Source organism: Microcoleus vaginatus HSN003, from assembly GCF_022701255.1.
Classification (GTDB): Bacteria; Cyanobacteriota; Cyanobacteriia; order Cyanobacteriales; family Microcoleaceae; genus Microcoleus; species Microcoleus vaginatus_B.
Map to the genome: position 1 here is coordinate 1490626 of NZ_CP031705.1, position 57671 is coordinate 1548296.

A 57671-nucleotide genomic window follows, 5' to 3' on the forward strand; every position below is an offset into this window, starting at 1 on the left:
CCAGACTTTGATAGTTTTGTCCACACTTGCACTCACCAAAGTTTGTCCATTCGGGCTGATGGCGACGGATGTAACCTCGTCTGAATGTCCTTCGAGAGTTCTGATCGATTCCCCTGTGTGCAGATTCCAGACTTTAATATTGTCCCCACTCCCACTCACAAGAGTTTGCCCATCTGTGCCGATCGCTACGGAATAATTTAAATCTCCTGCAAAAGTTCTGATTAATTCCCCAGTGTCCAGGTTCCAGATTTTAATATTGTCCCAACCCCCACTTACAAGAGTTTGCCCATCTGTGCCGATCGCTACGGAATAAACCACGTGTGAATGTCCTTCAAGATTTCTGATCAATTCCCCGGTATGCAGGCTCCAAACTTTGATAGTTTTGTCGTCACTTGCACTAACAATAGTTCGTCCATCAGGGCTGATAGCGACGGAATTAACCGAACTTGAATGCCAACCAAAATTACTTTGATACAAGGGCTCAAAAAGTCGCCAGGGATTGTATTCTTGTAAAATCTGTTTAACTCTCGGCTCTGCCCTTTCCCGCAATAGCCGATATGCAGCCCTTTGTACCTGTTCTGATTCATCCTGCAACGCTTGAATCACCAAATCTAAACCCGCTTCTCCATACTTAAGCGCCTCGGAAACAGCAGCAATTCGTTGCTCGATAACTGCACTCGCCAAGCGCCTCTTTACACCTTCGATACCTCCCAAAATAGCCGCGTTAGCTGGTGTTGAGGATTCACCACCAAGGACGGCATCATATTCTCTAGGCTGATTAGGATTTTGTGTCATAGCACTTTTACCTACTTACTCTACAAAAGTTGTCAGGGTGAAAAATTTTCACTTTTTCCCCACAAGGAACACCTCAAAATTTGCACTCTTTCAGTGGCCGATTGACTACTGGGTATGGTTTTTTTTCGCGTCAATTTTTTTTGGTAATTCACGACACATCATGCGCTTAGCTGACTGCTTCGTTGTAGCTCAAACGCCAATATTCACAATATTCTGACAACGTGCTATCAGGAAATTTTTCTCCCATCTGGGTCAATTCAGTTGTGCGCGAGTTTAACACAGTTTTGGGGCTTCCACCCTGTTTTTTAGGTTTGAGATGACCGAAAGCATCCAGGATACAAGCCCCCGAATTCATTCCTTCGCAGACTCAGGACGGAGAAATAAAACACCTGTATCCGATACACAAGCCCCCGAATTTATCCGTGGGGTCAATGCTTAAATCTAAAATCTAAAATCTAAAATCTAAAATCTAAAATCGATTGACCCGTTGTTTGTTTTGGTTTTAAGATTTTTTGAACAAACCCTTTACTCACATCAAATCTGGCGGCTAATTTCCTAATTGATATATCACCTTGTTCATAAATTTCAACTATTTTCTCACGAAACTCGATCGAATAAGGTTTCATTTTTTTCGCTTATCTACTAAATACAGGGTATTCTATACAGAGAATCTGCTGTATCAAATGCGAAAAGTGTACATCGGGATTTATGGTTGGGGGAGGGCGGGTTTTAGAGATTGTCAATGATTGGCAAATATTCTATGTGAAACCCGCCCCTAGCAAATCACTTTTACAAAACTCGCAACGTGCTAGCAATACTATCGACTGCTTCCAGCGCGCGAATTTCATCGAGTGCTTGTTGAAAATTCCCTTCCCTAACATCGTGAGTCACGACGACAATTTCTGCTAAATCGCCGTGAATTCCCGTCTGCACAACCGATTCTAAACTAACTTTGTGGTTGCCGAAACAAGTGCCGAGTTTGCCAATTACCCCCGGAGTATCGCGCGTCAGAAAACGGGCGTAAAAGCGAGTAACAAGTTCCTGCATCGGAGCAATTTTGCAGTAGTGTTGGTGACTGCAACTCAGCAAAGGATGAGGAGTCGGAACAGCTTGGCTTTTCAGGATGGCTGCCACATTTATAATGTCGGATACTACGGCGCTAGCTGTCGGCCCCGCACCGGCGCCGCGACCGTACAGCATCAATTGCCCGATCGGCTCTCCTTCGACTAAAATTGCATTGTAAACCCCGTTGACATTGGCTAGCGGATGAGTTTTCGGCACAAAACTAGGATGCACTCGAATTGACAGCAGTTCGCTTTCTCCCTCCGCTTGCTTACCATTGTCGCCGGAGGTTTCTTGAGCAATAGCCAACAATTTAATCACAAATCCCAGCTTGTCGGCGTAGTCAATATCAGCCGCACTAACTTTTCTGATACCTTCGCAGTGAACATCGGCTAATTTGATGCGTCCGCCAAAAGCTAGCGAGGCTAAAATAGCAATTTTATCGGCAGCATCTAATCCATCTACATCTGCTGTGGGGTCAGCTTCAGCATAACCTAATTGCTGAGCTTCGGCGAGCACTTCGGCAAAGTCTGCGCCTTCTGTTTGCATCCGCGTCAGGATGTAATTAGTTGTGCCGTTGACAATGCCGGTGACAGTTTGAATGCGGTTTGCACCTAAAGATTGTTTGAGGCTTTGAATGACTGGAATGCCGCCGCCGACAGCAGCTTCTAGCATTACGTAAACGCCTTTTTTGTTGGCGGCCTCGAAGATTTCATTCCCGTAGCGGGCGATAACTGCTTTGTTGGCAGTGACGACGTGCTTGCCGCTGGCAATAGCTTGCAGAATGAGCGATCGCGCCGGTTCCAATCCGCCAATCAATTCTACTACAATATCAATTTCCGGGTCAGTTGCGATCGCTTCTAGGTCAGTTGTCAGCACATTTTCTGGCAATTGTAAAGACCGAGTTCGAGAAATATCGCGCACTCCCACCCGATAGATTTCCAATTCCTGCAACAGCGGATGGCGGCCATCTGGGGAGAGCAAAATCTCTGCTGTTCCCGCGCCAACTGTACCCAAACCTAACAAACCAATTTTGAAAGCCACGACTTTGACCCGTAGAAACTCAATTAAGCCACAACCATTGTAGGCTATTCCCGTACCGGAGCAATCAAAATAGTATTGTAGGGTACGCATTCGGTACCTTATATCAATTCCGGTTGCACTCCTTATGGTTGTTGACTGTTGACTGTTGACTGTTGACTGTTGACGGGCGGGTCGAAAAACTGAATGGTTGAGTGTTAACTGTTGACTCGATTTTATTATTCCGATGCAAGCGGAAACGATATTACAAGTCGGAGACAATTGCCCTAAAAACAATTGTAGGGCGAGCCAAGCCCACCCTACAAATCAGATTAAATCAGGTAACACATTAATAAGTTTCAACGTGCCAACGGTGCTCTTTCTTCAACTGTTTCTGATAGCCAGCCCATTCAACACCGTACTTGCTAGACGCCGCAGACATTCCTTCATCAATTCCGCCTTCCATACCCTTCAAACCACAGATATAAGTGTGAGTATTCGGCTTTTGAACTAATTCCCACAATTGGTCTGCGTTCTCTTGAATCCGGTTTTGAATGTACATCTTGCCGCCGTCAGCATTCTTTTGCTCGCGGCTGATGGCATAAGTCAAGCGGAAATTATCGGGGAACTCGCGCTGCAATTGCTCCAACTCTTCCTTATAGAGAATGTTGGGAGTGTAAGCAACTCCCAAGAAGAGCCAAGCTAAACCTCTGAATTTGTAATCGGGATTGTTTTCTTTAAACATCCGCCACAAGTAAGCGCGGAAGGGAGCAATACCCGTACCGGTAGCCATCATAATAATGGTGGCTTCTTCGTCGTCGGGCAACAGCATTTCCTTGCCTACGGGGCCGGTGATTTTGACATCATCCCCCGGTTGCAAACCGGTGAGAAAAGTCGAACAAACGCCGAACACTTGTTCGCCAGTTTCTGGGCTTTTGTACTCCAGCCGACGGACGCACAGGGAGATTGTTTTGTCGTCGAGGTGGTCGCCGTGACGGGTGGAGGCGATCGAGTACAGCCGAATTTTGTGAGGTTTGCCGTTTTTATCTGTGCCATCGGGAATAATCCCGATACTTTGACCTTCGAGATAGTGCAAATTGCCTCCAGAAAGGTCAAAGGTGACGTGGCGGACTGTGCCTTCGCCGCCTTCTCTGACTAATTCTTCTGTAGAAATGCACTTACCAATATAGGGATTGGCCGGCTTGTAGAGGTTAACAGGAACCTGAACTTTTTCCTTGGCTTGAGTCATGGGCTTAGTTTTTTCTCCAGATTTCTGACTCTGTAGCCCTGCTTCTGGTGCGACTTTGCCATTTGTTTCGGGAGCGCTGTTTGAGGGGCGGATGCTGACAATTCTTCCACCCATGCGAGCAATCCTACGCATTTCCTGATTCATGCGATCGTAGGGCACGGAGATAAATACGCTGCCGCTACGGCGAATCGGGTTACTTGTTTGGTCAGTTGCTTGGCTCTGACGCATACCCTCCACTTCGTAAACAAAGATGCGGCTGCCTGATTCTGAGTTGGCCGCTCCACCAGATAAGCTTGGGCTGTACATTGGTTGATTTTCCTTCACGATACAGAGTTATAAAGAAAGAGAATGTGACGTTAGACTCAATTTACTTTTTTCTTAAGGCCATCGGGACTAATTGGCCTCGCCAATTTTTGGGCCTCGCCACGCCGGCGGGAAGGTTGAAGTTGCGATCGCTCGCGTATCCAATTCCCTACTAGCCGAACGCCGCGCTCACCGAGCCCTATTGCGTTCGGCTGTTGACCTATAGCTATTGTTGTCTGCGTACTGCCAATATTTTACCCGATCGGGGGATCTGCCCCGATAAGTCCTTGTGATTTGGGGAGCGCCCCACCAGAGAAAGGAAGATTCCAGCAGTTTAATGAGGTTGAGCTTGTAGGGGGCCGACGCATTCTGGTAAGATTAACCGCTAAAGTTAGTATTAATTACTTGCCTTGAAGATTGCTTGGGTCTTCCCGGGCAGGCAGTCAACTCACTGCTGTATGCTGGTGAGAACTTGATCCTCTCGGGGTAGCAAAGCAGCACAAAACCTGCTTGTGGCTACCTGCGGGCTGAAATTTTGTGGAATCTAGACTTGAGTTAGTTAGTAAACAGTGATTTTGTTAGAGGGAAACTATGACCAGTAAGCCGGATCGCGTGGTTTTAATTGGCGTTGCCGGAGATTCCGGATGCGGAAAATCTACTTTTTTACGCCGATTGACAGATTTGTTCGGGGAAGATTTCGTGACTGTAATCTGCCTCGACGACTATCACAGTCTCGATCGCAAGCAGCGCAAGGAAACAGGGATTACTGCCCTTGACCCCAGAGCGAACAATTTTGACCTGATGGCAGAGCAAATGAAGGCGCTCAAAGAAGGTAATGCGATCGACAAGCCGATCTACAACCACGAAACCGGTATGATCGACCCGCCCGAAAGGGTAGAGCCGAATCACGTGATTGTGATTGAGGGGCTGCATCCGCTTTACGACGAGCGAGTTCGATCGCTCATCGACTTCAGCGTCTACCTCGACATCAGCGACGAGGTAAAAATTGCTTGGAAAATCCAGCGCGACATGGCGGAACGGGGCCACCGTTACGAAGACGTGCTGTTTGCGATCAATGCTCGCAAACCGGATTTTACCGCCTACATCGACCCGCAAAAGCAATATGCTGATGTGGTAATTCAAGTGTTGCCGACCAACTTGATCAAAGATGACAAAGAGCGGAAGGTTCTGCGCGTGCAGATGATCCAGCGCGAAGGCATCGCCAATTTTGAGCCTGCGTATTTGTTTGACGAAGGTTCAACAATTAACTGGGTTCCTTGCGGCCGCAAGCTGACTTGTTCCTATCCCGGAATTAAGATGTACTACGGGCCCGATGCTTTCTACGGTCACGAAGTCTCGATTTTGGAAGTAGATGGTCAATTCGAGAATCTCGAAGAAGTTATTTACATCGAAAGCCATTTGAGCAAGACTTCTGCGAAGTATGAAGGCGAGTTAACTCACCTGTTGCTTCAGCACCGCGAATATCCTGGTTCTAACAATGGAACTGGTTTGTTCCAAGTGTTAGTCGGATTGAAGATGCGGGCGACTTACGAGAAGTTGACTGCAAAAGAAGCGAAAGTGGCTGTTAGTGTTTAGAACACAGACATGAAAGATTTGGGAGGCGCAATTGCGCCTCTTTTTTTGTGGAGAAATGAACCGCAGAGGGTGATTTTGGCGCAGAGAAGAGTTAGGGCATAATACAATTCATTTCAGAAATATCTAAATTTCAAAAAATGCCTGTATTGCCTATGAAATCGTGAGATGAGATTCGGAAAAAAGCGTTAACCCAAGCATATTGAGTTAGGGTAGAGTGTGTGGCAATAGAGAGTTTAAAAATGTTTTTCATGCTTGATTGAGGGTAGTTCTACTTTCTTGAATTATCTATAGCGGTTCTCGGAAAGATGAGGTATTCACCAATTCATTAACAATTCCCCAATCCTCGAATCCCCCAATCCTCCAATCCTCCACTCCCCTAATCTAAAATTCTGCAATCTAAGTTGTACCTCATCTTTCTAATAACCGCAATAATTCGATGCAACCCTGTCTGAATATCGATTAAGAATGCCAAAAACTTTACTGCTGCACCATTACCTCTTCCAGCAATAGCTTCATTCGGTTGCCGATCGCCCCGACATTGGGTTCCTGTAAAATACCTAGATGGTCTCCAGGTATATCGTAAATGGTCAGATTGTCTTTGAGAAAAGGTTTCCAGCCTAGATCCGGATCGAGACTGACACTTACGCCCTCTTCAGAATCCAGCGCTTTAAACATAACTACTTTGCCAGCATAGGGTTTTGGCACGTAAGCTCGTTCTGCTTGCTGAATTATCTTCTCTGTCATCAAATAGTCTGTGGTGTAAGACATTGACTCTGTAGGTTCTTTCGGCTTAAAGTATCGCCCGATCGTCTTGCGGGCCGGCATTGTCATGGGGTCTGTAAGTGTCATTATTTTATCGACGACACTACGGACGATGTAACCTATACCCTCCTTAGCAATTTTTTGGGTATGGAAGCGCAGCCGCTGCTGAATGGGTAGGGGCTTGTAGGCAGAGGGCAACATGGAATCAAACATCACCAATAACGCTGTTTCTTGTCCTTTAGCTGCCAATTTTTGAGCTACCTCAAAAGCAACAATACCTCCAAATGACAAACCACCCAAATAATAGGGGCCTTCTGGTTGCACCTTCACGAGTTCATTGATGTAATAGTCTGCGATCGCCTCAACCTTATTGAGTGGTCCATTCATGCGATCTTTAACAAGAGTAATTAGGGCATATATCGGCCGATCTAGCCCCAAATATGGAATTAACGGATAATAAATAGACACTCCTTCAAACAGAAATAGTGGTGGCACAGAACCCTTCGGTTGAATCTCAACTAAGGAAAGGCTTTGGCTGGGGATATTCCCTTGACGTAGAATGTCGGCTAATTGTTTGATGGTTGGGGCTTGGAAGATAATCGATAGTGGCAAACTCTGCTGGAACTTTTCGTCAATTTTGTCAGCTAAGCGAGCTGCTAGCAGGGATGTACCGCCTAAATCCATTAAATTATCCGTAGTACCGATCGGCTTAATATTGAGTACCTGCTCCCAAATATGGAGAAGTTGAGTTTCTAGTACATCAGCAGGCAACACAACTTCACCGTACTGAACCAGATCGACAACCTGCGGTTCTGGAAATGCACGACGATCGACTTTACCATTGGGGGTCATGGGGAAGCTCTCCATCACTACAACCGCTGGCGGAATCATGTATGGCGGTAGCTTTGTTTGTAGAAAACTACGCAATGCAGACACCTGAATTGGTTGTCCGTGCTTCGGAATGATATATGCCACTAAGCGCTTTTCACCGGGTACATCTTCCCGTGCCAAAACTATACCTTGTTGCACAGATGGGTACTGTTCCAAATAGGTTTCAATCTCTAGTAACTCAATCCGAAAACCTCGAATTTTTACTTGAAAATCGATGCGACCAATAAACTCCAACGTTCCATTTGGTAAATAGCGGGCAGTATCCCCTGTTCTGTAAAGTTTGTCTTCAGGTCGATCGCTAAATGGATTAGCAACAAAATTACTTGCAGTGCGTTCTGCCAAATTGAGATATCCCCTCCCAAGCCCTGGGCCGCCAATATACAGTTCTCCAATATCGCCATCTGGCACAAGATTTAGGTTTTCATCCAGAATGTAAATTTGGCTGTTGGGAAGAGGACGACCGATCGGAATGTCTGCTTCACTACTGAGATCGTAATCTTCAGCGATCGGGTCAAAAATGGTGGCCGTCACCGTAGTTTCAGTTGGCCCATAGGCATTGAGCCAACGAGGATATTGCCCAACCAATTGTCGCCATTCACCATACAGAGCCCGAGAGGCTTTTTCTCCGCCCACAATCACCAATCTCACATCTGACGACATGGGAACGCGTAGCAATGAGAGTCCGCTGACGAGGCCATGCCAAAAAGCAGTTGGCAAGTGCAGAATAGTAATGCGTTCTTGCTCAATAAATTCGAGGAATTGGCGGGTAGAGCTAATACAGTCTTCCGTTCGCAGCACGATTGTTGCACCACTTACCAAGGATGGAAAAACTTCCCCAATGATGGTGTCAAAGCTCATGCTAGAGAATTGAAGTACCCGATCGCCCAATCCAAGATTAAATGCCTGTGCGATCGCCTTGCTGTGGTGAACCATGCCCCGGTGAGCAATCATTACACCCTTGGGATATCCCGTCGAACCAGAGGTGTAAATAACGTAAGCCAAATGCTCGGGCGTTGTCAGCAGAGACAAATTTTCAGTGCTGTATAGCGCCATCTCGTGCCAGTCTGTATCTGGACAAATCACGCGAGCATTGTGTTCTGGCAAAAATTCAACCAGATGCTGTTGAATCAAAATGAATCGCACAGCGGCGTCTTGTAACTTGTACGCTCGACGTTCGTGGGGATAGGTTGGGTCGATCGGCACATAGGCCGCCCCAGCCTTGATCACCCCCAAAAAGCAAATCACCATTTCCAGGCAGCGATTCATAGAGATAGCAATCAGTTCATCCGGTTGCACTCCTAGTGCTTGAAGGTAATGGGCGAGCTGGTTTGCGCGTTGATTTAAGGCATCATAGGTTAATTCTTGCCCTTGAAATGACAGGGCGATCGCATCAGGAGTCTGCTTAACCTGTGCTTCAAACCATTGATGGATACTCACATAGTCAGATCGAGTTAGATCGACTTGAGAGTCCTCGACAGAGGAAATATCGTGAGTATATAATGGAACATCAACACAGACATCGTGGGTAGTTTTTAGCGCATCAGTTTCCTTGTTGGGTAAGTACCCATCACCACTCGTCAAAAAATCTTGAGAGTTCATCATATTTGTGATTTAAGTAGGGCAAGCGAGCTTAAGAAATGGCAGCCTGTCGGCAACTCCTTCTCCCGCATTCATCCAGCCAGCTCACAGCTTTTTGTGGACTGCTTGTTGTGCAGTGTCGAAACTGCCGCAGTGCAGTAATACTGCGTCGAACCAATCTATCACAGTTGCCAGGTCTATCTGAATATGGCGGCGCGAATCAATGCGCTTTTGGGGAACGGAAGTTGTTTCTGGATAATTACTTTTTCTCTTGTTTTAATTCTACGGCTTATTAATTAAGCTGTTGTACATAAGACTGTTTTGGGAATCATCTCATTAGCGAGCGGGGGCGATCGCAGTAAAAAAGCAAAACAGAGATGATCCCTTACTCCTTCAATGGAGCTAAACTGCTTTGCCTGTAAATGTTTTAGCTATTTACATTTTTTTTGTATGCCTTAAAAATTTGTACGTTTTCTTAAGTTGTCACCAATAGGGGAGGGTGTTTGGAAGTAGAGATTTTAAGAAGGTTTTTCCGGCTTCATTGAGGTCGCTATCTAGGGAAAAAGTTAGACTGCGAACTCGGATATCGTCATTTTTTATATCTAGTGGCTGTTTGAGGTTTTGCGGGTAGATGAGAATTGCATTTTGGCACTTTAAGGCATTTGCGTAAGCAACTATTTGATGAATGTCATTATTGGCTACTTTATCGGGAGCTTTGTATTTTGTATCGAGGACGTATTGGACTTTTTTTGTTTCACTATCGCCTAGGAGTAAGTCAATCCGATCGAAATAGTTTTGGTCATGGGTGACTCGGTGTTGTTGTTTGACAAAAAAGCCTTTTGGTGTATTTGCTTTGAGCCATTCAGCGACAAATTGTTCATATAAATTAGCCATGTCTATGAGAAAAGGGAGCATTTCGCGATCGCCTGTTTCGTGACTAGGCCCTGTGTTATCTAAAAAGAATCGACATAAGGCGTGTAAAAGTTGATAATCTTGATTCAAACGGTGATAATTTCTATCAATACAAGCTTCGGATTTAAAATGTTTTAATGTGACAAATCCTTGGAGTGCGTGAAAGGCTTTTCGCACTGTGGATGAAACAGATTCACCGCATAAACCGCTGCGGCCAATGATGAAGAGTGTCCAAGCGAGTATTTGATTGTCTTCGATGTCGCCTGTTTGTTCGTTGTAGTGGCATTTTAGTTTAACATCCCAAGGTTTTTGCAGGGCTGACCGCAAATCGACGCGGCCGCGAATGTAGGCGAGTCTTTCTGTTTTGGATAAGTAATCGCGATATAATCCTTTGCGACAGCGTTCTAGAATTTTTTGGGCAAGAATGTTAGCTAATCTCTCGTAACTTTGTTCTAAAAATTGGCACTGAATCGATCCTTGGGGAAATTTTATCTTAAGTTTGTAGGCATAGTCAAGCATTCCGAAGAGGTTGTTTATGGGAACCTTGGGGCGGATGGCGATGTGAAATTCTGGAGTGATGGGAATGTTGCCAACTCTGCCTTTAGATTTTAAATGCCATTGATATTTTGTTTTAAAGTTGGGAAATTCTATCTCGATTTCCTTGGCATAATTATGGTATATTTTCTGTCCTACTGATTCGGGGATTGAGTCTTGTTCAAAAGTTGCTAATTGATATTCTGTAAGTTCGATAATTCGGCGGGATTCTGGTTTCATAATTGTGGTGGATGCAGTAACGCCACCGTATCGGCGTTAATGACGGCGTTAGATTGTCAATAGCCCAATTTATTCTTGATATTTTCCCAGAGAAATTCATCCATTTTTTCCAGGCTATCAAAGAAGTATTCTTCGAGGTATGGCTCGATTTCCATTTGCCAAATATCTTGGATATCTTCAGCTAAGGTTTTTGTCAAAAAGAAGGAGATGCCTAGTTCATAGTGTTGGTTGTTAATTGCCTGATTGACATCTTCTAGAATGCTAGTTAATTTATCCACTGGAAAACCTGTTTGCCATTTTTGGTGATAGTGTTGCAGGACTTCATAGTTTGGATAGACGGGAATGAATGCGAAGCGGCGGCGGAGTGCGTTATCGACTAAGGCAATAGAACGGTCTGCTGTATTCATTGTGCCGATAATGCGGACATTTGTAGGGATTCTAAATAGTTTACCGCTGGCTAGTTTAATAAAGCGTGCTGTGTCTTGTCGGTCATCTAGGAGATACATTAACTCGCCAAAGACTTGAGATAGATTTGCGCGATTAATTTCATCAATAATGAGAACGCAAGTGTCTTCACAGGCTTCGGCTTTTTCGCAGAATTCTAGGAATCTACCGGGAACTATTGAGTAGGTTAATTGTCCGTTTTGAGTTATTGGGCGGAGGCCTTCGATAAAGTCTTCGTAGGTGTAGGCGGGGTGAAATTGGATAATGTCTGACAAACCGTCACCGCCGCCGATTAAGTGTTTGGCTAGTTTTTCGGCTATAAAGGTTTTTCCGGTTCCGGGTGGGCCTTGGATGATGGTTTGGCCTTTGCGGTTAATGGCGTGTATCCATTGGGTTAGTTGCGTTATTTTAAAAGCAGTAATTTCAGAAATTTCTTCTAGTTGATACACTGGGTTAAATTCCTTTTCATAGACTGAAAGATATTCACTAAGAGGTGGGTGATAATCGCCCAGCACTAATAAAAACACTGGAAATACTTTTTTAAAGGTTTGTGTGATTTTATGAATTAACTGTTTAGCAGAATATCCTAATATTTCTTCTGATTCAAGTGATACACTGACCTGAATACTATTAATGTTATGTATGAAAGGAACGTCTAGTTGTTGTAAATTAAACAAGTATTGTAATAATTCATTAATACTTTTAACTTTTTTATTGGGGGTATTAAAGAGCCCAAAATCGTGAATCCCAGGCTCCGTTCCGTGAGTTAAATAGTAATAAGTGGGCTGGGAAAATTTATATATTTTGAGCAGTTCTTTAATGCGTGTATTAGGTCTATAGTTAGAATAATAATTTTCAATAATTTCCCCTAGGTTTTTTATATGTGAGTGAAAACCAAAAGTTAATTTGTGTTCTTCAAAACTTATCCTTAACTGAGGATTGTTATCCAGAGAGTAGAAATCTTTTAAACCCAAAGCTACACTGTACGCTATGGATTGCAAATCGTTGATTGCAATAATCTGTCCAAGTTTCTCACACTTGAGATTGATATATTCTTTAATAAAATCAGGCAACAGATATTCCACCTGGCTTAAAATATCCTTGACTGGCTCTTCTACATATTTTAATAAATCTTTTTTGTGTTGCCTGTAAAAATCAGAGCTGCGATTTTTATAAAATTCGGTCAATAGGTTAAATGTGTTCTCTGAAAAAGGGCATTCAGGATGTACAAAAACTTTTTCCATTTTTTCTATGTTTTTAAGGTGACTTAATTGTTGTTCTTAAATTATTGTAGCCGATTGCCCTTCCCGACACCAGATATCTGAGATACGATCGCACTCACCATCCTTACCGTCATCAATAGCCCTCCCAAACCAGTAACACAGGCAAAACCGCTAACAACAGTTCCCGGAAAATTTAAACTTGCGCCGAGTGACTCAGATTTACCAAATTGTGTCTATACTAGATAATTGAATCCGGCGCGACTAATAACGGCTACATTAAGATACAAAGCAGTAGCAGCAATAATGCGATCGGGTAAATCGGGAATTTGCGATCGGTCAACTTGCCTTAAAGTCAAAGCTATATTGCGATCGAAAGGAATTTCAACCAATAAGGCATCATCGCTCTCAACTTCTCTCAATAATAGATCGAGAGTTGTTGAATTAATCTGCCCTCACTCGCTCAGATAGACAATTTCGGCTAATGTAATTGATGAAAAAGCCACCTGATTTCCCTCGGCAGCTATCTGTTCTATTGTCGTTCTAGCAGTCACCGAAAGTCGCGAATCGGCAAAGATATACCAGATCACAGCATGAGTATCCGCCACAGCACGCAGCATTAGAAATCCTCCCTTGGGAAATTCGCCCATTCTTCGCTGCGAGCTTCATCTATATCAGCGGCAGAAGGTGCAATTCCCAAGTCAGCACATAAACCCCACAATGATTTGCGGGGAGCGGGCAGAACAACTAATTCTCGTTCTATTTCAGGAACTATCCACTTAATCAATCGTAACTTTTCGGCTAGAGACAAGTGCTTAACAAGATTTAAAACCGCCTCAAAAGTCATGTTTTTTATGTTTAAATTGGTAATAGATGTAATTGTAGCATTTTGGCTGCCAAGGACAGCATCACCAGGTTTGGGTTGAGAAGATTCCTTTACCACGCTTCCCGGAAAATTTAAACTTGTGTCGAAATTATCTAAACGTGCTATATTCAACTCCGTAAACCCTGAACTACGCTTTCAGGTAATGCAAATTTATAAACGAGTCAACTGAATGCTCCCTACTTTTAAGAAATTAGCTTCAATTGCAATCATCTTTGCCGCCCTAGAACTTTTACTTAATTATCCGCCTTTCAGAGAAATAGAAAATTATATCGCAAATAGAGACCCAGCAAGTGCTACCTTAGACGCTGGAACTCTACAGCAAAAACCCAGCACTCCGCCTCCGGTAGTTCCCAAAAAATCACCGGAGCAAAAGTTTGATGTAGTAGTATATGGTGATGAAGTACCGGGGATATGTGCGGCGATATGGGCTAAGAAAACTTTAGGCGCAAAGGGCAAAGTTGTGATTGTGCGATCGAACCACGGAACTGCTCCTTTGGGTGGCTTACTCACCCGCGGCGGGTTAGCTTACATCGATTTAGATAAAATCCCCAATTGGTATCGCCAACCCTACGCCCAATGTTTTAAGGAATTCTTAGATAAAGCGAATGCGCCCCAAACTTGCTTAGACCCAAAAAAGGCAGATCGAGCTCTCAAACAGATGCTTTCAGCAGCAGGAGTCAAAGTTATTTCCAACTCCACTCTTACTCCCCGCGTCGTAGATAAAAAAATCGAATATGCCCAAGTAAAAGGCAAAAATTTAAGGATTAAAGCCAACTCTTTTATTGACGTAACTCAAGACGCAGAATTGGCAAGAAAAGCAGGATTATCTTATTATACAGGATATGAATCACAAAATATAAAATCCAAAAATGAAACTTTAGCTGTCTCTGTAGTTCCCAGAATTACGGGTATAACGATGTCCGAATTCCGCAGAATAGAAGATCAAATTCTCTACAACCGGCCTATGGTAAAAAAAATTAAAGAAAGCATTAAAAAATCTAAAGATCCGGCTAGTACCAAATTCTGGATGAGGAATTTCTGGAGTACGATTTATCAGCCATATACCGACGGCTACGACATCAGAAGCGTAGCCCTAGGCGCAGCTTATCACATAGACAGAAATCTGCCATTTAGTCAAAACAAAGGATTCTTTTTTGATAAAGGCAATGTCTGCGTTTATAACAAAAATGTGCTCTCCTGGAACGGGTTTCTGTTTAAATACCAAGTTGACCAAATCATGAAAATGGAAGCTAACGGCAGAAAACCGACTCCTGAAATGATTAAAGAAATGTCACAGCTTCAACAATGGCTACAAAAGAAGTCTGGTAAAGATGTGAGAGTATTTCTTCCAGACGAGGTTTATATCAGGCAAACTTTGAACATTCGCGATGTGGTAGATCCACTGACGGGGAAGGAGATTATCAAAGGCGGAACAGTACCCGGAAAGTCGATCGGCAGTTTTTCCTACGATTTCGATATGCGGGGCGGAGTCAAGCATTTATCTGCGAGAATTCCGCCGTTGCCAGTCTATAATTTCGGCATAGAAAGCGCTTTGGCTAGCAAAGTCAAGAATTTAGCCATTGTTGGGCGATCGTCCGGTTATGTCGGTATGGCTGTATCCGTCGGGCGAATTGCGACGGTGAATATTTATCAAGGACAAGGTGTGGGCGTAGCGGCTGGTTTGGCTAGCAAGTTCGGCGTGCCGCTGAATTCGATTACTTCGGCTGAAACGAAAAAAACTCTGGAGACTTTAACGGGGAAAAAGACGTATTTGTCGGGGAGAGATACGAGTTATGGAGTTGATTATAAGGAGGTGAAGTAATTAAAGATATTAAGAGGAATGAACCGCAGAGGGCTCAGAGGGCGCCGAGAGGAGAGGGATGAGAGGGTTTTTTAGGAGAGGATGAGGCGCCGGATTTCTTCTTTTAAAAAGCGGACATTGAAGTTGATGAGAAGACCGAGAGGATAACCAGTCATTTTCAGGTAGGAAATAACTTGAGCTTCATGGATAGGAAGTACAGTTTGGACTGACTTTAATTCAACAACGAGGGTGTTGGCAACCAGCATATCGTATCTGCCTTCCCCAACCACAACACCTTTGTAAATCACATTTACTGTAGGTTGAGGTTCAAAAGGAATTCCCCGGCGCGAGAGTTCTTCACGCAACGAATTCTCATATACCGCTTCCAAAAAGCCCGGCCCCAACTCCTTATGAACCTCCATAGCCGCCCCAATCACAGCATAAGTCAACTCATTCAGATCATCTTCCAACTCTCTTCTCTCCTCTTCTCAAACCTAGATCACAATCATAATCCAAAACCCTCCCCACACTCTTCCCTCTGCGCCCTCTGCGCCCTCTGCGGTTCAAACCTCTTCTCTTCCCCCCGCTGTGGCACAATCTTAAATAAGATCAAACTCTCAAGCCACCATGACCGCAAACCTACCCCCCCAATACGACCCCAAAGCCACCGAAGCCAAATGGCAAAAATACTGGGAAGACAACCAAACCTTCAAAGCTGACCCCGAAAAAGGCGGCGAACCTTACTGCGTAGTTATCCCGCCGCCCAACGTGACCGGCAGTCTCCACATGGGACACGCTTTTGAAGAGACGCTGATTGATGTCCTCGTCCGCTATCACCGCATGACTGGACGCAATACCCTGTGGTTACCGGGAACGGATCATGCTAGCATCGCAGTTCAAACTATTCTCGAAAAGCAACTCAAAGCAGAAGGCAAAACTCGCCACGATTTAGGCCGAGAAAAATTCTTGGAACGGGCCTGGGAGTGGAAAGCGGAATCGGGCAATACTATTACTAATCAATTACGCAGTTTGGGCGTGTCTGTCGATTGGTCGCGTGAACGCTTTACGATGGATGAAGGCTTATCCGCTGCGGTTTTAGAAGCGTTTGTCCGTCTGTATGATGAGGGGCTGATTTATCGCGGCAATTACTTGGTGAATTGGTGTCCCGCGAGTCAGTCCGCTGTGTCGGATTTGGAGGTTGATCAGCAGGAAGTTGAAGGCCATTTGTGGCATTTCCGCTATCCTTTGACGGACGGTTCTGGTTATTTGGAGGTGGCGACGACTCGGCCGGAAACGATGTTGGGCGATACTGGGGTGGCGGTGAATCCACAGGACGATCGCTACAAGCATCTTCTCGGTAAAACTGTGACTTTGCCGATCGTCAATCGCGAAATCCCCATCATTGCTGATGAGTTTGTCGATCCAACTTTTGGAACTGGTTGTGTCAAGGTGACTCCCGCCCACGACCCGAATGACTTCGAGATGGGTAAACGTCACAATTTGCCGTTTATTAACATCATGAATAAGGACGGCAGTTTAAATGAAAATGCCGGAGAGTTCCAAGGACAAGACCGATTTGTTGCCCGGAAAAATGTGGTCCAGCGGTTAGAAACTGACGGGGTTTTGGTTAAAATAGAAGATTACAAGCATACTGTTCCCTACAGCGAACGTGGCAAAGTTGCGGTCGAACCTTTAATATCTACGCAATGGTTTGTGAAGATAGATCCTCTTTCTCAACGCGCTTTAGAAGCATTAGATCAAAGTAACTCACCAGTTTTTGTTCCTGAAAGATGGACAAAGGTTTATCGCGATTGGCTGGTGAAGCTGAAGGATTGGTGTATCTCCAGGCAATTGTGGTGGGGACACCAAATCCCCGCTTGGTATGCTGTTAGCGAAACCCAAGGAGAAATTACTGATACAACACCTTTTATAGTTGCGAAAACTGAAGCTGAAGCTAGGGAAAAAGCTACGGCTAAATTTGGTAATGACGTGCAGCTAGCAAGAGATCCAGACGTATTGGATACTTGGTTTTCGTCTGGGTTGTGGCCTTTCTCAACTCTAGGATGGCCGGACGAAACTAAAGATTTGGAGTTTTACTATCCGACAACTACTTTGGTTACAGGTTTTGATATCATCTTTTTCTGGGTTGCTAGAATGACGATGATGGCCGGACATTTTACTGGAAAGATGCCTTTTGATACTGTTTACATTCACGGTTTGGTGTTGGATGAAAACGGTCAGAAAATGTCTAAGAGTAAAAACAACGGTATCGACCCGCTGCTGTTGATTGGTAAGTACGGTACTGATGCTTTGCGCTACACTTTGGTTAAGGAAGTGGTAGGGGCGGGTCAAAATATTCGCATGGAGTACGATCGCAAAACTGATGAATCGAAATCAGTGGAAGCTTCCCGGAACTTCACGAATAAGTTGTGGAATGCGGCCAGGTTTGTGATGATGAATTTGGAGGGACAGACTCCGCAGCAGTTGGGAATTCCTCACCCCCCTCAACCCTCCCTTACCGAGGCGGGGAAAGAGGAAGGGTTGGAATTGTGCGATCGCTGGATTCTTTCTCGCTATTATCAAGTTGTGCAACAAAGCCGCAATTGTTTGGAAAATTACGGTTTGGGGGAAGCGGCGAAGGGACTTTATGAGTTTATCTGGGGCGATTTCTGTGACTGGTATATTGAGTTAGTCAAGTCTCGCTTGCAACAGGATGCTGAACCCAATTCTAAGAAAGTCGCACAGCAAACTTTTGCTTTTGTGTTGGAAGGGATTTTGAAACTACTACATCCTTTTATGCCACACATTACTGAGGAGATTTGGCACACTCTGACTCAAACAGGTGACGATCAATGTTTGGCTTTGCAGGCTTATCCTGAAGCAAACGCATCACTCATTGATGCTGATTTGGAACAGCAGTTTGAGTTGTTGTTCGGTACAATTCGCACTATTCGCAATTTGCGGGCCGATGCTGATATCAAACCCAGTGTGAAGGTGACGGCAATTTTGCAAAGCGACAACGAGAAAGAACGCCAAATAATCTCAGAGGGAAGGGTTTACATTCAGGATTTGGCAAAAGTCGAAAATCTGACCGTAACTGCTAGTTTGGATACAGATTTGGGACAGACAATTACTGGCGTTGTCGGTACTGTGCAAGTATTGATTCCTCTGGCTGGGGTGGTCGATTTGGCGGCTTTGCGTGCTAAATTAGAAAAGAAGTTGAGCAAAGTAGAAGCTGAAATTAAGCATACTGCGGCGCGTTTGACTAATCAGAAGTTTGTGGATAAGGCTACTCCTGATGTGGTTCAGGGCGCGAGGGATGCTTTGGCGGAAGCCGAAAAACAAGCGGAGATTTTGCGCGATCGGCTAAAGGTGTTTTAAGAGTTGACAGTTGGCTGTTGACTGTTGGCTGTTGACTGTTGACTGTTGACTGTTTTTAGTCAATTTGTAGGCTGCGTGAGGGCGAAGAATCTTGGAATCGCAAGGAAAATATTGACTCTCACGCACCGCTGGCGCGATCGGCTAAAGTTGTTTTAAGAGTTGACTGTTGACTGTGGCCGGGGCGGGTTTACGAGATAGTTAGTTTCAGGCATAGATTGTTTGTAAAACCCGCCCCTACGATCTCGCAAATCCTACAACAAATAACTAATAACCCCTACCTAATAACCAATAACCAATCACTAATTACCCTTATGTTATATTTAGCCCAAGTACAAAATCAGGAAAATTTAGGCGAGATAAGTCTGCAATTGCTGGCTTGCCAAAATTCTGATGATACTTGGGCTATTCTTAGTGAAGAAAGTTTCTTGACATTACCGCCAGATTTTGCTCAAAATTCAATTAACTCTGCAACTAATGTTTTAAATGAAGGGATTTTAGTATTAGCAGATATTGGCGAAAATAACCAGGTTGTAAATATTCAAGCAGCTACAAACTGGGTACTACAATTAGTTGAGAAATATTTAACAACAGGCTTTACTCCCGATTTTTTGCAGCAAGAAGCCCAGAAAGCAGAAGATTGGCGGCAATCTCTCACTTTGCAAAGTCAAGAATTGTCTCGCCGCTTGATTGAAAATGAAGCCCGCCGGGAACAAATTCAAAATTTAGAAGCAAAACTCCAGCAGGAAAAGCAATTGTTGGAAAGTGCGATCGCCCAATTGAAAATTTCACCCGCTACACCGCCAGTGTGACTCCAGTTAACACATAACAGGCAGGGACACGGCACTAGCGCGTCCCCACAAACCTAATATGCAATTTGCTGGACATCATATAATTTGTAACTTGACAAATACCCCTTACCAGTTGCCCAATCGCCAGCAAAATTGCCTGCGGTTAAAGCACTTTTGACTTCATCCAAGCGGCGGGGAGACACAGCAGTTTCTGAGAATTGCTAACATAAGCCCGCTTCTGGAAAACATCGTACTGATTGCGTTCGATCGCATTTAAGATTCTGCTGTACAGCATAGTAGCAGCCCAAACTGTCCAGCGGATATCGGGACTTAGCACTTTAATTCCGGGTTCGGCGCTGGCGTATAATTTGCGAGCTCGCTGAATTTGAAACCGCATCAATTCCCGCCAGCGGTTGTCAATTACACCGTTGAATAAATCTTCTTCGGTGTAGTTAAACAAGGCTAAGTCTTCTAAGGGAATGTAAATGCGACCGCGGCGGGCGTCTTCTCCGACATCGCGCAGAATATTAGTCAACTGCTTGGCAATACCGAGGGCTATCGCTTCTTCTTTGGGAATTCTATTTCCCCAATGCCAATTCCAGTTAGCAGCGGAACTTGATTCGCCTACACCCATGACAGACATCGACATCAGCCCTACAGTACCCGCTACTCGATAACAGTAAAGATTGAGCTCTTCAAAAGTTTCGTAGCGGCTGCGGTACAAGTCCATTTGCTGGCCCGCAATCATCTCTCGAAACGGCCCAATGTCGATCGGGAAACGAGACAGCGTATCCACCAAAGCTACGTCGTAGTCGTCGTGAGGATGGCCGGCAAACACAGATTCTAGGCGTTTTTCCCACAGATTGAGGGTTTCAGGGGTCGTTGCATCAGAACCCGGCCCGTCTACGAGTTCGTCGGTGCGGCGGCACCAGACGTAAATCGCCCAAATCGCCCGACGCTTGGCTTCGGGCATGAGTTGAGTGCCTAAATAAAAATTTTTGGCATAACTCGCGGTGACTTGGCGGCACAGTTCGTAAGAGTCATCCACAGAAGCCAGAGTTCTCATGCACTGGAGTTTTGACAGTTGCAGCATCCGAGAATAAGAAATTTAAAGATTAGAATTGACACTCCCCCGTTTAGAAAACGGGAGATTTTTTACGTCTTTATGAAAAATTCTTAATTTTTCATTGGTTATTGGCCGTTGAAATAGCCTGCGCTGTCAGCTTACCAGAAAGGACGGCACCTTCCATACTCGCAAGATAACGCTGCATCGTATAATCCCCCGTTAGATAGAAATTGCTAATGGGAGTTGTTTGTGTGGGACGGCACTGCTGGCGTCCGGGAGTGGCTTTGTAGACGGAACGAGGGGTTTTGACTACGTGATATTTGAGCAGTTTGGCTGGTTCTGGGATTTGATCGGGAAAGAGTTTTTCTAACTCGACCATTGTGGCTGCGACGATATCTTCGTCAGATTTGCCTATCCAGTCTTTGGCCGGTGCTAAAACCAGTTCCAGCATGGATTTGTCTGGGTTGGCATATTCGCGGCAGGTGTTGCTCATGTCGGCGTAGACGCTCAGCAGGGGCGATCGCGAGAACAGCAAATGGTCGATGTCAGTTAATTTGCGATCGAACCACAAGTGTACATTAATGACGGGTACTCCCTCCAAGCCTTCGAGCTGTTTGAAATAATCCATTTCGCCCCAAGGTTTCGGCATCATCAACTTCAGCGGGTCAACCGGCATCGCGGAAACGTAAATATCGGCCGTCAGAATTTCTGACTCTGCCCCTTTTACTCCCCGAATGTGGAAGCCGCGCACCGTGTTGTCATCGTTGAGCAAAAACTCTTTGATGGGTGCATTCAGCCGTACTTCACCGCCGCGCTCAGTTATGTAGTCTACCATCGGCTGACACAACCTCTCTGTGGGGGAACCGTCTAAAAAGGCCATTTTCGAGCCGTTTTTCTCTTGCAAGAAGCGGTTGAGGGCTGTCAGCAGTATGGTTGCAGATATTTCGTGGGGGTCAATGAAGTTGAGCGCCTTGGACATGGCGATGAATACTTCTTTTTCGACTCTGGGGGGGACGTTTTGCTTTTTGAGCCAGTCGGAAAACGAGTATTTGTCCATTGCTTCGACATAGTTTTGGCCCTGAAGCATCGCCGGAATCAAACCTATACCGAAGCGGATTTTTTCGGGCCAGGTGAGCATATCGTTGTTGCTCAAGATGGCTGCGACGCCGTTGAAGGGGGCGGGAAGGTCGGGAAAGTCAAAGCGGGAATAGGTTCCGGGGGTTTCCGGCTGATTGAAAATCATGCTGTGTTCTTTCCATTGCAGCCGGTCTTCAATGTCAAGTTCTTTGAAGAGTTGGAGCATATTCGGGTATGCACCGAAGAAGATGTGGAGGCCGGTTTCATACCAGTCGCCGTCTGCATCTTTCCAGGCGGCTACTTTGCCGCCGAGTACGTCCCGACTTTCTAGGAGGATGGGGGTGTGGCCCGCGTCGGTAAGATATTTAGCGCAGGAAAGTCCTGCTAAGCCTGCTCCGGCGATCGCAACTCGCATTTGATACTACTTGGCCTCTGTGTTCGCTTCGGTTTAATTATACTTTACAACTCGTTACATTTTTTTGGGAAATCTCTAGGGACACGGCTGTGCTTGGAGGTGTCGGCTTAGCCCGGAAGTCCGCCAGGGACTGAAAGTCCCTGTCTCATAGCGCAAGTCCTCTGAAAGAGGACTGAAGAATACATTAGACCTCTTGCAAAAATCCTTTTCCTCAATTGATGGGACGGGCTCTCCGGCCCATCCCACAAGAGTTATTTTTTCTTGTGGGATGGGCCGGAGAGCCCGTCCTAATTATTTTTGCAAGAGGTCTATTAGTCCTCTTTCAGAGGACTTTTGCTTTGAGGCAGGGGTTTAAACCCCTGCCGGACTAAGCGAACTGCGGGCAATATCGTTATTCAGCATTCAGCGATGTCCTGTTTTAAAAGATGCAATACTTCAGTATTAACGGAAATTGAGGAATTCTTGCTATCATAAATTAAGAGCGAATTTTGATGAATTGCTTAAATTTATGGTACAAACAATTCAAGCTAGAAATGTCGCCTTGAACGATTGGAAAACCAACTTCAAAATTGAGTGGGTTGAGGATGACCAATTCTTTCGCGAGTGGCAAGATGATTTGCCAGAAATCAGTGATTATGAAAAACAACGATTAGACAGAGTGAAAGCAAGTTACAGGAATTTGCTCAAACGTCCCCCACTTCTAGAAAATACAGTCAAAATGGTAGTGCTGTCTCCGTTTTTGGATTTAGCGGATTTTTATCTGGCTCCTTTTCACGTTACTTCAGAAAAATCTGTAGAAATTGTTGACGAAGATGAGGGAGTGATTGTGAGGGGACAGGTGGATGTTTTGGCTTTGTTTCAGGAGTTTTGGGTAGTAGTTATCGAGTCCAAGAAGGCTGCGTTTTCTTTGGAAGTAGGGATTCCGCAGTTACTAGCTTATATGTTAACTAATTTCAGTGCCGATCGACCTACTTACGGATTGTTAATGAATGGGGCAGATTTTCTATTTGTCAAATTAGTTAAGCGGGAAAAAGCACAGTACGCTTTTTCTCGGAAGTTTTACCTTTTCAATCCGGGGAATGATTTGTACAGCGTACTGAGTATTTTGAAGCGCCTCGGTCAGTTGAATGTTGGCAATATAGTTTAGAAAGCGATCGCGCTCTTATGGGGGCGATCGCTCAGAGACGCGGTTGTACTTCGTTTAAATAAAAAATCAACAATTAACTAATTAGAATCCCCAGTCTTATTTAGACAATTGTTCGCAGGGCCGCTAGCCCCCCAAGGTGTAGTGGGTAAAAATAATAGAAAAATCTTTTTTCTAGAGCCGTTGGTTTTTGGTCTTTAGAGCTATCGTAGTATGCCAGAACTAGCGGTGTGAATATAGCGAAAATTTGAATCCAGCTTTTGCAACTAATTGCATATCCGATATTTACTATAGTCCAGCCGAACCACCAAAGGCGAGATCCTCCTCCTTTCCACCTAATCATCAATAGCGGGCAAGCCACTGCATACCAGCCGTAACTCACTCCTAAAATTTGAGCAGTTACTAGACCTGTGCTTAAAACTGCAATTTTGCGATCGAAGCGTCGGATGTAGCTCAAAGTTAGTGCTGCTACGGCAAAGCTAAACATGATGTTTAACTGTAAATTGCCAAAAAGTAACATATGAGGTATTTGAGAAAGTACCCCAAATAATATCAGTCGAGTAATTAGAGGATTTTTGTCCCCCGGTCGTTTCCAGTTTTGAGCAAATACCCAACTAAACAACGGAAAACTGAGGCGGCCGATGATACGCATGGGTTCTGCTTCAAGCATCAATCCGATGTGGTCTATTAGCATTAGAGCGGCGGCCAACCATTTAATTTGATTTTGATTCATACAATTGATCCTCAAATTATATTATTAAAACTTCGTTTATTGTACTAATTAAATATTCTTTAACTTGTTGACACAATATATTGACACTTTTCCGCTTTTTCAGTATATTTTATATGCTATAAAGTGCCGTTATTGAAGGTGCTTTTAAATGTCGATAGTTCGTATTTTATTATGTTTTCTGAAAATAGTATTTTTTATTAAAATCCTCAGTACAATTAAATCTACTGTACTCATAATCTCTCCTTCAAGCAACACCTAAATTAAAGAGAACAAGCTCTATTTAATTTAGGTGTTTAAAAAAAGATACTTAAAAACACTGTTGTGTACTCATTAAGGTAGATTTACCTTAAATTTATTGATTTGGACAAAATAATAATTGAGTTAATTTTACTGACATCGATCGCGACTACTACACCGACGACGATGCCTCCGCCGCCTCCGATGATTGCTCCATCCAGAATTAACTAGAGTGAAGAGGGAAGAGGCGCTGGCGGTAATTTTTTGTTCGGTACAGGTGCGGTAGAGGGAACAGGGGCTGGCGGTAATTTTTTGTTCGGTACAGGTGCGGTAGAGGGAAGAGGTGCTGGCGGTAATTTTTGGCTCGGTACAGGTAAGGAAGTTGGTTGGGGTTGGGGTTGAGGCAAACCGGGAACACGGATATATTTCCAATTACCAGTAAACAATAGGTACATAACACCCGCAAGCACGACACCGCTAACAACAGCAGCAGTAATTTTCCAAACACTGTAGGGACGCTCGCCTTGAACTTCAGCGGTGCGTGCATTAACCATTACTTGATATCGTTGGTTTTGATAACGATAGGCACACAGCCACACAGGTAGCAAAATATGCTTAAAAGTGATAGCATTGTAATCAGTAGAAATGCTGTGAACCCGCTGGTCGTCGCCACCAATATTCCTACAAACATCGAAGTGAATAGTAGAGGCCATGACATTTTTAGCAGATTCAAATCCTTGAGTGAGAGAAACTTGCGATCGCAGCGCTTCAAACCCAGCTAAATAAGAGGAATTGTAAGCGCGCAGCGACTCCTTGAGATGCCAAGGTTCTAACGCATCCAGACGCGGGCGATCGACTGAAGTTGTAGCGGGAATCAGAATATCGTCAAAAAAGCGATCGACTCGGCCAGAAGCAGGCCACCACCTGGTATGTTGCACTTCGCGAGTTTTAGTTTCTGTTTCGCCCTGCGAGTTTGTTTCCGTATAAGTTTCAGTTACGTAGTAGTGTTCTCCGCGAGAACCTTGATAGTAACTAACCGTATAAGTGTCGTAAGTCCAAAACGGCAAATAAACCCCTTGAATTTTCTCCTGTTGCGCTAGGGATTTCAAAGCAGAGGGAGCAAACCAGCGATTGCTGAGCCACTTCTGAATGCTTTCTCTGGCCTGTTTATCCGTAACTTCAAAAGGAACAATTCCCTCTGGATGCACGCTAGGGCTAGCTTTTGCAGGTTGCGTCACAATTGGAGAAGCGCAAAATGGGCATTGGCCCGCTACTTTCGGCGGTTCAAAAGTAACACTTGCTCCGCAATCATTGCATTTTACTTCAAGGGCTGTTGTTGATAAAGTTGCCAGGGCCGTGCGATCGACTTGGAGATATTCTTCGTAAGAGTTCTCCTTTACCTCTTCAGCCGTTTGGGGAATTGCATCTTCCCAGCCGCAGTAAGCACACTTGAGTTTTCCTGCTTGGGGGTTGAACTCTAAATAAGCCCCGCAGCTAGGACAGGGAAAACGTTTAACAGCAGGTTCAGAAGTATTCATAATGGTTAATTGGTGATGTAATTGGTAATCGGTAATCGCGAAAGCAGATCAATTACCAATTACCAATTAAGTAAATATGCAAAATTTTACGCTGCTGCTGGCGGGGGAGGCGGCGGTACTGTCGCCAACAAAGATGCTAATTCCGGCACTTGCGATGCTAACTTCCAGCCGTCAAAACCCGCACGCCACACCATTACCTGATGTGTCAAACCATTTGGCAAAAGTTGATCCAATCCAAAAGGGCCTACTTGTTGACCGTTCTGGGCAATATACCACTGATGTTGTGTTGGCGGAGGAGGTGGCGGCGGAGTTTGCGATGCTGGCGGCTGCATCATATTTGTCATTTGTTGGCCTACTGCCATGCCCATGCCCAATTCTAATCCTTGGTTGCCGCCGCTGGGGTTATTTGCTGATGCTTCTATAGCGTTAGCAGCTTGATATTGGGTATATTGCTGCATATTTCCCAGAAGTCCGATCGAGGCTCGTTTGTCGAGTGCTGCTTCAACTTCAGGCGGCATCGAGATATTTTCAATTAATAGCTGAGTTAACTCTAGCCCAAACTGCCGGATACTTGGCTCTATGGCAACTCGCACCTGTTCGCCCATGTGCGTGTAGTTGGCTGCAAAGTCCAGCAGGGGAACGCGGGAATTGCCAACCCAATTGGCAAAGGCACTGACTATTGTATTGCGTAGCTGTTCGCTGATTTCATCTACTTGAAATAGTCCGTCAGTGCTGATTAGTTGTTTTAAGAGTTTTTCGGGATGGGAAACTTTAATGTTGTATGTGCCAAAAGCCCGCATTCTCACTGGGCCGAGTTCTGGATCGCGGATAATTACAGGGTTAGAGGTTCCCCATCTCAGATTGGTAAATATTTTGGTGTTAAAAAAGTAGACTTCTGCTTTGAAGGGAGAGTTGAAACCGTAGGGCCAACCTTTTAAGGTGCTAAGAACGGGTAGATTGCGGGTGTACAGTTCGTGCATTCCAGGATCGAAGATATCGGCAACTTGGCCTTCGCTGACAAAGACTGCTATTTGTCCTGGCCGTACAGTTAGTTTAGTACCTTGTTTAATTTCGTTTTGGTGACGCTCAAATCGATAGGCAATGGTATCGCTGGTATTGTCCAACCATTCGATGATATCGACAAATTCGCCGCGAATCTTGTCAAAGAGTCCCATAGATTTATTTTGGGTTGTTGTTTGATTTTAGCTTCAATAGGAGCGATCGATGTTCCCGATCGCCATTGTAAAGTTTTTACGTGCGATCGTGGGTATGGAGACGATCGCACTTTCAGACAATTCATAATTCTGGTTCTATTCCGGCCGATCGCAACTGAGCGCGCAATTGCTCTAATTGGTCTTCGGCTTGTTGAGCTCTTTCTTGTTCGCGATCGGCTCTTTGCTGTTCTTGTTGAGCTCTTTCTGCTCCCGATAACAGCAAATTTCCTGCACTATCCCACCAGCGCAGCCAAGGTAACTCAACATTTTGATACCTTCCTTGCCAAATTCCCAATTCCACTCCTAACGGTTCAATGGGATAATGACCGCGCTCATTTGCAGCAACTAATTGATACCTATCTTCGATCAGGTGATAGACCTCAACGCTAGCCTTAGTTACGTCATAAATTCCGTAAAATGCCGGACGGATCACATTTTCATAAATCCAGAATTTACCCGGCTTAGTTTCCTGTTGACCCGATCGCAATAAAGGCGTTCTGTCCCGTTCTTCTGCACCATTTCCCGATACAAATTCTAACACAATTAACGGTGCTACAAATTCTTGCCACATCACATAATAACGGCGCAATTGACCGTCAATAGTTGGGGGAACATTAGGCACATAAAACCAGTCCGGTGCTTCTGCACCCCGTTCTAGTGGCTCAGTTAATCGCCAATAAATGCCGCTGTCTTGACCGATACAATAGTTACCATCTGGATGAATGCTTTGAAAGACTGGAGTAATTGAATCGGTTAACAGAATGCTTTGGGGATGTTCTTGAAAATTCTTCACAAAAGTGCCGTCGGATTCTGGTAATTGAGTGTGATCCGGCCAGCCTGCGGGATTGTTTTCGACATCAAGGGTGAATTTCATAATTTTATTTTGCTTGCAGGCATTGTTGGAGCGAGATTGTGATTGTAGGCGAACTCGATACATCTAACTCATGCCTCTATCTCCCAATCTTCCAGACGCAAACCCTCAACACGGCTGAACTCGCGGGTATTGTAAGTTACCACGATTAGGTTGTTGGCAAGAGCAATAGAGGAAATCAAAAGGTCATTAGGACCAATGGGTGTCCCAGATGCAGCTAATTGAGCGCGAATTTGACCGTAAATTAGGGCAGACTGGTCATCAAAAGGCAAACTTATAAACTCATTGAAAAAACGTTCTAGTCGAGCTAGATTGCTATCTTGACGCGAACTTCTAAAAGCACCCCAGTAAAGTTCTGCTTTAACTACAGAGCATATTGCTACATCACCTGACCGCATCATTGCTAGTCGGCGAGATACCGATGAGTTTCGGTCTGGATTTAACAAACGGATGCAAGTATTGGTGTCTAAAAGATAAATTACAGCAATTCTTCCCGGATTTCATATTCCAACTGCTCAGGACGAACAAGCGGTTCTCCCTCCCAACTTCCTATTACTGTCTCAAAAAAACCTGGCGACCAGCCTAAATCTTCCGGTGTTTTACCCTCAGTTGCTGGTGTTATGGGCTGGAAAACTACAATAACTTCCAACTCTGTATCTTTGATACCACCGGGGATTTGCAAATGCAACATCCCGTCGGAACCAACGCGCGATCGCACTTTAATACTTTGCATAATTAACCCGCTAAATTTGCTTTCTATTCTAGTTTAAACAGCATAGGTTGGGCCAGTGCAACGAAACCCAACACATAATACCGATCCGCCGGGTTAACGCAAATTCCACCTACACGCGCCTGCAACCCGCCGCGATCGCACCCAGCCAACCCCAGCAACCTGAACCGCAGGTGAGGCAATCCCCCTGCAGCCCCCGCTTCTCGACGCGGTACAATAAATGCAATCATACTTAACGCTTATATTGAAAAGGCTACACACAACGCCACAGGAGACAACTGACGCATGGGTAAAGTAGTTGGCATTGACCTCGGAACAACAAACTCAGTAGTAGCCGTCATGGAAGGCGGCAAACCGGTTGTGATTGCCAATGCAGAAGGGATGCGGACAACTCCCTCGGTAGTCGCTTTCACAAAGGAAGGAGAACGCCTGGTGGGACAGATGGCCAGACGCCAGACTGTTCTCAACCCGCAAAACACCTTTTACGCCGTCAAGCGGTACATCGGACGCAAATATACCGAACTGACTCCAGAATCAAAACGCGTCCCTTACACAACTCGCCGCGACGAAAACGGGAACATCAAAATCAAGTGTCCCCGCCTGAAAAAAGATTTTGCCCCAGAGGAAATTTCGGCGATGGTTTTGCGGAAACTGGCCGATGAAGCCAGCCGCTATCTGGGACAAGAGGTAACGGGGGCTGTAATTACTGTTCCCGCTTATTTCAACGACTCGCAGCGACAGGCGACGCGCGATGCGGGACGAATTGCCGGACTTGATGTTAAGCGGATTTTAAATGAGCCGACGGCGGCTTCTTTGGCTTACGGTTTGGAGAGGCGAGAAAGTCAAACTATTTTAGTGTTTGATTTGGGCGGCGGTACTTTTGATGTGTCGATTTTAGACGTGGGAGACGGAGTATTTGAAGTTAAAGCAACTAGCGGCGATACTCAATTAGGTGGCAATGATTTTGACTCCAAAATTGTTGACTGGTTGGCAGAACAATTCTTAGAAAAAGAAGGAATTGATTTGCGGCGCAACCGCCAAGCTCTGCAGCGCTTGATCGAAGCGGCTGAAAAAGCCAAGATTGAACTGTCGGGAGTCGGTGTTACGGAGATTAATTTGCCGTTTATCGATGCGAATGAAGATGGGCCTTTGCATCTGGAAACGCGGCTGACTCGCGGTCAATTTGAGGGCCTGTGCACTGATTTGGTGCAGCGGTTGCGGCGGCCGGTGAAACAAGCTTTGGCTGATGCAAGTTTGAGTCCTTCTCGCATTGATGAAGTTGTGTTAGTCGGCGGTTCAACTCGCATTCCTTTGGTGCAGGAAGTTGTTCGCAGTTTGATCGATCGAGAACCCAATCAAAATGTGAATCCCGATGAAGTTGTGGCGGTGGGTGCGGCAATTCAGGCGGGGATTTTGGGTGGCGATGTCCGCGATGTGCTGCTGTTGGATGTGACGCCGCTGTCGCTGGGTTTGGAAACTATCGGCGGGGTGATGAAAAAACTGATTCCTCGCAATACTACTATTCCCGTCAGGCGATCGGACATTTTTTCGACTGCTGAAAACAACCAAACTGTGGTAGAAATTCACGTAATCCAAGGGGAACGGGAATTAGGCAGAGATAATAAGTCTTTGGGACGGTTTAAACTAACTGGAATTCCGCCGGCACCGCGAGGGATTCCGCAGGTGCAAGTAGCTTTTGATATTGATGCTAACGGGATGCTGTTGGTGACTGCTTTGGACAAAACTACCGGCAGGGAACAAAGCATTACTGTGCAAGGTGCTTCGACGCTGACTCAGCAGGAAGTGAATCAAATGATTCGCGATGCGGAACAGTTTGCTCAAGCTGATAAGTTGCAGCGGGAAAAGGTGGAAAAACGCAATCGCGCTGAAGCTTTAGCTTATCAAGCCGAGCGGCAGTTGCGGGAAGTTGCGCTCGATCGGGGAATGCAGTTTGCTCAAAGAAGTCGCCAGCGAATTGAAACTTTAATTCGGGAATTGCGAGACAGTTTGGAACGCAACGATGAGCGGGGAGTTGACCAAGTTGGTTCGGATTTGCAGGATGCTCTTTACGATTTGAGCCGAGAAGTTTCCGCGTTTGCGATGGATGACGATGATGACGATTTCTTTGAGTCTGTGAAGCGGACTTTTACGGGCGACGGTACGAAGCGGCGCAGCGATGACAGCAGCTATTATACCAATGCTAAGCCGTACAGGCGATCGACTGTTGAGCCAATTCCCGATCGCCCATACGATCGTATGAACGATCGTATGGGTGATCGCATGGGCGATCGCATGGGCGATCGTATGGGCGATCGTATGGGCGATCGCATGGGCGATCGTATGGGCGATCGTATGGGCGATCGTATGGGCGATCGTAGAAGCAGTGCTAATCGCCCGAGTCGCCCTTATCAAAATCAAAGCGACGATTGGGATGATGACGACGATTGGTTGTAATTAGTGGTTAGTCATTAGTCCCTAGTCATTAGTCCCTAGTTTGAAGCAGGGAAGCAGCATGACTAATGACTAATGACTAATAATTAATAACTAATGACTAATAACTAATGACTAATGACTAACTATGCAGAATTTTCGCAATTACTATCTAATTTTGGGAGTGCCCAAAGATGCTACGGCTGATGAGATAAAAAAAGCCTATCGACGGCTAGCCAGACAGTTACACCCTGACGTAAATCCAGGTGATAAATCTGCTGAAGATAGGTTTAAGGATATTAATGAAGCTTATGATATTCTTTCCGATATCGACAAGCGGGCTCAATACGATCAGTTTAGTAAATTCTGGAAACAAAAGGGATTTCAAGGAAAGCAAGGGGTGCGACTTCCCAATTTCAAAACTTGGGGAAACAGTAAAGCTACCCGCAAAAAACCGGCCGAAGATGTCGATTTTAGTGATTACTCGGATTTTAATAAATTTCTTGACCAAGTGCTCGGAAGACGCCGGGAAGTGAGGATGGCGACAGCGAATGATGCAGCGGGAGTAGCCTCCTCTGAACCGTGGAGTACGGCTTCTAAGAAAACGAGTTATGTTGCTAATTCTCGCCCACCTAGAAGGGATTTCGACGATCGCGAAATGCGACGGGATTTGGACGATCGCGAAACGCGACGAGATTTCGACGATCGCGAAATGCGACGGGATTTCGATAATCCGGAAATGCGACGGGAAACAGTCGATCGCGAAATGCGACGGGAGATAGTCGATCGCGAAATCAGAAGGGATATAGCCGATCGCGAAATGCGACGGGAAATTAGGGAAACAGTCGAGCGCGAAACGAGAAGAGATATTGAGGCCAGACTAACTCTGCCTTTGGAAAGAGCTTATTCGGGCGGTACGGAGCGAATTCGTCTGGAAGATGGGCGAGCGATCGAGGTGAATCTGCCTCCTGCTATGGTATCAGGCCAGCGGATTCGCTTGCGAAATCAAGGTATGGGCGGCGGGGATTTATATTTGAAAATCACGGTTTCTCCCCATCCATTTTTTCGATTGGAAATGTCAGATATTTGCTGCGAATTGCCTCTGACTCCCAGCGAAGCGGTGTTAGGCGGAGATATTGAAGTACCGACGCTGGATGGCCTGGTAAAGATGAAATTGCCACCGGCAGTAACCTCTGGAAAGCGGTTGCGGCTGGCTAACAAGGGCTATCCGACGGGAAATGGCGATCGGGGCGATCAATTGGTAGAAATTCAGGTGTTAATTCCCAAAGAAATTAGTGAGGAGGAACGGGAATTATACGAAAAGTTGCGGCAGGTTGAGTCTTTTAAACCGCGTCAGGATTTATCGGTTTAATGTAGAGTACGCAAGGCGCCCGTTTAATTTAGTAGGGGCGCAATAATGCGCGCCTTACTACTAATTGTGTACGAAAAATTAGGAGATGCTTGGCTAAATTTTACTGACATATCACATTTAGCCACTTGGCTGTAAATAGATGATATCAAATCCGTTGGTATCGGAATTATTCATCTCTCGTTTTTCTAACTCAGCGCCCTCTGCATTAAGAGCAGTTTAATCATTCCGAAACAACCATAAACGATATGATTTGTCGCCAGAATAGCCGATCGCACTTTCAGCAATCGTCGCTCACATAAGTAAAATTACTGTTGTGATTATTCCTGAACTAGCAGAGAATTAACAATAAGGTAATTTTCCCCCAATCAGGAGCAGTCTGCCGCCATGACTCAAATGCCCCCTCAATGCACCAGTCTGCAAGAGCAAGTTGATTCTTTAGTGCAACTGCTGCGTCAGGAATCGTCTTTGCGACAACAAGATATCACGGCGGTACAAGCTTCTCTAAAAAAGGCAATTTCTCCTGAGTTTGAAATTGTGTTTGCTGGCGCTTTCAGTGCGGGAAAATCTATGTTAATTAATGCTTTGCTGGAGCGAGAATTGCTCTACAGTGCAGAAGGACACGCGACAGGTACGGAATGTTATATCGCCTTTGCTGAGCCGGAAAAAGAGCGCGTTGTTCTCACTTTTTTGAGTGAATTTGAGATTAGCCAGCAAGCTTCTGTGCTTTGCCATCAGTTAGGTTTAACTACTGAACTTAATATTAATCAAACAGATGTAGTGTCGCTGTTGTCTCAGGGATGTAACATAATTATTCAAACGGAAGGCGGCGAAAATAAATCCGAGCTAGCCAAAAAAGCTAAGGCTTTGATGCTGCTGTTAGAAGGTTTTGAGGCAAATCGTGATCGCATCCAAACTCTCGAAAACGCTACCTACTCGATGGAACAGTTTAACTTTTCCAATCTCAAGGAAGCTGCTAGTTATGCCCGGCGCGGTAGCAACAGTGCTGTACTCAAGCGAGTAGAATATTACTGTTATCATCCGCTGCTGGAAGATGGCAATATTATTATCGATACGCCGGGAATTGATGCGCCGGTGCAGCGGGATGCAGAATTGACTTATGATAAGATTGAAAGCCCCGATACTTCGGCGGTTGTCTGCGTTTTGAAAGCGGCTTCGTCTGGGGAAATGACGACGGAAGAAACCGAGTTGATGGAAAAAACACGGGGAAATCCGGGAATTCGCGATCGACTGTTTTACATTTTCAACCGCATCGACGAAACTTGGTACAACACGCAACTGCGACAGCGCTTAGAAAATTTGATTAATTCGGACTTTCGCGATACCGCGAGAGTTTACAAAACTAGCGGATTGTTGGGATTTTACGGAAGTTTGATTCGAGGGACAACAGGGCGCGATCGCTTTGGTTTAAATACAATCTTTGCCACCAGTCAACGGGGAGTTTCTGGAGATGATAAATTAGATTCAGAATTGCTCGGTAATAGTGAAGAGACTCCGCAATTTGTTAGTGAATTTAATCGCTACTGTGCGAATTCCGGCAAGCTATCTCCGAGCAGATTTCGCATTTCAGTTAACAGCTACGAAACACCCAATGAAAACTACGTGCGGATTCTTGCAGAGCAAGGACAACCATTAATTGGTCAATTAATTCAAGATAGCGGAATAGAAGATTTTCGCACAGCCATCACCCGTTACCTCACAGAAGAAAAACGCCCGCAACTGTTCAAAAATTTAGCTGACGACTTAGAAGACTTGTGCATTCAACTGCGGAAACATTACCAAACAATTCAGCGGAATTTGGACAGCCAGCCCCGCGAAATTGAAGCGATGAAAGCACAGGAACTTTTGCGGCTAAATCAAGAATTGCAGCAAGTTGGGGAGGAATTTCGCGAACATATCGCCGAAGAAGTCAATGAAATGATTATGAATAAATGCGAGATTTTCGATATAGACTTTCGGCAACTGCAATCTCGGATGATTCGGCGCTTGGATGAATTGTTAGATGGATTTTCTGTTGAGGCGGCTTACGGACGCACTTTGCGGAATCATCCCCGCAATGCGACAGCACCTTTAATTGCGGTTTTAGTGGAAGCACTTTATTATTTAGCGAATCAGTTGGAAGATATTTTAGTAGAGGCTACTAAGTCACTGGTTGATAATTATTTCCAGTATTTGAAAGATAGCGTTCGCAAGTCTGAATACTATCGATTACTTTATCGGTTGTTGGGGAACGACGGGGGAATTGAACAGCAGTTAGAGGAGTTATCAAAGCGGGTTTCTGATGCTTTGGTAAATGCGGCGGGCGTTGAGTGCGATCGCTACGTGCGAGAAAGTCCCCGTTTTTACGACGAAGGCACATTTTCGATTTATCAATTCCGGGAAACATTGCAGCAAACTTCTCAAGGTTACGACTGCGAAAACATGGTTGACGCCCAACCTGCAATTCGGCAATTATTGCGGCTGGATTTTGAGCCGAAAGTATCTAGAACTATTCGGCAAACTTTCCGCCAAACTGTCAACCAAACCCTGAAAGAGCATTTGTTGCCACTGGCCCAAAAGCAAGCTGATGATATTTTGCAGAAATACAGTCAAGCCCGCGATTATTTGGAGCAAACTTTGGCACAGGAGGCGGAGGAAAAGATTGCCCGCAACCAGCGGCTGCAAGCTGAGAATGAGCAGAAAATTCAAGAGTACGATCGGGCGGTTTCTGGGATTAATAGTTGTTTGCAGGCGATGAAGTTGCACGAGCATTTGTTGCCAGTAATTGCACAAAATGATGGTGTTTCGGTGGATGGTGAATGATTGCAATTTTGGCGATCGGAAATCGGCGATTTCCAATCGCCCGCTATCTTTATTGTGTTTATTATGCTACAATAGCCAACAAAGAGCGACTTTAATCCTATGAACATTCGCGAAAAACTTTTAACAATAATCGAACAACTTCCAGAGGATAAGTTAGCAACACTTCTGAACATAGCCCTATTCTTTAAAAGTGGGAAAGAATCTGTTCAACCGATGCTTGTATCCCAAGCTTATCAAGATTGGCTGAGTGCGGAAAATGACATTTTTGACGAAATATTTGCCGACTGAGCCATCAAAGATCCGCGTTAATTCGCGTTCATCTGCGGTTAAAACTCATGGCTAAAAAACCTATTAGGTTAGATATCAATATGGAAGAGAAATTTGATTTTCACAACTGCGGTAATGAGGATGCTTTATCTTTCGGTAACGCAATGCTTAAAGTAGAAAAACTAAAGGAAACAGTAAATGGAGTTTTGCCTGAATATGGGTTAGGAGAGAAACTAACTCACTTGTTGAATCAACAAAAGCTCTACATTTATGTAGGTTCAAATACTGACCAACAACCTAATGCTTATGAGAACTGGTTTGGTGAAGGTATAGATTGTGAAATTCTCAGAGTGGGTGCTCAGGGCTGGAAGAAAGGAAAGATGAAGCTCAAACTCAATGTCACTATAGAGTTTTGCCCAGACGAACCTGAAGTAGAAGAAACACCAGAAAACAACGAATCAGAAACTAGCAAACCCGAATCTCCCCTTGACGATTTGCGCCGCCAACTTCTCAATCAAGACAACTCACCCAGCTAATCCATCAAACATCCGCGTTAATTCGCGTTCATCTGCGGTTAAAAATCATCATGTCTAAAACCCCCAGAATTCCCATTCCCCCAGAAGTCCGAAAATATGTATTCGATCGCAATAAATACCAGTGCCAAAGCTGCGGCCAAACCAAACTAGAAACCCAACTGACGATCGATCATATCATCCCCCTAGCCCGCGGCGGCAGCAACGACATCAGCAACTTGCAAACCCTCTGCGGCACCTGCAACCAAAAGAAAACAGACAAACTAGACCCCCGCTTCCGCCGTCACTTTGACCTTTGATATTTAACAGTCTAATAAAATCAGCAATTTAAGATTGAAATTGCTAACCTCTGTTCGATCGCACTTTTAATCCCTAGCTTGGATAACTGTAATGGTGACAAATTGCATCATTGTCAAGAACAGGCAAGATGCCTGTTCCACAAGAAAATTTATCTCTTGTGGAACAGGCATCTTGCCTGTTCCTAAGCAAGTAATTGAGAATGGTGCAACATCTCAGTTACATCCGTTACATCCGTGGAGCGAATCCGTTGCTAAACTTCCTTCTTCCTACCATCGATAATAGCGATAAGGATCATCCCCATTCTCAAAATCCGTTCTGTAATCCCAGTGATAAAACTCCCGACTCGAACCGTTAAACACAGAACCATCCGCTTTAAAACTCGCCCCTAAATTAGCTAAAATCTGAGCATTTGCCCTGGTTTGCCGCCAGCGAGTAAAACGCAAATAAGTCTTAGTATCAGCATCCAAACTGTCCGGTTCAATCTGAGAAAAAATCGCCACACCCTTGCCCACTTGTACCCGACTTAACAACCCGTCAGCGCCGATTTCTCCCCCAGACTTAATCAACCAAGTATCATAAAAAGAGCGCGATCGCAAATCTGAGGCGCTAACCCCCTTCACCTCATCCCAACTCGGAACCGCCAGCGAACCCCCGAAATCCTGCGCTTGCTGCAAACCCACGCCCAAACCCGCAGCAGGCACTTGACGCGGCAAGAAAAACGCCTTCCCGCCAGCATTCAAATAACCGCGCAAATCTGCATCTTTCAGATTCGCTTCTGTCCCCACAATTGCCAAACCAACATCATTAGAAAGCGAACTAGCGCGCTGATAAATTACCCCCAAACTGTCCAACTTTTGGGCATCTCCATCTCCCCCAATTAAAACCACTTTATCCGGCTTTCCAACCACCGGAGAATTCATCCCGTAACTCACAATTTGTTGCACTAACTGCGCCGCCGCAGCATCTACAGAATAATGGTCTTCCAAATCCAACTCGTTTAAAATCAGCCGCCCTTTTCCGTAATCCAATTCCATCAGCGACGAATAAGCTAAATCAAACTCAGATTCCAAAATGGGGCGCCAACCGCTGCGGTGCGGTTTCTCAATTGAAGCGCTACTGACACCGCCGCGATTTCCCCAACGCCAGCCGTACCAAGGTTTATTTGCCGGACTCAAGTTAGGGCCAGTTTGGATAGTATCTGGATAAGCTTCAACCAGCGTGCTTTCCCCCACCCAATCCCGCAAATCTTCACTGTCTAAACCGCTAATTGCCGGATGGTTGCTGTCAACTGGATAAGCGCGGCGGCTGACGTGGGCAGCAACTCGGAAACCCGTATTTTTCAGCCAATCCCTGCGCTGAGGAAACACAATTGCTTTGCCACCGTTTCGGACAAAATTTTCTACATTTCCCGGCAATTTTTCTCCACTCGAAAACGCTTCCCTACCGATAATTAATAGCGATGAAACTTGCGAACCATCCCACGGTACAAGCGGATGACCTAACTGTTTTAACATTGCCGAGGTTTTGCCCGCTGGATCGAAGATTGTCAGCGTCTCCTTGCTTTTGGCTTGATTGGGAAAAACTCGGAAAGCAAATGTATCAGAATGCGATCGCTCGCCCACCCGTGCAGTCAAGCGAATTTCGCCGTCAGCCTTGCTCGAAATGGTATTTTGCAAATTTACGTCTATTGGGAAAAACAGCGTTGCTGCTGACTCAATTCTCCCTTTTTGCTCGCCTTTTTTAACTTCTTTCCCCCCCACCAAAACCCGCCACTTAAACGAAAATTCTTGCGCCGCCCGCATATCGTTAATTAACACTACTTGCTTAGCCAGTTTTCCGCCCACAAACAAATTGTGATCTTTCGCAGTAAAAACCGGGCTAGCACCAGCAATCCAAGCCAAAGTCGAGCTATTATTATTCATAATTGCTTCGCCCCCAGGATGAACAATATAAGCTTCGGGCTGCAAATAATTCAAAATATTATTTGAGACTTGCTTCAAATAAACTCCCCGGTGACCCGGTTGAAATGCCCCAAAATCCACCTTTTTTCGACCCGCTTCGGAAACTTCCCAACCATGTCCGTCATTCCAAGGAATCATCCCCCCAGACATTCCAAAAGTCCGCCAACTCCGCCAAGTGTTTGTACTGAATAACTGCTGCAACTTTTGAAAAGCTGGGGCAAAATCCAACTCTTTTTTTAAATGCCAGTTTTGATACTCCTGACCATTGACAAACTGCTCGCGAATTTTAGATTTATAAGCGGTTGTTTCCAAATCGTAAGCCTGCTTGCCAAAATAAATTGCCGCAAACTCAGTCATCCAAGGTTCGCTGACAATCGCCTGACCAAAACCTTTGCGGGCCCGCATCATCGTTGCGTGCAAAGGAGTCCCAAACTCGACTGCCATGTAGGGTCTTTCCCCGGTTTTGCTCCACTCAGAAATCCACTCTTCCCGTTCTTGCAAGGGAATCATATTTAAATAAGAATTCAGCGCGTAAACATCGCCGAAGTGTGCGCCTTGGTGTACCATCACAGGTCTGGTTGGGTCTGCCGATTTAATAGTAGCTAAAGCGTCATTTCCTAGGGGAGTGTTGACCCGCAAACGCTGGTTTTCTGCGGAACTAAGAGTTCCTTCTACTTTGCTTTTGCCGATGCGACGGGGATTTAGGTCGTCAGCGTTGCCGAAAAAGTTAGGACTTGTTGCCCACATTAATACTGATGGATGATTGCGGTAGCGACGCATTTCAGTCACCATTCTGGCTTTCCAGCGGTTTTTCCAGAGGGGATTCTTCCACTTGCCGTTCCAAGCGATAGGACTAATATCTAAAGCGGGAGCCATAATGGGAAAACCTTTGAGGTCTGCTCTTTCGGAAAATAACTCTCGGAAGTGCCATCTACCCCGTTCGTCGTGATTCCAAGGCCACATTTCTGTTATGTTAAAACCCGCTTTTACATAGCTGTCAATTAGCTTGTCAGAAACTTCTAGTATCCCGCCTTGCCAAGAATCGAAGTGCAAGTTGGGTCGCAGCCGAAATTCAGTTCCATTTAAGAAAAATTTGCGCCCTTCTATCCAAAATTCGCGGAAGCCAAAAGGTTGGTTGTATTGCGTGTTAATACCGCTGCCTTTTACTTCTAATTGCAGGGTGTAAAGGTTTGGTTGCCCGACATCCCAAAGACGGGGATTTGGCCAATTCCACTGAACTTGTACGGTTTGAATGGGTTTAGCTTGAACCTTGGCATTTGCGGTGAATTTTTGTTGTAATTTGCCTTTTTCGTCGAGCATTTGCGCGATTAATTCAACTTGACCGCTTTGGGCCACGTCTTTGAGCTCTACATCTAATTTAACTTGCTTTTTTCTGGTGGAAGTTTGGACGAATACGTCGCTAATTAGCGGGCCGGGGGGAAGGCTCAGAAGTCGCACTTCGCCGATGATTCCCCGCGATTGCAAGTTGGATTTTTCTGTGTAGATTTCTGTGGGGCCCATGATGACGGCTTTTTCCTTTTCATCGGATACTGCCACCACTAAAATAGATAGGGTGTTTTGACCGGGTTTTGCTGCTTTAGTAATTTCAATAGTGCCGTAGGGCCAGGGGATTTGACCGCAGTTAATGCCATTGATAAATATGACTGCATCAGTGCTGACTCTGGCTAAGTCGATAAATATGCGGCGGTTTGTCCAGTCACCGGGAATGTCTATATTTCTCTGATACCAACCTTTTGATAGTTGTTTGCTGTTGAAGTTTTCCCAATCTTTGCCGCTGCCGCGAGTGATGATTCCGGGTACGGATTCGTTGTTTTCTTTTTGCCAGTCTCCGGGTACAGAGATGGAACCCCAACTTGGTGAGAGGGGAGGGGTTTGGGGGTTGCCAACTGCGGGAACAAATTGCCAAGTTCCGTTGAGATAGATTTGGGATCGTTTGTTGTCGATCGCCCCAGCGGCCGCGATCGCAAGATTGGGGAAGCCGATCGATATCGCTGAGTTGCTGGCGAAGTTGGGATTTTGCAGCGCGTAACCGACGAATCCAAAGAGGGTGGCGGCTGCGAAAAATAACCCGATAATTTTTGCCAGCTTGTGATTCACTTTAAATTGCTCCCAGAAATTAGATAATCTAATTTGTCCCTGAATCTATGATAGCAGTTGCTCCAGCACCAATCCCGCCGCCAATCTGCCTCTGGGAAGATGGCATCCGGCATACAAATGTGGTTTTGTAAAATAAAATAGATACTTAGTTTTAAGTTAGTTTTCACAGGGTTATTTCATCGACATAAGCAATAGCGCTATCGCGGCATCGCTCCAGGTCAACAAAAATGAATCGCTTTCAGGTCTTGGCCTTACCCATTAAATCTTACAGCATTGCTACATTTAGCGCCGGCATCGCATTACTGCTGACAACTATGTTTCTGTTGGCACTCAAAGCAACTCCTACACTCTTCTTACTTGTTGGCGCTGCAATAGTTAGCGCTTGGTATGTTGGCTTAAATTTCACAGAAAAAAAACTAGAAATAGAACGTAAGATTAATTCAAAAGCAATTGAGACGACGGCTTGCTTGATTGTAGTTCTCGACAGCCAAGGACGGATTGTCCGATTTAACCAAGCTTGCGAAAAAACTACAGGCTACTCGACAGCAGAAGTAATCAATAAATATGTTTGGGATTTGTTCTTAATTCCCGAAGAAATAGAGCCAGTTAAAACAGTTTTTGCCAAGCTTAACGGGGAACAATTTAACAGCGAATATCAAAACTATTGGCGCACTAAAAACGGCGACAAGCGATTCATTTCGTGGTCGAATACGGTGACGACCGATGGCGAGGGTTTGGTAGAATATGTGATAGCAACGGGCATCGATATTACTGACCGCAAAGCAGCAGAAATAGCCCTGGCTTTATCCTACACGAAGCTAGAAAGCCGCGTTAAAGAGCGCACAGCAGAACTAACAGTAGCTAAAGAAGCGCTGCAAGCTCAAGAAGAACGATTTCGCTGTTTAAGTTCGTGTTCGCCTGTCGGCATTTTTATGGCCGATTCCCAGGGGCGCTACACCTATGCAAACCCTCGCTGTCAGGCTATTTTTGGCTTGAGTTTGACAGAAATTTTAGGAGAAGGTTGGGAAAATTGCATTCACCCGGAAGACAGCGATCGCGTATTGGCCCAATGGTTGGATTATACTCAGCAAGGTGGGGAATATGCGATCGAGTATCGCCTGCAAACACCAGAGGGGATTGTGCGCTGGATTAACGTTTGTTCCTCGCCGATGTTCTCCGACTCCGGCGAACTCATCGGGCACGTGGGCACAGTGAGAGATATCACCGAAAGACAACAAGCGCAAGCAGCTTTAGCAAGCAGCGAACAGCAACTGAGAACGCTGCTAGAAAATACGCCAGACATCATTATCCGCACGGACAAAGAACTGCGTTATATGTATGTCAATAAAGCAGTTGAAAGAAGCCAAGAAAAACCGTTTTCCTTCTTCCTGGGTAAAACCAGTCAAGAAATAGGAATGCCGCCGGAAGTGTGCCAGATGTGGGATGAAACCCTGCACAAAGTGTTAGAAACAGGTCAAGAAGAAATTATCGAATTTCAGGCTTCCTCAATCAACGGCATCCGAAGTTATCAATCCCGCGTAGTTCCAGAATTGGACAAAAATGGCGTAGCAGAATCGGCTTTAATTGTCGCCCGCGATATCACAGAAATAAAACTTGCAGAAACTCAAAGATTGCAGTTAACAATCGAGCAAACAGCGAGGGAAAAAGCGGAAATAGAACAGCAGCGCTCGGCATTTTTAGCAGAAGTCAGCAAAATGCTGGCTGATGCGTTTGACGGGGAAACGGTGCTGCAAAAGGTAGCAGAATTAGCAATAAATTCGATCGCCGATGGGTGCTGCATTCATTTGACCGAAAGCGACTCACAAGTGCGTCTAGTCGCTGTGGCTCACGCAGAACCCTCCACGATTGATACTATTAATAACTTCAGCATCCGCAGTTCGATCGCCGACAATGCTGTTAACGGCTATCCGCTGGTAATCCGCACCGGAACATCCCAACTAATTGCCGAAGTGGATGAGGAAATTTTAGCAGCAGTCGCCGAAAATCCAGCAGAATTGGAAATATTGCGTGAAGCGAAGCTATCCCGTAGGGAATCGCTCAATATCGGATCTCACGCTTGCGTACCGCTGAGGGCTCGCGGGCGGGTAATGGGTTCCATCACTTGCTTTACCTCAAAGTTGGGCCGCCGCTACAATGCAGAAGACATGGCAATGCTAGAAGATTTAGCATATCGCGTGGCGATCGCCGTAGACAACGCCAGACTTTACGCAGAAGTGCAGGAAGCACTATCTCAAACATCCCAATCCTTCGCCTTAATTGACTCGCTATTAGAAGCATCTCCCCTAGCGATTTGCTTTCTCGATCGCGAAATGCGCTTCATCCGTATCAATCAAGTTTTAGCCGAACTCCACGGTTTGCCAGCCGAACAGCATTTAGGCAAAGAGTTCCGGGAATTGTTCCCAGAATGCGCCGCCCAATTCGCACCAATAATTCAGCAAGTTTTAGAAACCGGTCAGCCTGTTTTAAACGTAGAAATTAGCGGCGAACCTCCGGGGAAAGCGAGAGATTTTGGCTACTGGCTCGCCAACTACTACCCAGTAAAAAATGAAAGGGGAGAAATAATCGGAGCCGGCCTAATTATCACAGATATTACCGCAGCCAAACAAACAGAAATAGCTTTGCGGGAAAGCGAAGTGCGCTTTCGCGGCGTGGTAGAATCTAACATGATCGGCATCGGTTTCTGGGATGTCAGCGGCGAAGTTACGGACGCTAACGACGCCTTGCTGGAAATGATCGGATATACGAGGGAAGACTTAGTTTCGGGACAGATACGCTGGAACGAATTTACGGCGCCGGAATACGGAGAACTCGATGGCATCGCCCTCGCCCAAGTCGCAGCATCAGGAAGTTGCGCGCCTTATGAAAAAGAATTGATCCGCAAAGACGGCACGCGCTTGCCAGTTTTAGTCGGCGGCGGAAACTTCCAAGGATGCACAGACAAAGGAGCATTCTTCGTTCTCGATATCACCGATCGCAAACAAGCCCAAAATCAACTTCGAGAAAACGAAATACGCATTCGCCGCCAACTAGCAGAACTCGACTTAGTTTACAAGACTACACCAGTCGGGCTGTGCTTTGTCGATACCAATTTGCGCTACATCCGCCTGAACGAATGCCTCGCTGCGATCAACGGCCGATCGATCGCAGATCACATCGGGCATACCGTTAGAGAAGTAATTCCCGAAATGGCCGATATGGTAGAGCGGATTTACCGCCAAGTGCTGGCGACGCAAACCCCCGTGCTCGACTTGGAAGTTAAGGCCGAAACCAAGCAACAGCCGGGAGTTTTGCGGGATTGGCAAATCAGCTTTTACCCAGTGAGCGATGAATCAGGAACGCTGCTGGGAGTCAGCACCGTGATTGCCGAAATCACCGATCGCAACCAAGCAAAACGGGTAATGCAGCAAAGCGAAGCCATATTCCGGCGGCTGTTCGAGTCAAATATTTTCGGAGTTGCGATCGGCGATTTTAGCGGCCACATCGCCTACGCCAACCAATGCCTGCTCAACATGGTCGGCTACACCCGCTCAGACTTGCTCTCGGGTAAAATGCGGTGGGACAAAATGACCCCCCCCGAATACCTGCACCTCGACGCCTTAGTGGCGCAAGAACTGCGGGATAAGGGAGTGGCAACTCCTTTCAAGAAAGACTACATCCGCAAAGATGGCAGCCGCGTGCCGATTCTGATGGGCGGGACGAGCCTGTGCCCGGACGCTCGCGAACCAGAGACGCTCGTCGCATTCTACATCGACTTGACCGAGATCTCCCGCGTGGAAGCAGAACTCAAACACAATCAAGAACGCCTGCAAATCGCTCAGCAAGCAGGCAAAATCGGAACTTTTGAATTGAACATCGAAACCGGCGAGGTCGCCGGTACGCCGGAGTTAGAAGCTTTGTACGGGCTGCCTGTCGGCGGTTTAGACAGCTATCAAAGTTGGGCCCAAATGGTGCATCCAGACGATCGCGCTGTTACCGAAAAGCAGGTGCAGGCTGCGGTGGCATCCGGGGAGGAATTAAACATAGAGTTTCGCATTTGCCGCCCGGACAAAAGCGTGGGCTGGATTGCTTGCAGGGCTAAGGTGTTTCAGGATGAGATCGGTTTGCCTTGGCGGATGAGCGGCGTGAACGTCGATATCAGCGATCGCAAACAAGCAGAAGCAGCGCGATCCCACATCCATCAAACTTTAGAAGCCTTGATTCAGGCTTGTCCCCTAGCAATTACCGTTTTGGACTGCGACGACGGAACTGTGAAAATGTGGAACCCAGCCGCCGAGAGGATTTTTGGCTGGCGCGAATCAGAGGTGGTAGGCCAATTGGTGCCCAGCGTTCCCGCAGACAAGCGGGAGGAATTCATGGCTAATTTGAAAGGAATTCGTGAAGGAAACGCGATCGCAGGCATGGAAACCCACCGCCAAAGGAAAGACGGCAGCTTGATCGACATCAGTTTGTGGGCAACTCCAGTCCGCGACAGCAACGGCAATATCAACTGTATGTCGATCATCGCCGACATCAGCGATCGCAAGCAAGTCGAGGCCCAACGCGCGCAGTTGCTCGATCGCGAACAAGCCGCGCGGGCGGAAGCAGAAGCTATCAGCCGCCGGAAAGACGAGTTTCTAGACACTCTTTCCCACGAACTCCGCACGCCTATAAATGTAATTATGGGCTGGGCGCAGAGGCTGCGCGCCCTCCCCTACACGGAAGATGATTTAGCTTGCGGTTTGGAGGCGATCGAGCGTCAGTCGAAGGTGCAGGTGCAGGTAGTGGAAGATTTGCTCGATGTTTCCCGGATTATTCAAGGTAAGCTGGCTCTGAAACCCGGCTGGTTCATCATGAAACCGACGATCGAGGTTGCTCTAAATTCAGTTCGTTTTGCAGCCAAGGCCAAGTCTGTCACCGTTTCGTCAGAATTGGACCCCGCAGTCAACTTGATGTGGGGCGACGCCCAGAGGTTGCAGCAGGTAATGTCGAATTTGCTGAGTAACGCCGTCAAGTTTACGCCTTCGGGAGGAACTGTAAAAATGCGCTTATCTGCGGTAGCTGTTAGCAATTCCTCCTCACCTAATTACGTGCAAATTACTGTCAGCGATACCGGAAAGGGCATTTCTGCTGAGTTTCTGCCCTACGTATTCGATCGCTTCCGACAAGCAGACAGTTCGCTTACTAGGCATCAAAACGGTTTGGGACTGGGATTAGCGATCGTCCGGCACTTGGTGGAACTCCACGGCGGCACTGTGACGGCGGAAAGTCCCGGTAAAGACAAGGGTGCGACATTTACGGTGAAACTGCCGCTCAAACAGCGTCGGAGTCAGCAGCGGCAGTTGAGGGAGGAAAGCAAATCCCATCAAATTCGTCCGGGTATTTTGGCAGGTTTAAAGGTGTTGGTAGTTGATGACGAACCCGACAACCGCGAGTTTTTGATTGGGGCCCTCGAACAGTTGGGGGCGACTGCGACTGCGGTTGCAACGGCTGCGGAGGCGATCGACATTTTACAGCACTCGCCGCCGGATATTTTAGTCAGGGATATCGCTATGCCCGTTGAGGACGGCTACTCGCTGATCCGCCAAGTGCGATCGTCCGAATCCGACAAAATCAAGCGCTTGCCGGCCGTGGCGCTGACAGCTTATGCTAGCGAACAAGACCGCGATCGGGCGATCGCCACTGGTTACAACGAACACTTAACAAAGCCGATCGAACCTGCTCTCTTCGCCACCGTTTTAGCCAAGTTAACAAAGTTGCATTAGGGCGATCGGGTTCGATCAACGCACAAATAATATCATTTCCGGTTGCATCGGAATAATAAAATCGAGTCAACACTTAACACTCAACCATTCAGTTTTTCGACCCCGACTCAACAGTCAACAGTCAACAGTCAACAGTCAACAATAATTCGGGTGCAACCGGAATTGATATAATATCATTTCCGTTTGATTCGGATTTGTATGATGTTAAATCTTGTAGGGGCGGGTTCACCAATAATAATTGCCCATAATCTCCAATCTCATAAACCCGCTCCCGCTGGCTTTTCATTAACAACATGATTGCCGATACACACAAAGCAATTAGAAAATTTATCACAGTTTTTGCAAGTAAAAGTGAATCAAATTCCCAACAGCTAGAAACAGAACTGATCTCGTTTCCGGTTGCATCGGAATAATAAAATCGAGTCAACAGTTAACACTCAACCATTCAGTTTTTCGACCCGCCCGTCAACAGTCAACAGTCAACAGTCAACAATAATTCCGGTGCAACCGGAATTGATATGACAGAAGCAAATTTTCGCATCCGCGTCGAATATTCGCTAGTAGTTGGCTATATTGAACCGGGGGGAAAATTTCACAGTTTTTAGGGCGCGCCAATTGCCGGAAAAGGCACGCTACAGCAGTTAAAATAGGATTATCAGCGCAATTGGTTCACACCCATGCCCCTTTATCACTTCAACCGCCTAACCGCCAATTTTTTTAGCAAACTGCCACTGCGAACGGTTCTGATTGTTCCGTTTGTTTTGCAAACGGTAAGTGTAGTTGGGCTAGTGGGCTATCTTTCTTTCAAAAGTGGTCAGAAATCAGTCGAAAATGTAGCGCATCAGTTAATCGAACAAGTAGGAGAGCGAATTAGCGATCGCCTCACCGATAATAATGGGCTATCGGCAATTAATACCTTTCTGGCTAGGCTGCAATTCTCTGCATCGGGACAAACTTTTATTATGGATCGATCGGGCAATCTGATTGCCACATCCACACTAGAAAAACCCTTCGTAACGCCAGCAGCAAAAAAGCAACCGACACCATTGCTAGCCACCAGCAGCAAGGATGCCCGAACGCGAGATATTGCTCGACAACTCGCCAACCGATTTGGCAACTTCCGCACGTTGCAAACAACCGAGAAATTGACCCTGGCGAGCAAGCGCGAGCGGCAGTTTGTCCGCGTCACTCCCTTTCGAGATTTCCGTGGCTTGGATTGGTTGATTGTGGTGGTGGTGCCAGAGTCGGATTTCATGGCTCCGATTCAAGCAAATACGCGCAATACATTGTGGTTATTGACAGGTACACTGCCGCTGGCGATCGCGATCGGATTGTTGACTTCCCGTTGGGTGACAAAGCCAATTATGCGCTTGAATACCGCCACCAAAAATGTGGCAAAAGGAGAATGGGATCAACCTTTAGAAATTAAACGCTTGGATGAAGTCGGAGAACTCGCCAATTCCTTCAATCTTATGGCAGCGCAACTGCAAAAGGCGTTTGCAGACCAAAAATCTTTAAATGAAGCTTTAGCGCACAGCGAGAGCCAACTCCAGCAATTTATCGAAGCCATACCCGCCGGAGTATCTATCCACGATGCCTCGGGTAAAGTCGTGTACTTCAACGAAACTGCCAAGCATTGGCTGGGTGTAGAAACTATCCCCGATGCGACTTTAGAAGAAGCAGTAGAAGTTTATCAAATGTACCGCCAAAACCAGCCGTATCCAATTGAAGAACTGCCTGCATTCCGAGCACTGCGCGGCGAAACGGTATTCCTTGAAGATATAGAACTTTATCGAGATGGGAAATTTATTCCTTTTGAGGTGCGCGCCACACCCATTTTCGACGAAGACGGAAACATTATTTATGCCATCAATGCTTTTTCTAACATCGCACAGCGCAAACACTATGAAAAAATATTAACTGACTACAATCGCACTTTAGAAGCCGAAGTGGCCGAACGTACCTGCGCCTTAGCTCGTGCTAGCGAACTATTACAATATGAAATGGCCGATCGCAAATTGCTCGAACAAAAACTTTACACTTCTGCCGAGCAAGTTGTAAAAATATTTGAGTCGATAACCGATGTGGTCTTGATTTTTAACCAGAGGGAAACAAGCATCCAAATTATACCTACGAAGGGTATTTCTCAATACAACTATCAGACTAATCAGATGGATTCCATCATCCAACAATTATTTCACGAGGAAAGTGAGGAGATTTATTTCGCTCAAGTTCGACAGGCATTGGAAACCCAACAAACTATTAGTTTTGATTACAGTCTGCGGATTAATAACAAAGAAGTTTGGTTTGCTGCTAAAATTTCGCCACTGTCCGATAGCTCCGCTGTTTGGGTAGCCCGCGACATTAGCGATCGCCAGTTTGCCGAAGCCCGACTGCTCGAAGCCCAAAAAATTGCCCGTATTGGCAGTTGGGAACACGATATCGCCACAGCAACAACCACTTGGAGTCAAGAACTATATCGCATTTACGAGCTCGATCCTACTCAAAAACCGCTGCCAACTGAACAATTAATCGAGCGCTTTCATCCAGAAGATCGATCGCGCTATGTCAAAATGGTTAGCGATCAAGCTATGTCGGGACAAAGCTTTGAAATTGATCTGCGGCTAATCCGAAGAGATGGCTCGCTCAGTTACATTGAAGTGAGAGGAAAACCGGTTTATGATAAAAAAGGCGAGTTGATCCGTTTGTTCGGCACTGTCTTGGATATTAGCGAGCGCAAACAAGCCGAGTCAGCTTTGCGAGAAAGGGCCGAGGGAGAACAAGCGATCGCCCGATCGATCGATCGCATCCGTCAATCCTTAGATATTGACACAATCTTCAAAACCACAACCTCTGAACTGCGACAAACCCTAAAATGCGATCGTGTCGGTATCTATCGCTTTAATCCTGATTGGAGCGGGGAATTTGTTGCCGAATCAATGGCTCCCGGCTGGATATCTCTGATGCAACAACCCGACGATGGTAATGTGCCAAACACTCTCGTCGAACACTCTCGCTGTACCGTGAAAACTATGCAAGCCGGCGGTACATCAGTGCTGGATACCTATCTACAAAAAAATCAAGGCGGTATGTACGCTAGAGGCGTTCCTTACCGCATAATTGAAGACATATACAGCGCTGGCTTGAGCCCTTGTTACATAGAACTGTTAAAACAATTTCAAGCGAGAGCCTACGTTATTTTCCCCATATTTTGTGGCAGTCAACTTTGGGGTTTGCTCGCCAGCTATCAAAATTCTGAACCCCGCACTTGGCGCGAAGCAGAAATTAATATTGGGCTGCAAATTAGCACCCAATTGGGAGTCGCCTTACAACAAGCTCAATTGCTCGAAGCCACTCAACAGCAAGCAGTACAGCTTCAACAAGCCGCCTGGGCAGCAGAAGCCGCCAACCTCGCCAAAAGCACTTTCCTGGCAAATATGAGCCACGAACTCCGCACCCCGCTAAACGCAATTCTAGGCTTCTCCCAATTGATGCAGCGCTCTACCAACCTCACTCGCGACCAACAGGAAAATATCCGCATTATTAACCGTAGTGGAGAACACTTGCTCGCTCTAATCAATCAAATATTAGATGTAGCCAAAATAGAGGCGGGACGCATTACAATCAACCCAACAGAATTTCAATTAAGCAGCCTGTTGAACGATGTGGAAGAGATGTTTCAACTCCAGGCAATGGAGCAACAATTGCAGTTAATATTTGACTGCTCTAGCGAAGTTCCCGAATACGTGCAAACCGATCAACTTAAGTTGCGCCAAGTCTTAATCAATCTCCTCTCTAACGCCATTAAGTTTACGAAACAAGGAGAAATTAGGGTAAGAGTAAGTGCGGTTAGGGAGGGGGAATCTCAGCAATTACCAATCAGTAATTACCAATTACATTTTGAAATAGAAGACACTGGCTCCGGCATAGCTGCTGATGAGTTAGATAGACTTTTTCAACCTTTTTTGCAAACCACAACAGGAAAAAAATCTCAGCAAGGAACAGGCTTGGGACTGGCTATCAGCCAACAGTTTGTCAAGCTGATGGGCGGCCTGATTACTGTACGCAGTGAAGTAGGACGCGGCACTACCTTCGCGTTTGATATCCCCGTCAGCGCCGTTGATGCCCCGGCGACTCAACCCGTACAGCCACTGCGTCGGGTGATAGCGCTGGAAGGCAACCAGCCACGCTATCGTATTTTGATTGTGGACGATCAATCCGACAACCGCCAACTGCTGATCAAACTCCTCGCGGCCTTTAACTGTGAACTCCAAGAAGCCACCAACGGCCTAGAAGCTATTGAAATGTGGTCGAGTTTTGAGCCACACTTAATTTTTATGGATATGTGGATGCCCGTGATGGATGGACAGGAAGCGACCAAACGCATTAAAGCCACCGTTAAAGGTCAAGCTACGGCAATTATTGCCGTGAGTGCGGCTAACGCCGATGAAGCGCGAACCGTTACGGTATCCGATGATTGCGATGACTTTATCCACAAACCCTTTCGAGATTCAGAAATTTTTGCCACCCTGCACAAGCATCTGGGAGTGCGTTACATTTACGGTGAACCGGAGAGTGTTCCCGAGTCAACTCAAATTGAGGCTCCGACTCCCGAGACTCTTGCAGTTTTACCCGCAGATTGGCTGGCAGCTTTAGAGAAAGCCACAATTGAGTGCGATTTAGAGTTAATTCTGATCCACATTGAGCAAATTCGCGATCGCAATGACGCTTTAGCTAGCGCTCTAGCCGCCTTGGCTAACGAGTTTCAGTTCAATCAAATACTAGCTCTCATCCATCCCGAACCAAAATAAGAAGGATATGAGATAGGTTTGTAGTGAGTACGATCGTCCTCAGAAAATCCCATCGGGCGATCGTACTCACTACAAACCTATAAAGGTTATTTTACAGCACTACATATGAATTACGAACCCACTCCCGTCATAAAAGGGAATATTTTAATTGTTGATGATATTCCGGCTAATTTGCAACTTTTAGCTCAAATACTCTCACACCAAGGGTACAAAACCCGCACCGCACCCGACGGCAAACTAGCGCTGCGATCGATCGAGTTAACTCCTCCGGACTTGATTTTGCTCGACATCATGATGCCCGATATGGACGGCTACAAAGTCTGCCAAGCATTGAAAGCTTCTCCCACAACCAAGGACATTCCAGTTATTTTTATCAGTGCTTTAAATGAAGTGTTTGATAAAATCAAAGCCTTTGAAGTTGGTGGTATAGACTATATCACAAAACCGTTTCACGAACAAGAAGTTTTGGCCCGCGTTTCCAATCAACTTGTGCAGCGCCATTTGTTCCAACAAACACAATCCTATGCCAAGGAATTAGAACAAACAGTAACTGAACTCAAAAAGACTCAAGCGCAGTTAATACAGAAGGAAAAAATGGCTTCTTTAGGTCAGCTAGCGGCAGGAATTGCTCACGAAATCAACAATCCCGTCAGCTTTATCTACGGCAATATTTCTCTAGCGGCGGAGTATGCGCGAGATTTGCTTCGCCTCGTTGAATTGTACCGACATTACTACCCCCACCCCGTTGCAGAAATTATCGGCGAATTGGACGAGATACAACCCGAATTCATCGCAGAGGATTATCCAAAACTGCTGAATTCGATGACGGAGGGTGCTTCTCGGATTAGCGAAATTGTGATGTCTTTGCGGAACTTCTCCCGCCTTGGCGAACAAAAGTACAAGCGAGTAGATATTCATGAAGGCATTGACAATACTTTAGTTATTTTGCAACACCGACTCAAGGGCTCACACAATGCCGGTGAGATTGAGGTCATTAAAAACTACAGCCTACTGCCAAGAGTCGCTTGTTACGCGAGTGAGTTAAATCAAGTGTTCATGAACCTGCTAACTAATGCTATTGATGCCCTGGAAAATCAATCGTCTCCCCGAAAAATTACCATCACCACTTCAGTAAGTTTTGAGTCAGAAGCTGCGCTGCACCATCCCGATTCAATATTAGCCACTCAAAACAATCAATCCGTTGTGATTTTAATTGCCGATAACGGTTGTGGGATGAGTGAGGAAGTGCGCCACCAGATATTTGACCCATTTTTTACTACGAAGCCTGTAGGCCGGGGTACTGGATTAGGGTTGGCCATAAGTCACGATATTGTAGTGGAAAAACATCGAGGTAAAATCAGTTGTATTTCTGCTCCAGGCCGAGGAACAGAGTTAACTTTGCAGATTCCGATATCTATTAAATGTTAAAGAGATATCTCCAGAAAAGCAAGTTTTGAACAGGCATCTTGCCTGTTCCACAAAGAGTGAGTTTTCTTGTGGGGAGTAGGGGTTGGGCACGCGAGTCCGTTTTGAACAGGCAAGATGCCTGTTCCACAAAGAGTGAGTTTTCTTGTGGGGCGGGCTTCTCGCCCGCCCTAAAAAAAATTATTGAAAATGGTACAACATGATTAACAGACGGAGATGATATCTCAGATAGATTGTACCCGAGCATTTGTAGGGAAACGGCAATGCCGTTTCCGGCGCGGAGATTATGGAAACGGCAAGGGCTATTGGTGTTCACTTAAGGTAAAACCGATATTCCGTCAGTCCGTCAGGGGTTGAAACCCCTGCCTCAAAGCGAAAGTCCTCTAAAAGAGGACTGAATAATTTATTAGTCCTCTTTTAGAGGACTTTCGCTATAAGCCCCGTGGAATTCATTCCCTGGCGGAGTGCCGGGTGAGCGGTATTTACTTTAAATCCAGCAATCCGCTCGTTTTCAGCTTGGGATTAAACCGGATTTCTTCAGTTACGCCGCGAGCTTTCAACAGCGCGAAAATTTCATTTTCCACGCGCCGCGCTACATTTTTCAACAATTTATCTTTAGCAATTTCATCGGCGAAGATACCTTCATAATTTGCTACTTCTTCGGTAGTCATCACTGTTTTGGTATCGATGGGATCATTCCACTTGGCAGCATCGGCACCGTTACCCTGGGGTTGGGAACCGTTTTCGGCAATCCAACTTTCTCTAATGCTTTCTAGAATAGTGCGGCTGGGCTTGTCAATAGTTTGGACTTTCAGCCAGTAGCAATACTGGGTTTGGCGTACCAAATGCTGTTTAAGGCTGAGGTAAATGTCGCGAGAATAGCCGACAAATTGCAGGACTTTCTCGTTGTCAAAAATCGCGTAAACGCCGATTTTTCCCTGGACAAAATCGGGCAGTTTCCCCTCGGAGTCTATGTAAGGAATGAATTCTAAGCTGGCGAGAGAGTGAATGTCTTCTGTCATCCGATTTTAGATTCTAGATTTTAGATTTTAGATTTTAGATTAAACCACAGATTAACCAGCCTTTACCTAACTCTTAAAAACTCGATAAATTGCACAGAGGCGGCTGGGTTTAAATATTTTGGCTTGGAACATGAAATTAGGGGGGACGTTGACGATCGCAAAATCGCTCGATTGATGATACTTTTCAAATTCCGCAGGCATTCCCTTCGGCGTCTCGCTGCTGTAAGGGACTGGCTGAAAAAGTAACTCGGCAAACTCAATGCGCGAGCACTGCAATTGTAGCGCTATTTGTTTGACAAAGCTTTCACCTGTTAATAAACCGAACAGTGCAGTTTTAGCCTCTGGTTCGAGGACAAAACTGCTATCGTAGCTTTCAATAATCTTAAGACCCATTTTCTGTATACTCCTGACAGATGGCGGTTAACGGTTATTGGTTAACTGTTGTGAGCGATCGACTTAATCCTGAATTTTACCTGAGATTGACCCTTTTGAAGGCAGAAGGTATTCCGCACGAGGTCAATGAAAATACCACAATCCGGAAATTTTGACAAATAGCCCTGATTTATTTGCCGATCGCTTTTATCATGTCCGTATCGCCATCTATCCGACTACGACTAAAAGGCTATGCAGAAGATTGAAAAAGCATCATTCCCAGCTTTGAGAAGTGCGCCGAACCAGCCGGACTGGCTAGAATTGGTAGAATACGCCTCTGTTGCTGGTTCAGCTATTGGCACGATTGCTGCAGGATTGTCGGGCCAAATTGTCTACGCTGCAGCCCCCTTAACCGCAGCACTCTCGATAAATCTCGCCAATCGCCAGCGTTTCGAGCAACAAATGCAACAAAAGGCAAATTCTGCGATTACGGACGTACAGGCCGCAGTAGAACGTCGATCGCAGCAAGTTCAAATACTACCTGGAGAGCCTGCGGAACTCTACACCGCTGTCTCCGACTTGCAGCAGAAACTCCAGGGCTTGGAATCCGGCGTCATCGCCGAGGTACAAGCTGCCGTAGCCACTCTCGAACGCCAAGCCCAGGCGCTACCGGCAGATTCTCAGGAGTTCAACACGCAACTGTCGGATTTGCAGCAAAAACTCCGCATTTTGGAAAATAGCGCCCTGAGAGAGCATGATTGGGAAAATGTCAACGTCCGATTTTTATTGATGGGCGAACAGTTAACTGAAGTTAAAACTATTACGGCTCAGTTACAGGAGCGATCGAACGAAGTAGACTTGGATCAAATCCAAGGTTCTCTAAAGCAATTACAGGATTTGCTCGATCGACCCACAATAGACACAGGGATGTTGCAAAGCGAGATTCAGCATTTGCAGCAGCAAGTTTCCGAGTTGCAGAGGCAAAATCAAGAAATTGTCAAGCCTTATTTGCAGCGTCTGACTCGCGCAGTGAAGAAACTTAGTCAGTAGTCATTAGTCAGTAGTCAACTGTCAACTGTCAACTGTCAACTGTCAACCGTCAACTGTCAACTGTCAACTGTCAACTGTCAATTGTTAACTGTCATTGTAGCCATAACCTTGTTCCCAGGCTCTGCCTGGGAATACATACCCGGAGGCTCTGCCTCAATTACCAATTACCAATTCTAAATTACCCCTTACCAATTACCCATTACTATTCTCAATTACCCCTTACCAATTAACAATTACCCGTTACTAAATTTTTGCCAAGCTTGCCAGAAAACATAAATCGATAAGATTGCCAAGAGCGATCGAAAAGCTAAACTAACAATACGATCGGGCAATCTCGGCAAAAACCGCGTGCTCACCTGCGCGCCCAACAAACCGCCGCCCCCCAGAATTAACCCCACAACCCACAAAACATTGCCGCGCGCCGCGTGTCCCGCCGTCGCCGAAATTGCCGTGATGACGATGACGCCCAAGCTGGTTTGAATTGCGGTTTTAATGCTTTCTCCTAACAGCAAAATTTGCAGGGGAACCATAATCACGCCGCCGCCTACGCCGAACAAACCGGCTAATAAACCCGCAGCACTGCCTGTCGCAATTTTAGCAAAAGTTGGATTGAATAAAATATTAGAATTATTTGGCAATTGGTGATTGGTAATTGGTAATTGAGCCTTGTCTCCTTGTCCGGCTTCTCCTCCTAGTTCCTCTTGTTCTGCTGCCGCTTTCTTCTTAGCTGTCAGGTGCTTGCGAACTTCAATCAAATAAATATTGAGCCACAGCAACAACCCAAAAGTAAGTAACAGCAAGTAAGGCGGAAATATCCCCGCCAAATAAGCACCGATTTGTGCTGTGATGACGGCGGGAAATCCGATGCCTGCGACTTGACTCAAGCTGAGGTAGCCCATGCGCCAATTCTGGATGCTGCCAGAAATAGCTGTAATGACGATCGACAAACCGCTAGTAGCAACCGCCTGTACCGGAACGTAATTGAGAGCCACCAACAAAGGCACGAGAACCGTACCGCCGCCGATACCCAAAAATCCAGCTAGAATTCCGGCAAAAATTCCCGCCGCACCCAACATCAATAATTCACTGATACTCATTAGTCATTAGTCCACAGTTAACAGTCAACAGTCAACAGTCAACAGTCAACAGTTAACAGTCAACAATCAACAATCAAATTTTAAGAATCATTAGTCGTGCCGTCGGGCATAATTGCCCGCCTCAAATCTGCATCGCGGAAGTTAGTTCGATTGAGATTAGCGTCAATCAAAACAGCTTCCAACAAAACAGCCCCGCTCAAATTAGACCAGCACAGCTTGGCCCGGTACAAATTAGCACCGCTCAAATTAGCTCTTGCCAGGGTTGACCAACTCACATTAGCAACTCTTAAATTAGCATTGCTCAGATTAGCATCGCTGAGATTAGCTCCAATCATCGTTACTTGGCGCAAGTCTGCACCAGTCAGGTTAGCCCCGCTCAGCATCGCCCCGCTAAGAATTGCCTGATTCAGGTTAGCTCTTTCTAAAAGCGACTCGCTAAGGATGGCATTTGTCAGGTTTACCGCTTTGAGAGTTGACCAACTCAAATTTGCCTTCATCAAATTAATACGAATCATGCTAGCGTCGGTTAAGTTGGCCGCAAACAAATTCGCTTCGGTAAAGTTGGCTTCGGTCAAATTAGCTTCGGTCAAATTAGCCTTGGTCATATTGACTTCTCTCGCCATTGAGCCGCGCAGGTTGGCTCCCATCAGGTTAGCCCCGCTGAGATTGGCGCGGCTCAAATCGGTACCGATGAGATTTGCTTCGCTGAGGTTGGCTTCTGTCATATCAACCCCTGCCAATTTCACCTCGCGCAAGTTCGCTCCCGTCAGGTTCGCGCCTTTGAGGTTTGCGTCTTGGAAATTCGCTCTGGTAAAGTTAGCCTCGCTGAGGTTTACCCCTTTTAAGTCGGCCCCGACGAGGTTAATCTCTCGAAAATTTCTTTCTCCGGCCGCATATTGCCTCAGAATTCGATCGGCCTCCATGTCATTCGCCTCGCAATTTTTTTAAACGTTAGAGTGATGGGTGTTACCACATCATCCCAGATAACCACGGTATTCAGTCTGCACGCTGTAGTATCTGTAGAATCTTTGCACGGCTTTCCGGGCACTGCTGTGCCACTGCCTCCTAAAAGGTCTGACAAATATCAAAGCTTCTGAGAAAATCAACAATAGGGTAAAACTCTCGGCGCTCGGCACTGAGTCAGTCGATTTTAGATTTTAGATTTTAGATTTGCTCCACAGATTCATCTGGGAGCCGGAACTTTGGTCTAAAATTATGGGCTCACCACGACGATTATCGGAAACTTGTATTCGTTTTTGGGCGAGCTGGCAGTTGACAACTGACAACTGTCAACTGTCAACTGTCAACTGTCAACTGTCAACAGACAAAGGAAATTTTAAAATGCCTGAAAATTTGAGAAGCCAAGCTGTGACTGGGGGCGTGCAGCGCGCGCCCAACCGAGCAATGCTGCGGGCAGTCGGTTTTGGTGACGGCGATTTCACTAAGCCGATTGTGGGAATTGCCAACGGGTACAGCACGATTACGCCCTGCAATATGGGATTGAACGAGCTCGCTTTGCGGGCTATTGCGGGTGCAAGGGAAGCCGGCGCGATGCCACAGATGTTCGGTACGATTACTATCAGCGACGGGATCTCGATGGGAACTGAAGGGATGAAATATTCCCTGGTGTCGAGAGATGTGATTGCTGATTCCATCGAAACTGTTTGCAACGGTCAAAGTCTGGACGGGTTGCTGGCTGTCGGCGGTTGCGATAAAAATATGCCGGGGGCGATGATTGCGATCGCCCGCATGAACATTCCTGCTATTTTTGTTTACGGCGGCACAATCAAACCAGGACACCACAACGGAAAGGATTTAACCGTTGTCAGCGCTTTTGAAGCAGT

Annotated in this window: 42 protein-coding genes (2 of these 42 only partly in view); 16 read left to right on the forward strand and 26 right to left on the reverse strand. The window is 45.9% G+C overall.

Translation table 11 applies throughout. The features are described 5' to 3' along the window. The 5 genes from D0A37_RS06275 to cpcD/petH all read right to left on the reverse strand — a co-directional run. A protein-coding gene (locus tag D0A37_RS06275; RefSeq protein WP_242722373.1) for a WD40 repeat domain-containing protein crosses the window boundary here: on the reverse strand, positions 1 to 795 show its 5' end (the start). Its footprint begins 1266 nt before the window's first position; the window shows 795 of its 2061 coding nt (coding positions 1–795); it begins with the start codon at positions 793 to 795; its stop codon lies off the left edge, out of view. 166 nt (positions 796 to 961) lie between these two features. Further along, positions 962 to 1150 (reverse strand): hypothetical protein, encoded by a 189-nt coding sequence (locus D0A37_RS06280; RefSeq protein ID WP_242722375.1) that lies wholly within the window; start codon positions 1148 to 1150, stop codon positions 962 to 964. Between the two features lie 100 nt (positions 1151 to 1250). Further along, positions 1251 to 1421: a helix-turn-helix domain-containing protein gene (locus tag D0A37_RS06285; protein WP_242722377.1), complete on the reverse strand. Its 171-nt coding sequence runs from the start codon at positions 1419 to 1421 to the stop codon at positions 1251 to 1253. A gap of 163 nt (positions 1422 to 1584) precedes the next feature. Then, positions 1585 to 2901, reverse strand: coding sequence for a homoserine dehydrogenase (locus tag D0A37_RS06290; protein ID WP_242725389.1), 1317 nt, complete (start codon positions 2899 to 2901; stop codon positions 1585 to 1587). A 325-nt stretch (positions 2902 to 3226) separates the two neighbouring features. Further along, the gene (gene cpcD/petH / locus D0A37_RS06295; RefSeq protein WP_242722379.1) at positions 3227 to 4432 is read right to left on the reverse strand and encodes a bifunctional rod-capping linker CpcD/ferredoxin--NADP reductase PetH; all 1206 of its coding nucleotides are present in this window, start codon (positions 4430 to 4432) and stop codon (positions 3227 to 3229) included. A 588-nt stretch (positions 4433 to 5020) separates the two neighbouring features. Here cpcD/petH and D0A37_RS06300 point away from each other — a divergent pair. Continuing rightward, the gene (locus tag D0A37_RS06300; protein ID WP_006632794.1) at positions 5021 to 6025 is read left to right on the forward strand and encodes a phosphoribulokinase; all 1005 of its coding nucleotides are present in this window, start codon (positions 5021 to 5023) and stop codon (positions 6023 to 6025) included. Positions 6026 to 6502: 477 nt separating this feature from the next. Here D0A37_RS06300 and D0A37_RS06305 read toward each other — a convergent pair whose 3' ends face one another. The 6 genes from D0A37_RS06305 to D0A37_RS06330 form a co-directional block, all read right to left on the reverse strand. After that, positions 6503 to 9280, reverse strand: a complete 2778-nt coding sequence (locus D0A37_RS06305) for a non-ribosomal peptide synthetase (protein ID WP_242722381.1) — start codon at positions 9278 to 9280, stop codon at positions 6503 to 6505. 459 nt (positions 9281 to 9739) lie between these two features. After that, positions 9740 to 10942, reverse strand: a complete 1203-nt coding sequence (locus tag D0A37_RS06310) for an McrC family protein (RefSeq protein WP_242722383.1) — start codon at positions 10940 to 10942, stop codon at positions 9740 to 9742. Between the two features lie 56 nt (positions 10943 to 10998). Next, positions 10999 to 12630: an McrB family protein gene (locus D0A37_RS06315; RefSeq protein WP_242722385.1), complete on the reverse strand. Its 1632-nt coding sequence runs from the start codon at positions 12628 to 12630 to the stop codon at positions 10999 to 11001. Between the two features lie 212 nt (positions 12631 to 12842). Beyond that, the gene (locus D0A37_RS06320; RefSeq protein ID WP_242722388.1) at positions 12843 to 13028 is read right to left on the reverse strand and encodes a PIN domain-containing protein; all 186 of its coding nucleotides are present in this window, start codon (positions 13026 to 13028) and stop codon (positions 12843 to 12845) included. A 33-nt stretch (positions 13029 to 13061) separates the two neighbouring features. Then, a complete protein-coding gene (locus D0A37_RS06325; RefSeq protein ID WP_242722390.1) occupies positions 13062 to 13226 on the reverse strand; it encodes a hypothetical protein in 165 nt (54 codons plus the stop codon). Continuing rightward, positions 13226 to 13603 carry a hypothetical protein gene (locus D0A37_RS06330; protein ID WP_242722392.1) on the reverse strand — a complete coding sequence of 126 codons (378 nt, stop codon included), beginning with the start codon at positions 13601 to 13603 and terminating at the stop codon, positions 13226 to 13228. The genes D0A37_RS06325 and D0A37_RS06330 overlap by 1 nt, the downstream gene beginning before the upstream one ends. A gap of 58 nt (positions 13604 to 13661) precedes the next feature. Here D0A37_RS06330 and D0A37_RS06335 point away from each other — a divergent pair, with 58 nt between their 5' ends. Beyond that, positions 13662 to 15314: an FAD-dependent oxidoreductase gene (locus D0A37_RS06335; RefSeq protein ID WP_242722395.1), complete on the forward strand. Its 1653-nt coding sequence runs from the start codon at positions 13662 to 13664 to the stop codon at positions 15312 to 15314. Positions 15315 to 15385: 71 nt separating this feature from the next. Here the strand turns inward: D0A37_RS06335 and D0A37_RS06340 are convergent, their stop codons facing one another. Beyond that, positions 15386 to 15763, reverse strand: a complete 378-nt coding sequence (locus tag D0A37_RS06340) for a GxxExxY protein (RefSeq protein ID WP_242722397.1) — start codon at positions 15761 to 15763, stop codon at positions 15386 to 15388. A gap of 157 nt (positions 15764 to 15920) precedes the next feature. On the opposite strand from D0A37_RS06340, the gene D0A37_RS06345 reads away from it, so the two are divergent. Next, positions 15921 to 18674, forward strand: coding sequence for a valine--tRNA ligase (locus tag D0A37_RS06345; RefSeq protein WP_242722399.1), 2754 nt, complete (start codon positions 15921 to 15923; stop codon positions 18672 to 18674). Positions 18675 to 18985: 311 nt separating this feature from the next. Continuing rightward, positions 18986 to 19483, forward strand: a complete 498-nt coding sequence (locus tag D0A37_RS06350; RefSeq protein WP_242722401.1) for an HmpF-related protein — start codon at positions 18986 to 18988, stop codon at positions 19481 to 19483. A gap of 142 nt (positions 19484 to 19625) precedes the next feature. Here the strand turns inward: D0A37_RS06350 and crtB are convergent, their stop codons facing one another. Both crtB and pds read right to left on the reverse strand, forming a co-directional pair. Beyond that, the gene (crtB, locus tag D0A37_RS06355) at positions 19626 to 20555 is read right to left on the reverse strand and encodes a 15-cis-phytoene synthase CrtB (RefSeq protein WP_242722403.1); all 930 of its coding nucleotides are present in this window, start codon (positions 20553 to 20555) and stop codon (positions 19626 to 19628) included. A gap of 91 nt (positions 20556 to 20646) precedes the next feature. Continuing rightward, positions 20647 to 22020 carry a 15-cis-phytoene desaturase gene (gene pds / locus D0A37_RS06360; protein WP_242722406.1) on the reverse strand — a complete coding sequence of 458 codons (1374 nt, stop codon included), beginning with the start codon at positions 22018 to 22020 and terminating at the stop codon, positions 20647 to 20649. Positions 22021 to 22528: 508 nt separating this feature from the next. Between pds and D0A37_RS06365 the strand changes: the two genes are divergently transcribed. After that, positions 22529 to 23167 carry a DUF2959 domain-containing protein gene (locus D0A37_RS06365; protein WP_242722409.1) on the forward strand — a complete coding sequence of 213 codons (639 nt, stop codon included), beginning with the start codon at positions 22529 to 22531 and terminating at the stop codon, positions 23165 to 23167. 100 nt (positions 23168 to 23267) lie between these two features. On the opposite strand, the gene D0A37_RS06370 is transcribed toward D0A37_RS06365, so the two are convergent. The 7 genes from D0A37_RS06370 to D0A37_RS06400 form a co-directional block, all read right to left on the reverse strand. Next, complete coding sequence (locus D0A37_RS06370; RefSeq protein WP_242722412.1) at positions 23268 to 23897, reverse strand: TraX family protein; 630 nt, start codon at positions 23895 to 23897, stop codon at positions 23268 to 23270. A 464-nt stretch (positions 23898 to 24361) separates the two neighbouring features. Beyond that, complete coding sequence (locus D0A37_RS06375) at positions 24362 to 25672, reverse strand: TFIIB-type zinc ribbon-containing protein (protein ID WP_242722415.1); 1311 nt, start codon at positions 25670 to 25672, stop codon at positions 24362 to 24364. Between the two features lie 86 nt (positions 25673 to 25758). Continuing rightward, positions 25759 to 26847, reverse strand: coding sequence for an SPFH domain-containing protein (locus D0A37_RS06380; RefSeq protein ID WP_242722418.1), 1089 nt, complete (start codon positions 26845 to 26847; stop codon positions 25759 to 25761). A gap of 121 nt (positions 26848 to 26968) precedes the next feature. Continuing rightward, positions 26969 to 27760 (reverse strand): Uma2 family endonuclease, encoded by a 792-nt coding sequence (locus tag D0A37_RS06385; protein WP_242722421.1) that lies wholly within the window; start codon positions 27758 to 27760, stop codon positions 26969 to 26971. 68 nt (positions 27761 to 27828) lie between these two features. Continuing rightward, positions 27829 to 28203 (reverse strand): type II toxin-antitoxin system VapC family toxin, encoded by a 375-nt coding sequence (locus tag D0A37_RS06390; protein WP_445242489.1) that lies wholly within the window; start codon positions 28201 to 28203, stop codon positions 27829 to 27831. 32 nt (positions 28204 to 28235) lie between these two features. Then, on the reverse strand, positions 28236 to 28490 hold the full coding sequence (locus D0A37_RS06395) for a hypothetical protein (RefSeq protein ID WP_242722424.1): 255 nt from the start codon (positions 28488 to 28490) through the stop codon (positions 28236 to 28238). 23 nt (positions 28491 to 28513) lie between these two features. Continuing rightward, the gene (locus D0A37_RS06400; protein WP_242722427.1) at positions 28514 to 28717 is read right to left on the reverse strand and encodes a hypothetical protein; all 204 of its coding nucleotides are present in this window, start codon (positions 28715 to 28717) and stop codon (positions 28514 to 28516) included. Between the two features lie 55 nt (positions 28718 to 28772). Between D0A37_RS06400 and dnaK the strand changes: the two genes are divergently transcribed. The 6 genes from dnaK to D0A37_RS06430 all read left to right on the forward strand — a co-directional run bounded on the left by dnaK (position 28773) and on the right by D0A37_RS06430 (position 36208). Beyond that, complete coding sequence (gene dnaK, locus D0A37_RS06405; RefSeq protein ID WP_242722430.1) at positions 28773 to 30941, forward strand: molecular chaperone DnaK; 2169 nt, start codon at positions 28773 to 28775, stop codon at positions 30939 to 30941. Positions 30942 to 31065: 124 nt separating this feature from the next. Next, positions 31066 to 32289, forward strand: a complete 1224-nt coding sequence (locus D0A37_RS06410; protein ID WP_242722433.1) for a DnaJ C-terminal domain-containing protein — start codon at positions 31066 to 31068, stop codon at positions 32287 to 32289. Between the two features lie 384 nt (positions 32290 to 32673). Then, positions 32674 to 35109 carry a dynamin family protein gene (locus D0A37_RS06415; RefSeq protein WP_242722437.1) on the forward strand — a complete coding sequence of 812 codons (2436 nt, stop codon included), beginning with the start codon at positions 32674 to 32676 and terminating at the stop codon, positions 35107 to 35109. A gap of 99 nt (positions 35110 to 35208) precedes the next feature. Next, positions 35209 to 35397 (forward strand): hypothetical protein, encoded by a 189-nt coding sequence (locus tag D0A37_RS06420; protein ID WP_242722440.1) that lies wholly within the window; start codon positions 35209 to 35211, stop codon positions 35395 to 35397. A gap of 47 nt (positions 35398 to 35444) precedes the next feature. Then, positions 35445 to 35912 (forward strand): KGK domain-containing protein, encoded by a 468-nt coding sequence (locus tag D0A37_RS06425; protein WP_242722443.1) that lies wholly within the window; start codon positions 35445 to 35447, stop codon positions 35910 to 35912. A gap of 50 nt (positions 35913 to 35962) precedes the next feature. Then, a complete protein-coding gene (locus D0A37_RS06430; protein ID WP_190745880.1) occupies positions 35963 to 36208 on the forward strand; it encodes an HNH endonuclease in 246 nt (81 codons plus the stop codon). A gap of 267 nt (positions 36209 to 36475) precedes the next feature. Here the strand turns inward: D0A37_RS06430 and D0A37_RS06435 are convergent, their stop codons facing one another. Then, complete coding sequence (locus tag D0A37_RS06435; RefSeq protein WP_242722446.1) at positions 36476 to 40288, reverse strand: glycoside hydrolase family 2 protein; 3813 nt, start codon at positions 40286 to 40288, stop codon at positions 36476 to 36478. 227 nt (positions 40289 to 40515) lie between these two features. Here D0A37_RS06435 and D0A37_RS06440 point away from each other — a divergent pair, with 227 nt between their 5' ends. From D0A37_RS06440 to D0A37_RS06450, 3 genes are all read left to right on the forward strand, one after another. Beyond that, complete coding sequence (locus D0A37_RS06440; RefSeq protein ID WP_242722449.1) at positions 40516 to 46050, forward strand: PAS domain S-box protein; 5535 nt, start codon at positions 40516 to 40518, stop codon at positions 46048 to 46050. A 677-nt stretch (positions 46051 to 46727) separates the two neighbouring features. Then, entirely contained in the window at positions 46728 to 50861 is a 4134-nt protein-coding gene (locus tag D0A37_RS06445; RefSeq protein WP_242722452.1) for an ATP-binding protein, read from the forward strand. 105 nt (positions 50862 to 50966) lie between these two features. After that, complete coding sequence (locus D0A37_RS06450; RefSeq protein WP_242722455.1) at positions 50967 to 52289, forward strand: hybrid sensor histidine kinase/response regulator; 1323 nt, start codon at positions 50967 to 50969, stop codon at positions 52287 to 52289. Positions 52290 to 52768: 479 nt separating this feature from the next. Here the strand turns inward: D0A37_RS06450 and D0A37_RS06455 are convergent, their stop codons facing one another. Then, entirely contained in the window at positions 52769 to 53308 is a 540-nt protein-coding gene (locus tag D0A37_RS06455; RefSeq protein ID WP_242722458.1) for a GIY-YIG nuclease family protein, read from the reverse strand. A gap of 66 nt (positions 53309 to 53374) precedes the next feature. Further along, positions 53375 to 53701, reverse strand: coding sequence for a hypothetical protein (locus D0A37_RS06460; protein ID WP_242722461.1), 327 nt, complete (start codon positions 53699 to 53701; stop codon positions 53375 to 53377). A gap of 231 nt (positions 53702 to 53932) precedes the next feature. Here D0A37_RS06460 and D0A37_RS06465 point away from each other — a divergent pair, with 231 nt between their 5' ends. Beyond that, positions 53933 to 54730, forward strand: a complete 798-nt coding sequence (locus D0A37_RS06465) for a hypothetical protein (RefSeq protein WP_242722464.1) — start codon at positions 53933 to 53935, stop codon at positions 54728 to 54730. A gap of 233 nt (positions 54731 to 54963) precedes the next feature. Here the strand turns inward: D0A37_RS06465 and D0A37_RS06470 are convergent, their stop codons facing one another. Beyond that, complete coding sequence (locus D0A37_RS06470) at positions 54964 to 55827, reverse strand: sulfite exporter TauE/SafE family protein (RefSeq protein WP_242722467.1); 864 nt, start codon at positions 55825 to 55827, stop codon at positions 54964 to 54966. 80 nt (positions 55828 to 55907) lie between these two features. Beyond that, a complete protein-coding gene (locus D0A37_RS06475; protein WP_242722470.1) occupies positions 55908 to 56750 on the reverse strand; it encodes a pentapeptide repeat-containing protein in 843 nt (280 codons plus the stop codon). Between the two features lie 418 nt (positions 56751 to 57168). Here D0A37_RS06475 and ilvD point away from each other — a divergent pair, with 418 nt between their 5' ends. After that, positions 57169 to 57671, forward strand: the start of a protein-coding gene (ilvD, locus tag D0A37_RS06480; protein WP_242722473.1) for a dihydroxy-acid dehydratase. Its footprint extends 1183 nt past the window's final position; 503 of the gene's 1686 nt are visible here — the first part of the coding sequence; the start codon lies at positions 57169 to 57171; its stop codon lies beyond the right edge, outside the window.

Coding starts and splice junctions, on each gene's coding strand:
- D0A37_RS06280 (WP_242722375.1), bottom strand. CDS start 1,150: ATGAATTCGGGGGCTTGTATCCTGGATGCTTTCGGTCATCTCAAACCT.
- D0A37_RS06285 (WP_242722377.1), bottom strand. CDS start 1,421: ATGAAACCTTATTCGATCGAGTTTCGTGAGAAAATAGTTGAAATTTAT.
- cpcD/petH (WP_242722379.1), bottom strand. CDS start 4,432: ATGTACAGCCCAAGCTTATCTGGTGGAGCGGCCAACTCAGAATCAGGC.
- D0A37_RS06300 (WP_006632794.1), top strand. CDS start 5,021: ATGACCAGTAAGCCGGATCGCGTGGTTTTAATTGGCGTTGCCGGAGAT.
- D0A37_RS06305 (WP_242722381.1), bottom strand. CDS start 9,280: ATGATGAACTCTCAAGATTTTTTGACGAGTGGTGATGGGTACTTACCC.
- D0A37_RS06310 (WP_242722383.1), bottom strand. CDS start 10,942: ATGAAACCAGAATCCCGCCGAATTATCGAACTTACAGAATATCAATTA.
- D0A37_RS06315 (WP_242722385.1), bottom strand. CDS start 12,630: ATGGAAAAAGTTTTTGTACATCCTGAATGCCCTTTTTCAGAGAACACA.
- D0A37_RS06325 (WP_242722390.1), bottom strand. CDS start 13,226: ATGCTGCGTGCTGTGGCGGATACTCATGCTGTGATCTGGTATATCTTT.
- D0A37_RS06335 (WP_242722395.1), top strand. CDS start 13,662: ATGCTCCCTACTTTTAAGAAATTAGCTTCAATTGCAATCATCTTTGCC.
- D0A37_RS06345 (WP_242722399.1), top strand. CDS start 15,921: ATGACCGCAAACCTACCCCCCCAATACGACCCCAAAGCCACCGAAGCC.
- D0A37_RS06350 (WP_242722401.1), top strand. CDS start 18,986: ATGTTATATTTAGCCCAAGTACAAAATCAGGAAAATTTAGGCGAGATA.
- crtB (WP_242722403.1), bottom strand. CDS start 20,555: ATGCTGCAACTGTCAAAACTCCAGTGCATGAGAACTCTGGCTTCTGTG.
- pds (WP_242722406.1), bottom strand. CDS start 22,020: ATGCGAGTTGCGATCGCCGGAGCAGGCTTAGCAGGACTTTCCTGCGCT.
- D0A37_RS06365 (WP_242722409.1), top strand. CDS start 22,529: ATGGTACAAACAATTCAAGCTAGAAATGTCGCCTTGAACGATTGGAAA.
- D0A37_RS06370 (WP_242722412.1), bottom strand. CDS start 23,897: ATGAATCAAAATCAAATTAAATGGTTGGCCGCCGCTCTAATGCTAATA.
- D0A37_RS06375 (WP_242722415.1), bottom strand. CDS start 25,672: ATGAATACTTCTGAACCTGCTGTTAAACGTTTTCCCTGTCCTAGCTGC.
- D0A37_RS06380 (WP_242722418.1), bottom strand. CDS start 26,847: ATGGGACTCTTTGACAAGATTCGCGGCGAATTTGTCGATATCATCGAA.
- D0A37_RS06385 (WP_242722421.1), bottom strand. CDS start 27,760: ATGAAATTCACCCTTGATGTCGAAAACAATCCCGCAGGCTGGCCGGAT.
- D0A37_RS06395 (WP_242722424.1), bottom strand. CDS start 28,490: ATGCAAAGTATTAAAGTGCGATCGCGCGTTGGTTCCGACGGGATGTTG.
- D0A37_RS06400 (WP_242722427.1), bottom strand. CDS start 28,717: ATGATTGCATTTATTGTACCGCGTCGAGAAGCGGGGGCTGCAGGGGGA.
- dnaK (WP_242722430.1), top strand. CDS start 28,773: ATGGGTAAAGTAGTTGGCATTGACCTCGGAACAACAAACTCAGTAGTA.
- D0A37_RS06410 (WP_242722433.1), top strand. CDS start 31,066: ATGCAGAATTTTCGCAATTACTATCTAATTTTGGGAGTGCCCAAAGAT.
- D0A37_RS06415 (WP_242722437.1), top strand. CDS start 32,674: ATGACTCAAATGCCCCCTCAATGCACCAGTCTGCAAGAGCAAGTTGAT.
- D0A37_RS06420 (WP_242722440.1), top strand. CDS start 35,209: ATGAACATTCGCGAAAAACTTTTAACAATAATCGAACAACTTCCAGAG.
- D0A37_RS06425 (WP_242722443.1), top strand. CDS start 35,445: ATGGCTAAAAAACCTATTAGGTTAGATATCAATATGGAAGAGAAATTT.
- D0A37_RS06430 (WP_190745880.1), top strand. CDS start 35,963: ATGTCTAAAACCCCCAGAATTCCCATTCCCCCAGAAGTCCGAAAATAT.
- D0A37_RS06440 (WP_242722449.1), top strand. CDS start 40,516: ATGAATCGCTTTCAGGTCTTGGCCTTACCCATTAAATCTTACAGCATT.
- D0A37_RS06445 (WP_242722452.1), top strand. CDS start 46,728: ATGCCCCTTTATCACTTCAACCGCCTAACCGCCAATTTTTTTAGCAAA.
- D0A37_RS06450 (WP_242722455.1), top strand. CDS start 50,967: ATGAATTACGAACCCACTCCCGTCATAAAAGGGAATATTTTAATTGTT.
- D0A37_RS06455 (WP_242722458.1), bottom strand. CDS start 53,308: ATGACAGAAGACATTCACTCTCTCGCCAGCTTAGAATTCATTCCTTAC.
- D0A37_RS06460 (WP_242722461.1), bottom strand. CDS start 53,701: ATGGGTCTTAAGATTATTGAAAGCTACGATAGCAGTTTTGTCCTCGAA.
- D0A37_RS06465 (WP_242722464.1), top strand. CDS start 53,933: ATGCAGAAGATTGAAAAAGCATCATTCCCAGCTTTGAGAAGTGCGCCG.
- D0A37_RS06470 (WP_242722467.1), bottom strand. CDS start 55,827: ATGAGTATCAGTGAATTATTGATGTTGGGTGCGGCGGGAATTTTTGCC.
- D0A37_RS06475 (WP_242722470.1), bottom strand. CDS start 56,750: ATGGAGGCCGATCGAATTCTGAGGCAATATGCGGCCGGAGAAAGAAAT.